Raw genomic sequence first — 57,671 nt, 5'->3', positions numbered from 1 at the left:
GGCCATTGATGAAATCGCAAAAGAGTTAACAGACTATAACTCTATTCGATTAACAACACGCCAAACGTTTCAGTACCATGGTATTTTAAAACGTGATTTAAAACCGCTAATTAAAGGTTTATATCAGGTTAAGTTAGACTCAATTGCCGCCTGTGGTGACGTAAACCGTAATGTTATGGCAACCACTAACCCAATTCAGTCGCAGCTACAAAAAGACGTGTACGAATGGTCCGTTAAAATTTCTGAGCATTTATTGCCAAAAACACGTGCCTATTACGAGTTGTGGTTAGACGAAGAAAAAATCGAAACGTCAGCCGATACTGAGCAAGAACCTGTATATGGCCAAACTTACTTACCGCGTAAGTTTAAAATTGCCGTTGCTGTACCACCGTATAACGATGTGGATATCAGCGCCAACGATTTAAGCTTTATCGCCATTGAAGATGAAAATGGTGGTTTAGCTGGCTTTAACGTAGCGGCAGGTGGTGGTATGGGTTCTACCCATGGTGATGTAAACACCTACCCTCAGTTAACGCGTGTGTTAGGTTTTATCAAACCAGAAGACACATTAGATTTTGCACAAGCGGTTATGTTAACGCAGCGTGATAACGGTAACCGTTATGACAGAAAACGTGCGCGTACTAAATATACAGTTGATGATATGGGTGTAGATGCATTCCGTGAAGCAACTGAAAAACATGCTGGTAAGAAATTTGAACCTGCACGCCCTTACGAGTTTACCAGTCAGGCAGACCGATTTGGTTGGGTACAAGACATCAATGGCAAATGGCATTTAACGGTCTTTTTAGAAGCTGGCCGTATTGTCGATGATGAAACACGCACGGTAAAAACCGCACTTCGTGAAATAGCTAAAGTTCACAAAGGCGAATACCGCATGACGGCTAATCAAAACATTATGATTTCTAATGTCGCAGAAGAAGACAAAGCCGAAATTGAAGGCATGTGCCACAAGTTTGGTTTGTTGGGTAAAGTTATCTCGCCGATTATGCAAAACAGCATTGCTTGTGTAGCCTTACCTACTTGTGCATTGGCAATGGCTGAGTCTGAGCGTTATTTACCACGTCTTATCGAAAAGTTTGATGTACTTGCTGAAAAACACGGCATTGCAGAGCAAGAAATTGTGACGCGTATGACGGGTTGCCCGAACGGTTGTGGTCGTCCGTTTTTAGCGGAAATCGGCATGGTGGGTAAAGGTCCGGGTAAATACAATTTATATCTAGGTGCAGATGGCCGTGGTACACGATTAAACCAAATGTACAAAGAGAATATCGGTGAAGAAGAAATTTTAGCGGTAATCGATGAGTTATTTGCTCGCTACAGTAAAGAACGTGAAGCAGATGAGCGTTTTGGCGACTATGTAGTGCGCGCTGGCTTTGTTAACCCTGTTTATGACGGTCGTGAGTTCCATGCCAACAACTGATTTTACGCAATTACTGACTGCTAAAAAATCTGAGCAAGCTCAAGCATTAGAAAATATCAATGCTGAGCTTGAGAAGATGACACCGCAGCAAAGAGTTGAATGGGCCGCGGAAAATTTACCGCAGCCTCAAATTTTGTCTTCCAGCTTCGGAATTCAAGCAGCGGTAATGCTTAACTTGGTCAATACAGCCGTACCGGGCATTCCTGTTGTGTTAACCGACACAGGTTATTTGTTTCCGGAAACCTATGAGTTTATTGATCAGTTAACCGAGCGCTTGCAACTAAATCTTAAAGTTTATCGTGCCCCTTGGAGTTCAGCGTGGCAAGAACAGCGCTGGGGTAAACTTTGGGAGCAAGGTGTTGAGGGTATTGAAAAATACAACCAAATCAACAAAGTTGAACCGATGAAACAGGCACTGGAAGAGTTGGATGCAAAAGTTTGGTATACCGGTTTGCGCCGCGATCAGGCAAGCTCAAGAGCCAACCTGCCGGTGTTGCAAATTAGTGCCGGACGTTTTAAATTTTATCCCATCATTGATTGGACAAACAAAGACGTTCATTATTACCTGAAAGAGCATAACCTGCCGTATCACCCATTGTGGGATCAAGGTTATGTTTCAGTAGGTGACTGGCATACATCGCGCCCACTCGAGCTGGGTATGACAGAAGAAGAAACGCGCTTCTTTGGTTTAAAACGCGAATGTGGATTACATGAAGGCGGAAGCGGTATTTAATGCGGATTCGTTAAATCCTCACCCAGTGTCATTTACGCAATTCTAAGACGCCCGCTATAATAAACGCGGGCGTTTTTTATTTATAAGCAGCAAATAGGTTTCAGCATGGAACAATTTCCCATCTTTCTTAATTTAGATAATTTCCCGTGTGCCGTAGTTGGTGGCGGAGATGTCGCATATCGTAAAGCCTGTGCACTGTTAAAAGCCAAAGCACAATTAACCATCATTGCACCGGATATTTGCCAAGAGTTAGCGGAACTCATTGCTGAACAAAACATTGAACATATCGCTCAGGTTTGGACACCCAATTTAATTGCCGACATGCGTTTGGTGGTCGCGGCAACCGATGATGAAACCGTCAATACAAAAATTTACGAATATTGTGAAGCCCATAAAATTTTAATTAATGCGGTCGATCAACCTGCCATTTGTCGTTATACCACACCCTCTATTGTTGACCGCTCACCTATTTTAATCGCAATTTCATCCGCGGGTATGAGCCCTGTTTTGGCGCGCCGCATTCGCGCTATGATTGAAACCGCCCTGCCCAAGTCGATTGCTGAAATAGCTGAATATGCAGGTTCTATTCGAGGCAAGATTAAACAAGCATTCGGCAGCATTAATGAGCGCCGTTTGTTTTGGGAGAAGTTTTTTACCAGTTCAATTATGAGCCGTTTTAAACAAATGTCTGAACAAGACAAAACCCAACTGGTTGATACTTTAATTAATGGCGCTGAAACACAAGGCGAAGTTTGGCTAGTGGGCGCTGGTCCAGGTGATCCTGAGCTGTTAAGCATTAAAGCATTGCAAAAAATGCAATTGGCTGACGTGGTGGTTTATGATCGTTTGGTTTCGTCTAGCATTTTAGATTTAGCACGCAAAGATGCAGATTTTATTTGTGTTGGTAAACAAAAAAGCCTGCATTTAAAGCAGCAGGAAGAAATTAATGATCTGTTAGTGCGTTTAGCAAAAGAAGGCAAAAAAGTCTGCCGCTTAAAAGGTGGCGACCCGTTTATTTTTGGCCGCGGCGGTGAAGAATTAGAAACTTTGGTTGAAGCACACATTCCGTTTCAGGTGATCCCAGCGGTAACCGCTGCAGCCGGCTGCGCGAGTTATGCCGGTATCCCGTTAACCCACAGAGACTATGCGCGTAAGGTGGTTTTTGTAACGGGGCAAAACAGTATCGCCGGTGAAGAGCCTGATTGGGCATCCTTGGTTCAGCCCTATCAAACTTTAGTGATTTATATGGGGGTGGGTAAATCGGCACAAGTGCAGCAAGGTCTCATTGCAGCTGGTATGCAAAGCGATATGCCCGTTGCGATAGTTGAAAATGGCACGACAACACAGCAAAAAGTACACACTTGCTTATTATCAGAACTGACCGACCTGCACCAAAGCAAAAAAATCGGCTCCCCTGCTTTGTTGATAATTGGTCATGTTGTTAAATTGCAGCAGCAATTAAATTGGTTTGATACGCAAGATGACAACTCAACCCCCGCATTTAAGAATTACTTAATTAAATAATAGGTCGGGCGACAATTGTGGGTCGTCCTTTAGGGCGACAACGTGCATTATGCAAGATTTGTCGGGCTGAAGCCGCGACCTACATTATAGCTACAAGTTTCAAGTTTCAAGTTTCAAGTTTCAAGTTTCAAGTTTCAAGTTTCAAGTTTCAAGTTTCACAATCAGTGTAGGTCGACCCTTTAGGGCGACAATTGTGGGTCGTCCCTTTAGGGCGACATTTTGCATGCTGCAAGATTTGTCGGGCTGAAGCCACGACCTACATTATAGCTACAAGTTTCAAGTTTCAAGTTTCAAGTTTCAAGTTTCAAGTTTCAAGTTTCAAGTTTCAAGTTTCACAATCAGTGTAGGTCGACCCTTTAGGGCGACAATTGTGGGTCGTCCCTTTAGGGCGACATTTTGCATGCTGCAAGATTTGTCGGGCTGAAGCCACGACCTACATTATAGCTACGAGCTGTGTAGGTCGGCCCTTTAGGGCGACAATTGTGGGTCGTCCTTTAGGGCGACAAATGTAGGGCGACATTTGTGCATGATTCAAGATTTGTCGGGCTGAAGCCGCGACCTACATTACCAACGCTCGAAACTCGTAGCTCGTAGCTCGTAGCTCCTCGCTTTACGATAATTCAAATGCGGGCGCTAGCGTCGCGGCAAGCTGTTCGACATATGCGGCGTTGAGCTCGCATGCAATCAAACGAGATAACTCATTACCACTTTGTGTCAATTTATAATAAGTTAAAACCTGACCACCAGTTTTAACACTTAATCGTAATCTTTTAGCGCCACCTTCTAGTTCAATAATTTGACCAGCCTCCATGCTCGATTCAATTTCACTGGCGTAAATTAAATTTAAATCAATCAAACTCAACAAATCAGGGTAACTTAAACCAAACTTACTTAAGTTTACGTTTTTCGATTTGCGCGGATGTAGCAAACCAAACCACACGGGCAGCGCATAACATCCGGTTAAAATACGCGCGCCATATTCTTGTTTATCACGCACTAAAATCGCACAGGCAGATTGAAAAACAATGGCCTCTCGATGAGTCATTTGCTTTAAAGTAGATAGTGAACGCAGTGAAAAACTACCAGGTCTGAGGGTTTGCATCGCTAATATTTTACCCCACAACCTTTGCATGGGTTGCGAAAAAATAGATTCTGCCATTTCAAAAAACTGAAATAGCCAGTCTGGGTCAACTTCTTCGTTTGGCTCTCGCTCGTCAACATAACTTAACGCTTGCTGCATAATATTTTCTAAATTTTGCTGCTTACGGGCTGCATTAATACGCTCTCTGCGCGCAGCGCGCTGCTCAATCGTTAAATTACCTTCACGGGTATTTCCGGCAACGGCATATCGATGCGCTATTTGACTTAATATGTAAGCAGCACTGTGGTTGTGTGTATGCGCTTGCACACGGGGGGACACCGTTTCTTGCTGTTTATTAACAACTTTCGGCGCTTTAGTGGCACTGCTTTCCTTTAAATTGTCAGGTAATGGCGTGTTTCGTAACGCATCAGTTTTCATATTAAAAGTCACACCAGCTTATTCTTAAGAGCATTAAATAATACTAAGATATAAATTCAGCGAAGTCATTTTCAACCTCAATCCCGCGCAAATGTGTCAAAAAACACCATGATAAACACCCCCTACTCTGATATCTGCTAAAGTAATATTGTGAATGCTTTCTTTGGGCATATTGACCTCAACAATTCTTATTATATTAGGCTATACTTATTTAAAATACAGATAAACGGGCTGTATTGCCTCGCTAATTATCGGCTTACTGCACAGGTAAAAAATGAATCCAGACAAATTAGATGACGTTATTTTATTTGCCGACGACGATGATGACGATTTAGTCAGCAGTCAAACAGAGCCAGATAAAGCATGGCATATTTTAGTTGTTGATGATGATGCGGAAATTCACACCGTAACGCAGCTGGCGTTAAATGGTTTAACCACGCTGGGTAAACCATTGTATTTTGGGCATGCTTATTCAGGTAAAGAATCCATTGAGTATATACAAGATCACGAAGATGTTGCGGTCATCTTAATGGATGTTGTGATGGAACATGAAAATGCGGGATTAGATGCGGTTAAAAGTATTCGTGAATCACTCGGACAAAAAAAGGTGCGTATTATTTTACGCACTGGGCAACCTGGTTATGCACCAGAAGAAACGGTCGTTCAACAATACGATATTAACGACTATAAAACCAAAACAGAACTGACCCGCAGCAAGCTAGTCACTACACTGATATCCGCCATTCGTGGATACGAACAAATTCGGCAAATTGAAGAAAGTAAAGTTCAGCTTGAATCAATTATTGAATCGTGTGTACATATTCAACAACAAGATCCTGAAAAATTTTGCTACGAAGTTTTCAACGCACTGAATAACTTATTGGGTGTGGAAGCCCAAGGATTAATTTGTTTACGCCCCCTGCAAGATGAAAACCGCAAACGCCCGTTTATTTTAAGTGCCACTGCCAACTACCAAGAGTGCAGTAATTTATTGATTGAAAATATCGATAGTGGGCGCATTATCCATCAAGTCTCTCAATGTTTAAGCCAGCAAGCGCATCAAATTAACGACGCAGATGCAACGCTATTTGTGCGTAATAAAAAGTTTTTTGCGGCTATTTATCTAGATAGCGGCCTCAACAAAGAAACCTGTAGCGAGCAGTTACTCAATGTACTGTTAAGTAATATTGCCGTTAGTTTAGAGAATGTTCAGTTATTCCAGGAACTGAAAAACACCGCTTACAAGGACAGTTTGACGGGGTTGTCGAACCGCACTGACTTTATTCGCATGTTAGATAGATATGTTGATGATACTAGCCTGGGTGACACGGCGGTCCTTATCGATCTCACTCACTTTGCCGACATTAATGACGGATTGGGGCAAGAAATAGGTAATAAACTACTCATCGCTTGCGCCGAACGGTTACAAGAAAAATATGCTAAAAACAGCAAGCTTGCACGTGTCAGTGCCGATGTGTTTGGCATTATCGGCCATAAAATGATAGTTAATCCGGACCATATCTTAGAGTTATTCAGATATCCGCTAAAAGTAGATGACCAAAGAATTCCAGTGCACTTTAGCATGGGATTTTGCGAGCGAGATCCCAGTGATAAAACAGGTTTGCGTGTACTTAAACATGCCGACATTGCACTTAATCACGCAAAAAAAGATACGCAACAATGTTTTGCTTATTTCTCTGATGTGATGGAACAAAAAACAGCTTGGCGTTTAGGCATGGCGCATCAACTCAGAGAAGATTTTGAAGCTGATAAACTTCAGGTATGGTTTCAACCTCAATTAGACCTGGCCAGCCATAAAATTATGGGATTTGAAGCGCTACTGCGCTGGCCCAAAATTGAAGGTGGCATGATAGAGCCAGAAGTCTTTGTGCCCCTTGCAGAACACTCTGGTTTGATGGTGGATATTGGTAACTGGGTAGTCGAAGAATCTTGCAGGCAACTTAAAAAGCTAGAAGATAAAGGTTTTAAAAATATCCGTATATCGGTCAACGTATCGATGGCTCAATTTAAAAACCCGAACTTTGTACCGACCATTATTGACACCATCCACAGTTTTGATGTGCGTGCTGAGTCAATTGAGCTTGAAATAACAGAATCTGTCCTGATGAATAATCCAGCGACGGTTATTGAAGCCCTGACCTTGCTAAAAGCAGAAGGTATTCAAGTTTCATTGGATGATTTTGGTACCGGATTTTCTTCACTCAACTACCTTCACCAACTGCCACTTGACCGGATGAAAATAGATAGAGCATTTGTACGCGATATTTTAAGTAAAAATGGTGAAGTGATTGTACAAACTGTTTTAGAGCTGGGTAAAAAATTAGGCTTACATACAATCGCAGAAGGCGTTGAAGAAATGGTGCAAGAGAGAAGGCTTGTTGATATGGGGTGCGAAGAAGTGCAAGGTTATCTTTATGCTCGGCCATTGGCCCCTGAACAAGTACAGGATTTTGTCATGGAGCACCAAAAAAGCTTAAGTTAACACTAATGCGCACCGGAGCCCGAAAATTAGACTAAGCAAACATTGACATCTCATGTCAATAACACCAAAATAACAGCCTACGTAACTCTTGCGTACAGAAATACGTAAAAAACGCATCAATTTGTTTAACTAGTGCGTGATAAAGGGTTAGCAAAGCATTTATTTTAAGGTTTTAAAATGACGATTTTCCACTCACTGACAAGTCTACTAAGCCTCACTCTATTAGAGTGCGGGAGGATTTGTTTCGAGCATCGTTAAACCTTAATTACCATAATTTCGAAACAAAAAACCCGTGCTCAAGGCGCGGGTTTTTTATTAGATTCGCGCCGTTTCCGGGCCACAAACAAACAGGAGCTAAACTATGTCAGATAATGTCATTATTTTCGACACCACATTAAGAGACGGTGAGCAAGCGTTATCAGCAAGCTTGTCTGTTCGCGAAAAGTTACAAATAGCCTTAGCACTTGAAAGATTAGGTGTTGATGTAATGGAAGCTGGTTTTCCGGTGTCCAGTCCAGGCGATTTCGAATCCGTTAAAACAATCGCACAAAACGTTAAAAACTCAGTTGTTTGTGGTTTAGCCCGTGCAGTTGAAAAAGATATTGATGCTTGTGCGCAATCACTTAGCGTAGCGGATCAATTTAGAATCCATACCTTTATTTCTACTTCTACCATTCATGTAGAACAAAAATTAAAACGTAGTTTTGATCAAGTTTTAGAAATGGGTGTCAATGCGGTTAAATACGCTAGAAAATTTACCGATGATGTTGAATTTTCCTGTGAAGATGCAGGTCGTACTCCCATTGATAATTTATGTCGTATGGTAGAAGCGGCAATTAAAGCAGGTGCCAAAACCATCAACATTCCGGATACGGTTGGCTATACCATCCCCAGTGAATTTGGTGGCATCATTCAAACCTTGTTTAATCGAGTGCCCAATATTGATCAGGCTGTCATTTCTGTTCACTGTCACAACGATTTAGGTTTAGCTGTGTCAAACTCAATTGCGGCGGTGCAAGCGGGAGCGAGACAAATTGAATGTACCATTAATGGTATTGGTGAGCGCGCTGGTAACTGCTCGTTAGAAGAAGTCGCGATGATTTTAAATACGCGTGCTGATTTATTTACTGCAAATAGCCGCATTAACAGTAAAGAGATTTACCACACGTCTAGATTGGTTAGCCAATTATGTAACATGCCTGTACAGCCAAACAAAGCAATTGTGGGTGCTAATGCATTTAGCCATTCATCCGGTATTCACCAAGATGGTGTATTAAAGGCTAAAAACACCTACGAAATCATCACACCTGAAAGCATTGGTAAAAGCACCAATGATTTAAATATGACCTCGCGCAGTGGTCGCCATGTTATTAAACATCGCATGCAGCAGATGGGTTATGGTGAACAAGATTTTGATTTAGATGAGTTATATGCCAGCTTCTTGAAATTAGCCGATCGAAAAGGTCAGGTGTTTGACTACGATTTAGAAGCCTTGTTGTATTTCAATCAACAACAAATGGACAAACAACATTATCAGTTGGCCTATTTAGCAGCTGTCTCCGGTACGGACGAAACTGCGACCGCAGGGGTTAAATTAAAAGTTGGTAATGATATAATTGGTGGCTCTGCATTGGGTAATGGTCCTGTCGATGCAACCTACCGAGCATTATTAGACTTAGTAGATTTAGATTTAACCATCAAAGACTATGCAATTGCTGCAAAAACCGGTGGTGAAGATGCACAAGCACAAACCGATATCGTGGTTGAATATAAAGGCCAGAAGTTTAGAGGCTTTGGGTTATCAACAGATATTGTAGAAGCTTCTGCACAAGCATTAATTAATGTAATGAACTTAACCTATCGGGCAGACCAGATAGAGTTACAAAAGCAGGCTAAGCAAAACGAAGAAGCCGCGCAAAACGACTAGAAATTAGGAAAGATCAGTAATGTCTGAAAACACAATGAAAATTGCAGTATTGCCGGGTGACGGTATCGGCCCGGAAGTAATGGCAGAAGCCTTAAAAGTGTTAAACGTAGTAGAGAAAAAGTTTGATGTCACTTTTGCTCTAAGTGAGCACGATGTAGGTGGTATTGCAATCGATAATCATGGTAAAGCTTTGCCTGAGTCTACCCTAGCCGCGTGTGAAGCTGCTGACGCTATATTATTTGGCTCGGTTGGTGGTCCTAAATGGGTCAACTTACCACCGCAAGAACAACCTGAGCGCGCTGCCCTACTGGGTCTTCGTGGACATTTTGATCTTTTCAGTAACTTGCGCCCTGCCCGCATTTATCCGGGTTTAGAAGCGCTATCACCACTACGTGAAGATATCGCGAAAAGTGGTTTTGATACTCTGGTGGTACGCGAATTAACATCTGGCATTTATTTTGGTAAACCAAAAGGCCGCGAAGGTGTTGGCGAAGAAGAATTTGGTTTTGATACGATGCGTTACACCAGACGTGAAATTCGTCGCATCGCAATTATCGCATTTGAAGCGGCATTAAAACGTCGCAATAAAGTGATATCAGTAGACAAAGCAAACGTATTGCAAACCAGTGTTTTATGGCGTGAAGTGGTTGAAGACGTAGCCAAAGACTACCCACAAGTAGAACTTGAGCATATGTATATCGACAACGCAACGATGCAATTGTTGCGTTATCCAAATCAATTTGATGTGGTTTTATGTTCGAATCTATTTGGCGACATTATTTCTGATGAAAGTGCAATGATTACTGGTTCAATGGGGCTTTTACCTTCTGCATCAATCAATGAGCAAGGTTTTGGCTTGTACGAGCCAGCCGGTGGCAGTGCGCCAGATATCGCAGGCCAAGGCATTGCAAACCCGATTGCGCAAATTTTATCTGCTGCAATGATGATTCGATTCAGCTTTAACCGTAATGACATCGCAGATGCAATTGAAGCAGCGGTTGTACAAACCTTGAATGACGGTATCTTAACCGGCGAATTATTACCAAAAGAAAAACGCGAGCAAGCAAAGAGCACCGCACAAGTGGGTGATTATATCGCTCAATTAGTGGAGAAAGCGTAATGGCTAAAACCTTATACGAAAAAATCTACGACGCACATATAGTGCGCGCAGAAGAAGGCGAAACACCGTTAATTTATATCGATCGCCACCTAGTACATGAAGTGACTTCACCGCAAGCATTTTCTGGCTTACGTGAAAAAAACCGTCCGGTGCGTTGTGTTGAAAAAACCTTTGCAACCATGGATCACAATGTATCCACTCAATCGATTGCAATAGATGCTGCGGCACCGATGGCACGCATTCAAATGCAAACTTTACAGCGTAACTGTGAAGAGTTTGGCGTGCGTTTATACAGCGTCGGCCACCTAAAACAAGGTATCGTACATGTTATTGGTCCAGAATTGGGCATTACCTTACCGGGTACCACCATTGTTTGTGGCGACTCACATACGGCGACGCATGGTGCATTTGGTGCATTAGCATTTGGTATCGGTACTTCTGAAGTAGAACATGTTTTAGCCACGCAAACGCTTAAACAAAATCGCTACAAAACCATGAAAGTAGAAGTCGATGGTGAGTTGCAATTTGGCGTGTCTGCAAAAGATATCATTTTGGCGATTATTGGCAAAATAGGTATGGATGGCGCAACCGGTCATGTTATTGAATACTGTGGTAGTGCAATTGAAGCGCTTTCTATGGAACAGCGCATGACTATCTGTAACATGAGTATTGAAGCGGGCGCTAAAGCCGGTTTAGTCGCACCAGACCAAACCACCATTGATTATGTACGCGGCCGCGAATTCGCCCCTAAAGGCGCAGAATTAGAAGCCGCTATCGAATACTGGAAAACGTTAAAATCAGATGCGGATGCAGAATTTGATACAACCGTCACGTTAAAAGCGGAAGACATTGCACCACAAGTCACTTGGGGCACAAACCCGGGTCAGGTTATTGGTGTGAATGATCTCATTCCAACACCTGAATCATTCAGCAACCCAGTCGAAAAAGCATCTGCTGAAGCCGCGTTAAAATATATGGGCATTCAAGCGGGGCAAAAATTAACTGATTTAGCGGTTGATAAAGTATTTATTGGTTCATGTACCAATAGCCGCATTGAAGATTTACGAGATGCAGCGAAAGTTGCACAAGGTCGTAAAGTTCAAGCGGGTATTGAAGCGCTCGTGGTACCGGGTTCAGGACAAGTTCGTAAGCAAGCCGAAGAAGAAGGTTTAGATAAGATCTTTATCGAAGCTGGATTTGAATGGCGTTTACCGGGCTGTTCTATGTGTTTAGCCATGAACGATGATAAATTAGGCTTTGAAGAACGTTGCGCTTCAACTTCAAACCGTAACTTCGAAGGCCGTCAAGGTCGTGGGGGTCGTACCCACTTAGTGAGTCCAGCAATGGCGGCGGCAGCAGCAGTTGAAGGTCACTTTGTAGACATTCGCAGTTTAATGGAGGCCAAATAATGACTGGCATTACACAAATCACCGGTAAAGTTGCGCCGTTAGACAAGTCTAATGTCGATACCGATCAGATTATTCCGAAACAGTTTTTGCAAAAAGTAGATCGCACTGGTTTTGGTATTCATTTGTTCCACGACTGGCGTTATTTGGACGAAGCTGGCGATCAAGCAAACCCAGATTTTGAACTGAACAAACCAGAGTATCAAGGCGCTAACGTGCTGTTATCACGCGATAACTTTGGTTGTGGTTCAAGCCGTGAGCATGCCCCTTGGGCGATTAAAGACTATGGCTTCGATGTGGTCATTGCGAGCAGCTTTGCAGATATTTTTTACGGTAATTGTATGAACAACCAAATTTTACCGATTAAGTTAGCTGATGATGAAGTTGAAGAATTATTTCAAGCGGTATTTGCCGATGCAAATGTCGCTTTTGAAATTGACTTGCCTGCACAAACATTAACAGTAAATGGAAAGGTTTATTCCTTTCCAATCAATGACTTTCATAAACATTGTTTAGTCAATGGTTTAGATTCGATTGGCTGGACTTTGCAGTTTGCAGATGATATTTCAGTTTACGAAAATAAGCTGCCAAGTTGGTTAAAATAAATAGCAAGTATGTTTATCATAAACGTTTAAGATTCCATTGAATACGTATTCAAACTATACTTACACTTAAGTCGGTTAAAATACGTTAAACGGAAGAACAAATTTAAAAGGCTGCACCAAGGTGCAGCCTTTTCTGTATAGGACGTATTTTAATACATATATCAATTTAGCTTGTCATAATTGGCTGATACCTTTTATCTGCTCTTTACGCTATATTGATAATAATTAAGCATAAATAACGAAAAAGCATGTTTTCACAAGAGCAAACGTGCCGGAAGAAAATATGAAAAATACCGAAATCTTAAACCGTTTATATCAAGACATTCACGACATTATTTTAAAGCGCCAGCACCCCATCACAGGTTTACTACCTGCCAGCACCGCAATTACAACACATGGTGACTATACCGATGCTTGGGTGCGTGACAACGTATATTCTATTATGAGTGTATGGGCGCTCAGTTTAGCCTACAAACGTAGCGGCGAAGTTGATAGAGCAGACGAGCTCGGCCAGTCCACCATCAAATTGATGCGTGGCTTGTTGCAATCTATGATGCGTCAATCAGACAAAGTTGAAAAATTTAAACACACCCTGCATATCAAAGATGCATTGCACGCCAAATACGACACTGAAAGTGGGTTAACAGTTGTCGGCGATGACGAATGGGGTCATTTACAAGTTGATGCGACTTCAATATTTTTATTAATGATCGCGCAAATGTCAGCGTCTGGTTTACGTATCATCAATACTTTTGACGAAGTTGATTTTGTACAAAATTTAATATACTACATAGCCTATGCATATCGGATCCCAGACTATGGTATTTGGGAACGCGGCAACAAAATTAACAATGGTAAAGTTGAGATCAACGCCAGCTCTGTTGGTATGGCAAAAGCCGCTTTACAAGCACTAGATGGCTTTAATTTGTTTGGCAAAGATGCCAATCCAAGAGCTATTGTGCATTCAATACCAGATGGCATTTCAAGAGCGCGCAATACACTTGCCCGATTATTACCGCGCGAATCCATCTCAAAAGAAGTGGATAGTGCACTCCTGAGTATTATTGGTTTCCCCGCCTTTGCCGTTGGCGATAAAAAGTTAGTGCAAAAAACCCGCGATAAAATACTCTCTGAACTAGGCGGTGAATATGGCTGTAAACGCTTTTTATGGGATGGTCACCAAACTGCAGTAGAAGATCACTCTCGTATTCATTACGAGCACTACGAACTCACTAACTTTAAAGATATCGAATCAGAATGGCCTCTTTTCTATACTTACCTGTATATACAAGCCATTTATGACGGTGACACGCAAGCGGCCAAACAGTACCGGCAGAAACTTGAATCAGTGATGATCGAAAAAGACGGTAAAAAACTGATCCCAGAATTATACTATTTAGAGCCTGAGCATATTGAAGCAGAACGAGCTGAACCGCACAGTCAGCCACGCAGTGCAAATGAGAACTTGCCGTTGGTTTGGGCACAAAGCTTATATTATACCGGCTTTATGTTGGATGAAGGTTTAATAGAGTTAAACGACCTTGATCCACTAAAACTAAGACATCGTTCATCGAAAGATAATGAAACGCAAATTGCACTGGTTGTTTTAGCTGAAAATGAAGGTATCAAACAGCTATTGGCAAATCATGGTGTTATCGCAGAAACGCCAGAAGATATAAAACCACTGAGGGTATTATCTGCGGGTCAATTGGTTGAAGCTTACCGCCATTTAGGTGAAAACTCGGTATTAGGTTTAACAGGTCGTCCAAAACGTCGTTTCCAAAGTTTGGCAACCGCTAAAACATACGACATCAATGGTGTGCCCTATTTATGTTTATCGTCACTACAGCAAGACAGACAAAACTACCGCTATTTTGATGCTGCGTTAGAAAGTGAAATATTGGCCAATGAAATTAGCCACATTAATAAACACTGGATTAATAAAGAAGCAGCTGTTGTCACGTATATGGTGACACAAGCAATGTGCGAGTCTGCCCGCGTTGCACCATTGTTTGAAACGCTTAAAAAATTACAACTGCGCAGCCAGCACCCTAACGTCGGTTATGCATCCGCCTCTTTAGCTAGAAGAGCATCAAGAGTGAGCAGATTGAATTTATCTACATTTGATGTATCTGAAATGATATTTCAGCCTGTTGCCGGCAGTGAAAACGAATATTACCCATTCAACCCTCAAGATCTAATCAGTGAAGTATCTGACAATCTAGCTGATTTGGAAACGGGTGATATCTCCTGTCATTTAAGATTGACACAATGGATGAGTAAATTTGGCCTAAGCGGTGATATCAGCACCAACCAAAGCATTAGATTACGTGACTTGATTGAAGCCTGTTACCAGATAGCGCGTCTTAAAAATTACTGGTTAACCGCGCGCTGGTGTTTTTCTGTATTAGGCTATTCCCACAGTGATTTAGCTGACGATTTGTCACTTTTATGCTCCAGAAATTTAAGTATATTGGTCGGAACAAATAACTTAACGGTACTCAGCGGTGATGAAAATTATCTCGATCAGGAAGAGTTAATCAGCACGTTAGACAAAGCGGCCAAAACACCACTGGAAAGAGCATTAGTCCAAGAGTTATTGGTTATCTTAAGTTATACCATTCGAACCAATACCCAATTATTTGATGGTATCCGGTCCATTCATTTACACAATTTATTGGCCATGTGTTCAGACAGTAAAAAGAACCAGTGTGCAACCCTAGAGTTGCTGGCTGAACGTTCACCTCGTCAAATGATGGCCGAAGTACAATCTATCCTAGAAACGCAACACAAAGCCTATGATGTTGATGTAAAGGTCAGCTTCTCGCGCAAAGATGGCTCAAGCCCTTATACAGCGGATAAAGCACATGCAATGGATACAGATTGGTTATTGTGGCGTTCAGAGCGTGGTCTAATTACCCGCTTCGACGATGACTTTTTAACAGCCATCTGGCAAAGTTTAGGCTTTTGTAAAGGCATTGTATTTGGTGATACACCAGAAGACAAAGCTTGTCTGGATAGCAAGTTAATTCGCAGTTCAATGACCCCAGGCGAAGAAAGTTTTGCCCGTTTAGTTGATGAACTGATTCAACACGCACATCCTGTCTACTACAAAGCTGCGCTGGTGGAAGTGTTAGCGATTTATTTCCGCTATTGCCAACAAAACCCAGATGTCATTACCGATAACCTTATTGTTTTAGGTGAAGTATTGGCTAAAGCGGCACATAAATTAATAGAAATAGAAGGTGAAGACGCAAATGCGCAGAGTGAATTAGAGCAGCTGCTGATGAGCTCACCAGAAGTCTTACAAGAATACGTCAATATCATTTTTAAAATTGAATTAGGCGAGTAGAGCATTAATTTAACTGTCAAAAAGCTAAGCAAATTGCTTAGCTTTTGCTATCGTATATATATAACTGATTTGCAAAGGTTGTAGAACTTTAAATATGAAATCAATCCCAATTACCGAATTGAAACCGGGCATGTATGTTGTATCCGTCTCCAAACAAAAAGGACAATTGGGTGTAAAATCAAGTGGATGGGTTAAAAACCAAGCGATTATTAAGTCTCTAAAAGATAAAGGTGTTATCGAAGTTGAAATCGACCCTGACAAAACGCTAGAGAGCGAAGATGCCAGTCGAAAACAAGCTAAAACGCCCGAGCAAGTAGACAATAGCCGTAAGGCGAAAATCAAGCCTGTGGCTGTGCAAACTGAATTTAAAAAAGCGAAAAAGCTCTATTCTGATGCGCAAGATCTGCAAGCTAAAATCCTTAAAGGTATCTCTGATGGCCATGCCGTTGATATTGGTCCGGTCAAAACCTTAACAGGTCAATTAATCGATTCAATATTTCGCAATCAGGATGCTTTAGCGTGTATGACGCTAATTAGAGATAAAGACCAATATTTATTGGAACATTCATTAAACGTTTCAATACTGATGGCGATGTTTGCTAAATATTTAAATATCTCTGATGACAAAATAGAGTTATACGCACAAGGTGCGTTCTTACATGACATTGGGAAAATTCTAGTACCGGATGAAGTACTTAACAAACCCGGTAGGCTGACACCAGAAGAATATGAAATCATCAAAAAGCATGTAGAATTTGGTGTTACGACTTTAGAAAACAGCCCGGGTATCGACGAAGAGTTGATTGAAATTGTCAGTTTACATCACGAAAAATTAAATGGACTGGGTTACCCCAAAGGTTTAACCGCGGACGAGATCAGTCTAGCGGGCCGGATGTTAAGCATAGTCGATATATATGATGCATTAACCGCAGAACGTATTTATAAAAAAGGTATGACGCCACAAGCTGCGTTTAAAATCTTGTTTAAAATGGCTCCAAATGAACTGGACTCTGAATTACTGAATAAATTTATTCAATGCGTAGGAATTCACCCTGTCGGCTCGTTAGTTCAATTAGACAGTGGAAAGCTAGCCATTGTAATAGAGGCCAATAAAACCGAGCCATTAAAGCCCATTGTCAAAGTATTTTATAATATTAAACATAAACATTACTCTGAAATAAAAGATCTCGATTTATCTAAAAAACACGTAAATGATAGTATTGAGCGCTCAATAAAACCGGAGCAATTTGACATAGAATTGAAAAAATTCTTCCATGAAGTTCTGATACCATGAGTTAAAGTGCAAACATTTCACAGCTTATGTTAAAAAACATCCTTCTTGGCCTAATGCTAATGCTACAAATGTCACCTCTTTGGGCATGGGGCCCTGTCGGCCATAAGCTAACAGGTGATCTCGCGCAGCCTTTATTAACGGTGAAAGCGCAGCACGCAGTAAAAAATTTACTGGGCAACGAAACATTGGCCGAAGCGACACTTTACCTTGATAAGATGCGTTCTGACAAACGATTGTTTTGGCAAAAAACCGCCTCACCATGGCATTATGTAACCCTGCCAAAAGGACAGACTTATTCGCCGGATAAAGCCCCCGAAAAGGAGATGCTTACACCGCACTCGAAAAATACAGCCAACAATTAAAAAGTCGCTATGCGACCACGCAAGAGAAAAAACTGGCACTGTACTTTATCATTCACATCATTGGCGATTTGCATCAGCCCTTGCATGTGGGAAATGGCAAAGACAGAGGCGGCAACGACACCACAGTCTACTTTTCAGGTAAAAAAACAAATTTACATAGATTATGGATAGCCAGCTAATTAACAGCGAAGGTAAAAAATATCAAACTTGGCGACAAGAATTAACAGATGACCTGTCCGCACAGCCCATTGCACTGTGGCAAGCAGCAAATGTTTTTGACTGGATAGCTGAAAGTGCAGCAATACGGGATACTATTTATCCAAAGGAAAAAGTAATTACGCCAAAATACAAGCAGGCAAACTTACCGATTATTAAAACCCGCATCCAACAAGCTGCCGTTCGCATGGCTGCTTATTTAAATACCACTTTCGAATAAATTTAGAACAGATATTTATTTGTTACTTTATTGTTAATCTAAAAAGCGCTATGATACAAATGCCACCGGTAGCATACAATAGACAAATGGATCTTAAATATGAAAATTACGATAAATCTAATAGCTTTGTTATTCATATTTTCCGCCAGCAATCATACGCTGGCGGGACAAACCGTCATAACGAATAAAAAGTCAAACTCACAAAGTGAGTATATGAGTGGACTTTTACAACTTGCCTTATCCTATGCTGATACCCCTTATCAATATTCGACAACCGATGAAGTTCTGTCGAAAACACGGGTACTAGAATCATTGAAAACAGGTTCTGTGCACGTTACATGGGGCGGTACATCTGAACAATTAGAAGCAAGTTATCTACCCATTAGAATAGATACATACAGGGGATTAATGAGCCATAGACTGATGTTTATCAGGCAAGGAGAACAAGAAAAATTTGATAACATAACAAGCTTAGAAGATTTTAAATCAATTAAATTTGGCCAAGGCAGACGCTGGCAAGATACTAAAATTCTAGAAGCAGCTGATTTGCAAGTGATTAAGTCAAACAAGAAAAAAAACTTATATTATATGCTCGATGGCGGGCGTTTTGATGCCTTTCCACGCGGCGCAACAGAAGCACTTAGCGAACTAAGTAATTACCCAGGCTTAGCGCTCACGCTTGAACAGAGCTTAGTGATTATATATCCCCTGCCAACATACTTTTTTGTCTCTAAAAAGTATCCTCAGTTAGCGCTAGATATTGAGCAAGGTTTAGAAACCATGTTAAAAGATGGCAAGTTTGACGAGTATTTTTATGGCAGTGAAGAGATTCAAAGTACTTTACGACGCGCCAACTTAAAAAATAGACGCGCCATTCGCTTGGATAACCCCTATTTACCTGAAAAAACGCCTTTACACCGCAAAGAACTGTGGCTTGACTTAACGGCCCAAAATTAGCTTTTTTGCTGCTGTTGCATGTGCCACATACTGGCGTAACGGCCGTCAAGTGCCAGTAGTTTAGTATGTGTGCCCTGCTCAACCACCTCCCCCTGATGTAAAACAATAATATTGTCTGCATCAATAATCGTCGATAAACGGTGTGCAACAACTAAACTGGTATGCCCTTTTGCAACTTGGTTAAAAGCCGATAAAATAGCTTGCTCTGAAGCGCTATCCAATGACGAAGTTGCTTCGTCAAACAACATAATAGGGGCACTTTTTAATATGCTTCTGGCAATTGCCACACGTTGTTTTTCGCCGCCTGATAATTTTAACCCTCTTTCACCAACAACCGTTTGATGACCTTTAGGCAGTGACGCTACAAAATGCGCTAAATGCGCTAACTTTATTGCATTGAGCACCTCTTGTTCAGTCGCATCAGGCCGACCATACAATACATTATTGTATAAGGTATCGTTAAACAACACTGTATCCTGTGGAACCATCCCCATGAGTCTGCGCAAACTTTCTAAAGTCACTAAGCTAATATCTTGCCCACCAATTTTAATGCTGCCTGCGGATAAATTATAAAAACGAAACAATAGTTTAATCAGGGTAGATTTACCCGACCCACTTTCACCTACTATTGCCACCTTTTTGCCGGCCGGAACAACAAACGAAACCTGCTTTAAAATAGGTCTGTCGCTTTGATATGCAAAACTAACTTGTTCAAATGCAATATCTGTTTGGATTGGTTTTAAGATTTCGGCATTATCAGCGTCAACCACATTAGGTTTGCGTTTTAATAATGAAAACATATGCTCTATATTTGCCAGCGAACCTTTAATTTCGCGGTAAACAAAACCCAAAAAGTTCAGTGGAATAAATAGCTGCATCATAAATGCGTTAACCAGCACAAAATCACCGATACTCATGCGATTGTCTGCAACATGATAGGCGGCTAATATCATCATCGCAGCCATTGCTACAGCGATGACAAGAGCCTGCCCAGCATTTAAGGCAAACAGTGACAGTCGGTTTTTACGTTTTGCAACCTCCCAGTCAGCTAAAGCTTGATCATAACGGTTTGCTTCAAACTTTTCGTTATTGAAATATTTAACCGTTTCATAGTTTAATAAACTATCAATCGCGCGCGTACTGGATTTCGAGTCAGCTTGCGCTGCTTGTCTCACATACTCTGTACGCCACTCAGTTGCCAGTATTGAGTAGCCGACATAAGCAATGATCGCAATGACAATAATAAGGGCAAAGTGCCCGCCATAATTAACCCAAAATAAACCAATTACAAATGCTATTTCTAATAATGTTGGGCCAATATTAAACACCATAAAACGCATTAAAAAACTGACGCCTTGCGTGCCGCGATCAATATCACGTGCAACACCACCAGTTTGCCGAGACAGGTGAAAATCAATATCTAATGCATGTAGATGCTGAAAAACTTCTAGCCCTAAACGACGAATGGCCCTTTCTGTCACTCGACCAAATAAGGTATCGCGAATTTCACCAATCAGGGTATTTAAAAAGCGCACGACCCCGTATGCGATCAACAATGCCAGCGGGACCGCTACTAAGCCTGTCGCAACCTTTTCTGTTAGGTTATCCTGATTTAAATCATCAACAATATGCTTCAAGATAAAGGGTAAAGCGACACCTGCAACCTTAGCAAATACCAAACAGGTTAAAGCTAAAAATACCCGAGCTTTAAACTCAACTAAATAAGGGAATACTTTTCTAACAACTTGCCAGTTAACATTCGCATTATCAAAATTATTGTAGTGAGATGGGCGCATACATAACCTAACATTAAAAAAGTTATAAGAAATAAAGTGGAAGGGCCTGTAACTTGAATCATACGATCTGCCAGTGAGGTGAGTACAGCAATTTATGCAAACACAGGGCTCAACTTAAACGAAAAAATAAAATTTACAAGATTAATACAGAATTTAAACAGGAAGGAAACAAAACGGCAAACCAGCACACAAACTGGTTTGCCCGAGAACGACTCACACAATTAACCGCTCTCACACTTACACACAACAGACTTAACCAATCAAAATGATTAATCGATTAAGTCGGAGCCTATAATAAAGAAATTCTGGTCAAATTAAAATAGCCAAGCATAAAAAATAGGTCAGACCATTCAACTTTCAATGACTGGTGTTCGTTTTGCTCTTTTAAAGCGACTTGGCAATGTCTTAATATCGTCCAATATTACGTATAAAGTGGGTAACAACAATAAAGTAATGACCGTTGAAAATAAAATACCAAAAGCTAACGAAAGCGCCATAGGTATTACAATCTGAGCTTGCAGACTGGTTTCCGAAACAATGGGGATCAGGCCGAAAAAGGTTGTTAAAGACGTTAATAAGATGGCTCGGAAACGACGACTGCCCGCTTCGCTGATAGCCTCTTTAATTTCAACCCCTCGGCGTACAGATCTGTTTACAAAATCCACAAATATCAATGAGTCATTTACCACAACACCGGCCAGCGCAATAATACCGAAGAAAGATAAAATACTCATCGCAAGACCAAATATCATATGGCCGATTACCGCTCCCACAATCCCAAATGGAATGACCGACATAATAATTAATGGCTGGCTATATGATTTAAGTGGCACTGCCATCAATCCATAAATAACAACCAACGAGAATGTGAAGCCTAAACCTAAGCTTTGCATGGCTTCTTGCTCTTCTTTAGATGCGCCATATAACTCAAAACTAACCGATGGAAATGCTTCTAGAATCGCTGGAATATCGTTTTCAATCACTTCACTGGCTAATTTACCCGGCTCACCCACGGCTTTGTCAACCTTGGCCGTAACGCTCACGGAACGCTGAAAATCGATACGCTGAATGGTTGAATAGCCCTCACCGATTGTATATTGCGCGACAGCTGAAAAAGGGACTTGTCGTCCATCCTGGGTACTGATCCACATCGCCTCTAAGCTTTCAATTGAACTCCGCTCAGCTTTGGGATAACGCACCATGACTTTAATTTCTTCTTCATCCCTTTGTATACGTTGCGCTTCTGCACCATAAAATGCCACCCTAACCTGACGAGCAACATCCTGCAATGTTAAACCAAACGCTTGCGCTGAAGGCTTCAACGCCAGTTTTATTTCGTCTTTGCCTCCACTGAAAGAATCGTCAATGTCGTAAACGCCTTCGTATTTTTGCAATTTAAGCTTAAGTTTTTCAGCCGCCGCTGCTATATCTTTAATATTATCGCTGCGAAATAAAAACTCTAAATCTGAGCCCGCGCCGCCTTGAATAGAACCATTAAAACTCACGGAGCGCACACCTGGCTGTTGACCAAACTCTTCGCGCCACAAATTGGCAATCTCAACACCGTCAACTTGTCCGATGTATTCACGGTTTAATTCAGTCCATATCATGCCGCTGGTTTGACCGGTGTTAAATGCATTACTGTGCGCGATCACATTGTCCGGTAAATGTGAAAAATAGCTCGGATGAAGACGATATAAAGCCTCTTCCAACTTTGCCAACATCTGATTTGTGACTTTATCCGGCGTACCATCTTCCATTGTTAAATTGGCTTGTACATAGTCACTGGGCAAATTTGGAAAAAAAACAAATCGCACTGCACCTGATGCAATGAGCCCAGCAACAATAATAAGTAAAGCAACAAAACTCGCCAAAGCTGTGTACCGAAATTCAATACACAACTTCAAGAAGGGCAAATAGACCGCCTCGATAAAACGCTTTAAGCCTTTATCAACCGCATGTCTTATTTTTTGCAGGTAGGTCGGATGTTGTTTTTTTCTGAGCATTTCATCGCTTTGTTCATAACGACGCTTAGGAGAAGATGTCACCATATGGGCGGGCAGAATCCATTTGGATTCAATCAATGAAAATGCAAGACACAGTATCACCACCATACCAATAGACGACCAAATTGGCGACGATGCACCCGGCACTAAGAGCATGGGTACAAAAGCAACGATCGTAGTTAATACTCCGAATGTGGCAGGCATTGCAACCAATTGTGCACCGCGGATCACCACATCGGCCCCAGGTCCATGTGCTTGCACCGCTGTATGTACACTTTCACCAATAATAATGGCATCGTCAACTACAATGCCTAGGACTAAAATAAACGCGAATAAGCTAATCATATTGATAGAAACGCCGGTCATCGGCATCAGCGCCAGTGCGCCTAAAAAGCTGACAAACAAACCCACAATGACCCAAACAGCCAACTTTAAATGCAAAAACAGCGACAAAATTACAAATACCAGTAATGCCCCCATAAACATATTACTCAGCATCAAATCAAGACGCCCTTTTAAGTAATAAGAGCTGTCACCCCAGACATCTAAACCAATTTCGTCCGGTAGTTGCTGTTTTTTATCTTTAATGTAGCTTTTTACAACTTCAGAAATGTGTAAATCATTTTGCTTGCCAACAGATTTAACCTGTATACCCACACTATCTTTTTGATCAAAATGCGAAAACGCTTCACGCTCGACAAAACCATCCGTTATGTGTGCGATATCAGCCAGTCGAACCTGGCTACCATCTGAGTTTGTTAAAATCGTAATTTGCGCAAAATCAGCTTGATGATACGCCTGCCCTTTGGTTCTAAGTAAAATATCGCCGTTTTCCGTTTTAATCGCACCGCCGGGTAAATCAAGTGAAAAGCGGCGAATGCGATCCGCCACAAAATCTAACGATATATTTAATTCACGTAGTTTACTTTCACTAATTTCTATCGAAATTTCGTAATCTCGATCACCAACGATCTCAGCTGCTGAGACCCCAGGCAGTTGCACTATCTCATCCCGAATTTGCTGCGCATAACGCTTCATTTTATGCTCAGATAAATCACCAAAAACTTGCACCCAAAGCACTGCCTGTTCCGGTTTCACTCGATATATAACAGGTTTTTCGGTATTGGCCGGAAAACTTGGGATTGCATCAACTTGTACTTTTACTTCGTTCAGGATCTCAACGACATCGTATCCTTCTGACACTTCTATAATGACGCGTGCTAAGCCTTCCTGCGCGACCGATTCTATCTTTTTAATGCCTTCAATACGTTTTATTGCCTCTTCAATTTTTAGCACCACCCCTTCTTCAGATTCTTCTGGTGCGGCTCCCAAATACGGCACCTGAACATGAATGGTGTCTAACTGAATCGTCGGAAAAGATTGTTTACGAATGGTAAATACCGAATACACCCCCAAAATAATAATGGCAATCATCAAAAGGTTGGCGGCGATTGGATTATGGACAAACCAGGCAATAATGCCACGCTTGGCAACTTCGTTCATTTATCCTCCTTGGCAGAGCCTGATTGATGCACCCTTACCGCACTGCCATCAATTGCATTACTCAATGCTGAGGTAATGATCCGATCGCCCACAGATAATCCGTCTGTGACATATATGTATTGGCTATCTTTAAAAGCAATGTTAGGTTCGCGAATAAATAAACGCTGATTATTTTCAACTAACAGTGTTTGTCTTGCGGTTAATAAATAACGGGGGATTCTGGCGGTCTGACCTAACCCACTTAACGGAATTTGTGCTTCTAGGTACTGGCCAAAAAACAATGCTTTTGCATGCCCTTGTTTGAAGTTATACGGATCATCGACTTCCGCAACCAGTACAATAGTCTGATTACCTTCGATAACCACTTTTTCACTGCGCACTAAATGAGCCTGCCAACTAGCAGGTTTACCCTGAGTATTATTTAAACGGACCCTAACTGGTGCAAAATGCACCTGATTTGTACTCGGTTGAATAAATTCAAACTGTTGCAAGGTAACAGGCAAGCGCACTTCTGCGACATTTGTCGCGTATAAATCTGCTACCACAGTGCCTGCGTTTAAGTAACTGCCTAATTCAACGTAACGGGCAGCGACCACAGCATTTAATGGTGCTTGAATGCCGGTACGCTGTAATTGTCGCTGCGCGCGCTCTAGTTGAGCTTGCGCAAACTGTACATTTGCTTGTTCTGTTTCTAATTGTGGAATACGAAGCGCTAAATCACTGGCTTGTTGTTTTATATCTTGCCACTCAACCTCAGCAACTTTGCCCCTTGCCTGTTCTTCCTTTAATGCAGCTTGAGCGCGGGCAAGCTGTGCTTGTGCTGATTTAACTTCGGTTTGATAATCGGCTTGTTCAATTTGTACCAATAACTGATCTTTTTTAAATAGCCCACCAGAGTAAAAATCATTTGATAAATTAGACACTTGACCTGAAACTTGCGCAGCTAATTGAATACTTCGCTTGGCTTTTACAATCCCCTGCGCGGTGATATGGATAGGCCAGTTTCCCCATTCTATTTCGCTTACCGCAACCAGTGGCGGTTGATGTTCTATCGGCTTTTGCTGCGGTGCAGATTTCATACTCTTTAAAAATAAAAAAATTAAAACTGCGAGCGCCAAAATTAAAATAGGTAAAAATACTTTTTTATGTACTTTAATGTGCATAACGGGTTCAGTGAATTTATCAATGGGTTCTGAATAACTATTAATATCTATTGTAGTGCCGATCGGATAAAAAAGTTCAGAAACAACTCATATCAACAATAGTTTAACTCTGCCTTCATCTACCAGTAACATAGCCCGCGCAGAATCGGGCGAAATATTTGGTTTGCGCAAGATTCGGCCTAGTTAGTGCAAATAAAAACTTGCTATACTAAAGCCTGTTGACCTGAAACTGATATATTCAGAGTCAATTCGAACGATTTTCAAATCGAGGCCAAAAAACAGTATTGGTATATTTATTGTATTAAATACTGGGTGATAACAATTAAATTATTGTCTTCCATTAAATGAACTAAAGGGATCGAGTATGAGCCTGAAAAAACAATTTTTAAAATCAAAGCCAGTTTGTAAAGTGACTTTTCGTTTAACCGCCGAGCAAGCTCAACAATCTGATGAAGTATTCCTAGTTGGCGATTTCAACGAATGGGATGAGAAAGCGACACCAATGAAACGTTTAAAAAGTGGTGACTTCAGCTTAAATATTAACTTAGAGTCAGGCAAAGAATACCAATTCAAGTATTTGCTAGATGGCGATGTTTGGGAAAACGACTGGGATGCCGACAATTACGCTCCTTCTCCGGTAGGTGGCGCTGATAACTCAGTTGTAAGCTGTATAGAATAATTAAAAAGTTTCGTACAGGTTTGAAAGCTAAAACCTGTTGACCTTTGCTGTTTATTGCCTAGACCCTAAGGTAATTATTTCAGATAAGTTCAGCATGCATTCAGACCTGTCGGCTTGACCTTCCTTTTAAAGTCATATGACACTTCACGCTTTGTTGACGTCTACCAACAAACTGAAGCATTTAGCTATTTGATATAACTAAATGGCACTTCTTTTTAATTAACTTATGTATAAGATTATTAAGAATTATTTCCAATAACGACAATTAAGGAATGAGTAAAATGAATTTTTTCGAAGATAACTCTCTATCTATCGGCAATACCCCGCTTGTTAAACTAAACCGTGTCACTGGCGGTAATGTATATGCGAAGATTGAAGCGCGTAACCCAAGCTTTAGTGTAAAGTGCCGTATCGGTGCAAACATGATTTGGGATGCAGAGAAAAAAGGGTTATTAACACCAGGTAAAGAAATCGTTGAGCCGACAAGTGGTAATACCGGTATCGCATTAGCATTTGTGGCTGCTTCACGTGGTTACAAGCTTACCTTAACCATGCCAGCAACAATGAGCCTTGAGCGTCGTAAATTATTAAAAGCTTTAGGTGCAAACATCGTGTTAACTGAAGGGCCTAAAGGCATGAAAGGTGCCGTTGCAAAAGCCGAAGAAATTCGTGATGCAAACCCTGAAAAATATATTTTGTTGCAACAGTTTGAAAACCCAGCAAACCCTGAAATTCATGAAAAGACAACAGGCCCTGAAATTTGGGAAGCAACCGACGGCAATGTTGATATTTTCGTCGCCGGTGTCGGTACAGGTGGTACAATCACAGGTGTTAGCCGCTACATTAAACAAACCAAAGGTAAGGCAATTCAGTCAGTCGCGGTAGAGCCAACTGACTCACCTGTCATTACTCAAGCTAAAGCAGGTCAAGACTTAACTCCTGGACCACACAAAATCCAAGGTATTGGTGCGGGCTTCATTCCTGGCAACTTAGATCTTGATTTAGTTGATTCTGTTGAGCAGGTTTCTAATGAAGACTCAATGGCAATGGCGCATCGCTTAATGAAAGAAGAAGGTATCTTAGCCGGTATCTCTTCAGGTGCGGCCGTAGTAGCTGCTGCGCGTCTAGCAGAAAAGCCTGAAAATAAAGACAAGAACATTGTAGTTATTTTACCAAGTTCTGCTGAGCGTTATTTAAGTAGCCCACTATTTGCAGACGTATTTACTGACGCAGAATTAGTACAATAAGTCTACTTGCGCATAATCTGGCGCAAAAAATATAGAACATATCAGCAGGTCTAAACATTGAGGCAGCGTCCTCAATGTTTCCTGTTTGTTATCTGCTTAAAGCTTTTTAATTCCCCTTTTTCTCCTTTACATTCTGAGTTTGAACTACGACAATAAAATTGTTTCATTTCACAGGTGCGTGATTCAATTCTCAAACTAGGATACTTATGAAATTCAAAACGCCTATACATAAAACATTATTGGTCTTTACGTTTCTGTTTACACTTGTCAGTTGTGGTAGCGGAGAACCTGATGTCGCTCAACCGGGCCCTGCAGCAATCGAGTTTTTTGAAGCCATTTATAATAAACAAGATTTAGATCAAGCATTAAAACTAGCAACGCCTCAATATGGCAGAATTTTATCGCACTATCACACAGCACAGCGCGTACAGTCTGTTTTATTTAATCGCCGTTACGATAAAGACAAAGTTGAAATCGAAGAGGATAAAGGTTTACGCGGCCAATCTTTGCTATCTGAAAATGCCAAACGTGCAACCGTCAGTTTAATGCTTGACGGCACCTATGAAGGTAACCGTCACCGCGATTTAAAACATGTTGTTATGGTAAAACAACAAGGCAGATGGTTAGTCGACAAACTAAAAGCCGACGTGTATAGATAAACTAAGTTTTGATGAGTTCAAACCAACATCTTTAATAACCCGCAGCAATCCCTTCTCGTCTAGGGTCTGCTGCGCCACTCCACTTGCCTTCTGTTTTCCATATGCCATGTAAACCACTATTTAAAGTACGCACCTCTGCCTGATGGCCTAACTGTTCGAAATAAGCTTTAAAATCGGCGACATCCGTTCCCGCTTCCAGAGACGTTTTGCCATTCATGTTGGTAATTTTTGGTAAATCAATTGCACTTTGAATATCTAGCTTCCAATCTATCAATGCAATTAAGCTATGACTAACATAGTTTATAATTCGACTACCACCGGGTGAACCGATAACGCCGAGTAAATTGTCTTTAGGATCAAAAACGACGGTGGGAGACATTGAGCTGCGTGGACGTTTTCCCGGCTGTACGCGATTCGCTACTTTATCCCCTGACTTTTCAGGGTTAAACGAAAAGTCTGTTAATTGGTTGTTCAGTAAAAAACCACCGGCCATCACTGCCGAGCCAAATGCCATTTCAATACTGGTTGTCATGGAGAGCGCGTTCCCCCACTTATCAACAATACTTATGTGGCTCGTACTTGGACGCTCTAAACTGCTGGTTCCACCATTTGCTAGCAGCCCGGCTTGCGCTTTACCAAAATCTCTATCAGGCTGAATAATCGCTGCTCGTTGATTTATGTATTCTGCTGACAATAATAGATTAAGCGGTACATCAACATAATCATTGTCTGCCAAATATTGATTTCTGTCGGCAAATGCCAGTTTAGATGCTTGGGTAAACAAATGAAGCGCTTCTTTTTGATTGGCTGAATATTGTGCTAGATGAAATTTTTCCAACAACTTCAATGTCATTAGCACGCTAAATGCGCCTGAACTGGGGGGACCAAAACCACAGATCTGATGTTTTTGGTACACACCACACAACGGCTCTCGCCATTTTACTTGGTAATTTTTAAGATCATTATGATTCAGCAAGCCCGGCGCGATCGGGCTATTCTGCGCGGCTGCAACTATTTTATCAGCAAGCTCCCCGCGGTAAAAGTAGTCGATACCTTGATTGGCGATACCCCGCAATGATTCTGCTAGCTGCAAATTAGTTTTGAGCTCTCCGGCTTGTAAAGGCTGATCGCCCGGAAAAAAATACGCTCGACTTTGCGGTAATTTTTCAATCCCCGGATTAATTCGCATCGCGAGTAATTTGGCCAACCTAGGAGAGACTTCAAAGCCTGTTTCACTGAGTTCAATCGCGCGTTTAAATAAACCAGACCAAGCCAACTGACCAAATTTCTGCTGCCCTGCATTTAATGCAGCCAGCACCCCCGGTGCGCCCACCGAGCGGCCACCGACGACACCATCAAACCAAGAGATTGCTTTACCCTCTTCAAAAAATAAGGTTTCGCTGGCATGTTCAGGCGCAGTTTCACGCCCTTCAAAAGCGTACAGTTTTTTTTCTGACTGCTGCCAGTACATTATAAAAGCACCGCCGCCTATACCAGATGATTGCGGTTCAACTAAGGTCAACACAGCCTGCACTGCAACCGCTGCATCCATTGCAGTACCGCCCGCTTTTAGAATTTGCATACCCGCTTCAACTGCATATGGATTGGCGGCTGAAATCATGCCATGTTCAGCAAAAACCAGCTTTTTCTGGTTTAAGCCAGTCGCCGCTTCGGGATCTCTGGCTTCTCGTTTTCCGTCAATTTTGACTTGATTTAAACTTTGTTGCCCGCAGGATAGTGTAAACAGGCTGACCATCAATATCGCGATTCGACCTGTCCACTGCGCGGTGCACGAAAAAAACTTTGTGATTAGACACAAGTGCTTTATGCTCGCTTTAAATTTATAAAAATCAATCATTAAACATTCCTATGCTGCAAAATTTAGTCAAAAACCTACCGTGGAGCACACTACCGAGTGTTTTGTTTTTTTGTGCTCTATTCACGATAGCAATGATGATCCCACAAGAAGCAAAAGTTTGGTTAACTTTAGATTTAGAACAAGTTAATAACCAACAGACGTGGCGAATTATAACCGGTCATTTCTTGCACACTAACTGGAATCATTTTTTATTAAATACGCTTGCACTTATAGCGCTTTGGACTTTACACGGTCAGTATTATTCGTTGCGAAAACTTTTTAGTGAGGTATTGATTACCGCCTGTTTGATCTCTGCAGCCCTATACTACTTTGCAAACATTCAAGTTTACACTGGTTTTTCGGGCGTTTTGCACGGTTTACTGGTTTGGGGCGCGTTTCAAGATATTCAACATAAAGATAAAACCGGCTACCTGTTATTGGCTGGTATTTTAATTAAAGTTGTTTGGGAACAGGTATATGGCGCAGATCCCGCTACTGCCGAATTAATTGGCGCTGATGTCGCCATTGAAGCTCATTTATCCGGAACATTAGCTGGTTTTGTCTATTGGGTAGGTGAATACGCGAAAAAACAAAAAGAAAGTATTTGAGCTTTGAGCATCGAGCGACGAGCAGCGAGCAGCGAGCTGTGTAGGTCGGCCCTTTAGGGCGACAATTTTTATTGCGAGCTGTGTAGGTCGGCCCTTTAGGGCGACAATTTTTATTTCGACATCGTGCATACTGCAAGATTTGTCGGGCTAAAGCCACGACCTACATTTTAGCTTTAAGCTTCGAGCTGTGTAGGTCGGCCCTTTAGGGCGAAAATTTTTCATTCAACATCGTGCATACTGCAAGATTTGTCGGGCTAAAGCCACGACCTACATTTTAGCTTTAAGCTTCGAGCGACGAGCTTTGAGCTGTGTAGGTCGGCCCTTTAGGGCGACAATTTTTATTTCGACATCGCGCATACTGCAAGATTTGTCGGGCTAAAGCCACGACCTACATTTTAGCTTTAAGTTTCGAGCTTCGAGCTTCGAGCTGCACTGGTCGGCCCTTTAGGGCGGCAATTTTTATTTCAACATCGTGCATACTGCAAGATTTGTCGGGCTAAAGCCACGACCTACATTTTAGCTTTAAGCTTCGAGTAGCGACCTACATTTTAGTTGAAAATACTTGCATAAATAACCACCTTAAATTAAAATCCGCGCCCTATAATTTATTAATCACGTGTGGTACTCGGCGAGCTTGATAGTTTGGCGCGAGTGGCTATACGGCCCAAACAGAGGTCATCCAAATGAAAGCAGGCATCCATCCTGAATATAAAGTATTAAAAGCAACATGCTCATGCGGTAATGTAATTGAAACACGTTCTACTTTAGGTAAAGAAATCTACTTAGACGTATGCTCAGCATGTCACCCGTTCTATACTGGTAAGCAGCGTGTTGTTGATACAGGTGGTCGTGTTGATCGCTTCAACAAACGTTTTGGTTCACTTAGCACTAAAAAATAAGTGGCATAAACCGTATAGAAAAAAGGCGCCGATGGCGCCTTTTTTGATTTTAATCGACAATAACTCTAAAAATACTATCTACAAATATTTATCTGGCAAACCAATTTGTGCTGCACCTGACTCTACTGCGGCGATAGCCACCGCTTTGGCAACCCGTTGCAACAATCTTGGATCCATTGGCTTGGGAATAATATAATCACGACCAAATGTCAGTTTCTTACCGCCACTTGCCTTAATAACAGCTTCCGGAACCTCTTCTCGCGTTAATTGCTTAATTGCCTCAACGGCCGCGACCTTCATTTCATCATTAATTTCTGTCGCTCGAACATCTAACGCCCCGCGGAAAATAAACGGAAAGCACAAAACATTATTCACCTGATTCGGATAATCTGAACGACCGGTCGCCATGATTAAATCGTCGCGCACCGCTAAAGCTAATTCGGGACGAATTTCCGGATCTGGGTTAGAACAGGCAAATACCACAGGATTATCATTCATCAACTTCAGCGCTTCTGGTGGTAACACATCCGGCCCTGATACACCGACAAAGACATCAGCTCCGGTTAGAGCATCTTCCAAAGTGCGTCTGTCTGTATTATTAGCAAACAACTTTTTATGCTCTGTTAAATCTTCACGACGGGTATGAATAACACCTTTACGATCTAACATATAAATACGTTCGCGCTGCGCACCACACTTGATCAACAGTTCCATACAAGCAACGGCTGCGGCGCCCGCTCCCATACAAACAATTATCACTTCGCTAATACACTTACCTTGAATTTCAAGCGCATTTAACATACCTGCCGCGGTAACAATGGCTGTACCATGCTGATCATCATGGAAAACGGGAATGTTACACTTTTCTTTGAGCGCTCGTTCAATCTCAAAACACTCTGGTGCTTTAATATCTTCAAGGTTAATACCGCCAAAAGTGTCGGCTATGCTGGCAACCGTATTGATAAACTCTTCAGTGGTTCGGTGTTTAACTTCAATATCGATTGAATCTAAACCGGCAAACCTTTTAAATAATAGAGCTTTACCTTCCATCACAGGTTTTGACGCCAAAGGCCCTAAATTTCCCAAACCTAATACGGCTGTACCGTTCGAAATAACCGCAACCAGATTACCTTTAGCAGTGTATCGATAGGCTTCTTCTGGGTTTGCTGCAATTTCTCTGACAGGTTCAGCAACTCCGGGGCTATAAGCCAGCGCTAAATCTGCAGATGTTTCTGCGGGTTTTGACAACTCGACACTGATTTTACCCGGTGTCGGCTTTTCGTGATAATCCAAGGCTTGCTGACGAAAATCTGACATTTAGAACTGTCCTGTATCCAATTGAATTCCAACAATGTTTATTTGATTGTGGCAGGATAATAAAAAGTTGCAAGCGAGAAATAACGCTATTTTTCTACAATCAATTGCCAAGCTTCAAATAGTTCTGCTTGCCATCGCCCCTTTTGATAACCCACAGTACTTTTAACGATTAAACTTTGCCCTTTGAGATTTTCAAAATGGGTTTTAGCAAATACTGAACGTTTTACTGCATCATCCACTTTAACGTACAGCCAATCATTTAAAACCAACCATGTTGCGCCATGCTGATGAAAAACTCTATCTAGTTTGCCCTGCCAGTTTTGTATTATTTCACTGCTGTGGCGCGCTAAATTTGCAGCTTTTGGCTGAAAAGCCTGATGCTGCCATATACCACGCTGAGCTTTAAGCGCATTCACTTCAGCTTGATAATAACAACGCCAAAATAATGTATTCGGTTGTTCAATCGCAGCTTCTGCTAACCCTTCTGCTAATATTTTCTGCTGCACATTTGTACCAGAAGAGGTAAACATATGGGCCAATAATCGGTTATCTAAATCAACCAATTGTTGATCTAATACCAGATGTACCTCAGTGTTGGCGGGTAAAATCTGCTGTGCTTGCGACTGCGCCCAATTTGCCGTTTCAAACTGCTGATTAATAGCTTTCAGATTGCGGCTCACAGCCTGCACACCAATTAACCGCACAACCTGCCCATTAGTAAGCTCAACACTGTCTGTATCAATAAGCTGTTTGACAACGCCTTTGCTGTCATAACGTTCAGCCGTACATAAAGAGTTGGTGTTTGCTGTTTGTGCCGCTTCAACGATAAAGCTAACAAAACACATATAGCCGACAATAGAGCATATTGTTAACCGATTTTTCATCTATTCTGCCTATCATCTGTTTTCGTTTTTTTGCCAAACTTTTCGACAAATTCTTCCAATCCCATAGGTTTGGCAATGCCGTAACCCTGGCCAAAATTAATCCCTATACTACGCAAGTCTGCCAAGATATCTTCAGACTCAACAAACTCAGCCACTGTTTGCATACCAATTGCTTTAGCAACTTCGTAAATCGACTTAACCATAGCTCTGTCGATTGGATCGACCAGCATATCTTTGACAAAACTACCATCGATTTTTAGATAATCCACCGGCAGATTTTTTAAATACCCATAGGATGAAAATCCACTACCAAAATCATCTAGCGCAAATGAACAGCCCAAGTCTCTAAAGCACTGAATAAAACTCAATGTTGCATCCAGTTGTTGGATCGCCATGGATTCTGTTATTTCAAAGCAAATCTTTTCATGCGGTATCTGATATTTGTGAAAACAATCCAAAATATAACTTTGCATATCTTCATCAGCTAACGAGGGGCCAGATAAATTGATTGCACATTTCCCCAATTGCTGCATATGTGTAGGGTTGTTATGCAACCATTCAAAATAATGATTTATCACCCATTTATCAATTTGAGACATCAAGCCATAACGTTCTGCAGCTGGCAAAAACATGCCGGGCGGGACCAAATTATTATCACTGTCAAACATTCGAATCAGAATTTCATAATGCAGAGGCTCGCCAGTTTTTTGCATATTGTAAATAAGCTGGCATTGTAATTTAAACCTGTCTTCGCTCAGTGCTTCATTTATCTTAGCAATTTGCTGCATTTCATTATGTCGCTGCTTCACATCTTTATCTGATTCTGTGTAAGCATGAATACGGTTACGACCTCTTTCTTTTGCAGCATAACAGGCTGTATCGGCAATACTTAACACCTCATCAATAAAGTTGTTTTCTTCATTAACCTCAACTAAACCAATACTAACGCCTAAGGTAAACACTCGGCCTTCCCAAACAAATCTAAAATCCTGCACGGCCTGTTTTAAGCGAAATGCGATCACAAAAGCTTCATCATCAATTTTGTGATGCAACAAAACACCAAACTCATCGCCACCTAAGCGAGCGATTAAACCACTGTCACCAACAACATCCTTTAACTCATCTGTTAACTGGCGCAACAAAATATCACCTGCTTTGTGACCACAGGTATCGTTCACCACTTTAAACTGGTCTAGATCCATATATAACAGAGTATGCTTGGCACCATTGGAGCTACACTCGACCAAAGCGTCATTCAGTAACCTTTCAAATTCTCGACGATTTAACAAACCCGTTAATGAATCATGCGCGGCAAGAAACTGTAGTTGTCTGTCTGCTTTCTTCTTTTGGCTAATATCAATCAGTGAGCCTATCAATACTGGTCCATCGGGTGACTCGGCTTCATATCTTAGGTTGATAGAAACCCATATTTTTTTTCCATTGCCACGTCGCCACTGAGTATCAAAACTAAATACACGCCCAAACTCACGCGATTTAGCAATGAGTTTTTCTCGTTCTGACGGTACAAGGTATAAATCAGTAATGTTTTTTACGTTTTCCAGAAGCTGCTCAAAACTTTGATAACCTAACAGCTCATAAAACGCCTTATTAGCACGTAACAAGCGCCCATCTTCTGTCGTTGAAAAATGCGCTTCAACTGCGTTTTCATAAATATCGTAAAATTGCTGATAATGATGCATTGATTCAATCTGAGCTTGCAGCCTTTTGCTCCGTTCAATGCGAATGCGTTCTGACAGGGCATCAAATAGAATAATAAAAGCTAAAAATTGTGACCCTAACAAACTGTACTCAGTTACAAAATTACGCTCAATCAGACCAAAGCGATTACCTGCAAATAAGGCGCAAGATATGGTTATCAGGGCAAAACAAAATAAAAATCGATATGCCCCTTTACGCTTAGTCTGCAAACTCATAATAGCTGAATATAAAACCAAGGAGGTACAAGCTAAAAACATGATAAGTTGCAAACGAATTTGCAATTCATGATTCATTAACAAACCAAAAATACCGGCAATAAAACTGCAGCCGGTAAAAACTAAAACAATACGGGCTAATTTTTTATTCGAACTGCTAAGTTGTAAAAACTCGATAGCAAACAGTGAGAGTGCAGCTAACGAAACCCCTAAAGACAACATGGCGATATTTTTGCTGTAGGCTAGATAATTTGGCCATAAAAACTCAATTGGATAACCCGTTGTTGCACAATAATAAAAAAAGAAACTGAACGAAAAGGTAGCAAAGTAGATAAAACTTCGTTCGGCACTTAATACATAAATCAGGGTTGAGAATAATGACAATACAATTAATATCGCTAAACCGCCGCCCAGCCAAAAGCTGATTTTGCTTTTTTCGTACGGTATAACTTCCGGCACATAAATGGTGACTGGAACCTGTACCATACTGTCATTTTCAATCCGCATTAAATAACCAGTGGTGCTTTGTTCGGCAACCCAAATTGGGAAGATATAACCACCAGAAGGGTATTTGCGATCTTTCACACGGGTTTCGATATCAGATTGTGCGACTAGCTCAACTTTTTTATTATCGTCTAATCTATAGACACTGATATTGTTTAACAATGGAAAGGCGAAATCCATTAAGAATTCAGCTTTATGGTTAGCATCATTTTTTAGTTCAAAATACAACCAATAAGCATTTTGGCTATATGGCAATACCGGAATTTCCGTTTCAAAACTCTGCCAACCGATAATATTAAAGCGTTCCACCAAAATATCTGGCGTGACCTCTTTTGGTAGGCTTTGATAGGTAAGATACTCACCGATAACCAACGTCTTTTGCTGTTCAATTTCAGATACAACAACAGGTTTAGCAAGGACCTGACTGACAGCACAGGTTAAGAGCAATATTAGCGTAATTATTCTGTTTATCATTCACTCATTTCTTGTTCAAAATTTTGCAGATTTGCGATAAAACTGACGATCAAACCAAAACAACTCAATAATGGTCCAGAAAATGTGCAATCGATTGTATATCACCTTCAAACCATACAGACTGCGATAAGGCTTCAAAATGCAACCAACTGACTTTATCAGCCTGCAATTGCCAGCTTATACGGTCTGCTCCGATAATACATTCAATTATTTTTAAGTTATGCCCAGCCAACCACTCAGGTATTAATTCAACTGCATTTTCAAATGTAATTTCATCTTGAAAAATACATTGAATACATTCTTGCTGAGTACGCATCTCTACTAAATTTAACTGCTGCATGATATTTCTAATTTTTTTGCCCAATCAGGAGCGCTCTGCTGGTAACGAAGGCTGTCATCTTGTTGCGTAAAGGGTGATTTTAACAATTTATATAAAGTTTGCACTTCATTAAAATCATTTTTTTCAGCATCTTCAATCGCTTGCTGTAACAAATAATTGCGTAAAATATACTTGGGGTTATGCAACTGCATTTTTTTTAAACGTGCAGCTTCTTTTCCGCCTTGAGCTTGGATAGAAGCTTGATACAAAGAAATCCATGCGTTAGATTCTTCACTGGCACCCAACAGGGCCAATAATTCTGCTTGCTGCGTCACTTCAGTTTCGGCTAAACCACGCCATGTATTAGTATAGTCTAACTGTTGCGCTCTCATTATTGTTAACAGCTGAGAAATCAATAGTTTTGCATCCGGATTATCTTCACAAAGCCCCATTTTTTGTCGCATTTTAGCATTATAAAGCTGAATAAAATGTGGTTCGAATTGCTGTAAAGCCTGTTTTAATTGATCAATCGACAAATGATTGGAAAAAGCATGCGCTAAACAATTTAAGTTCCAAAGTGCGATACTCGGCTGTTTATCAAAAGCGTAGCGGCCAGTGTGATCTGAATGATTACAAATAAAATCTGGCTGGTAATCATCTAAAAAAGCAAATGGGCCAAAATCAAAGGTGATACCCAGAACTGACATATTGTCTGAATTCATCACGCCATGACAAAAACCATATGCTTGCCACAACGCGACCATTTCTGCAGTTTTTAACGTTATTTCCGTAATCAACTGCAAAACCGGCTCTTGCGCATCACGGCACTGCGGATAATATTCATCTATCGTAAACTGAATCAGTTTATCTAAATCATCAAACTGCTGTGTATGATACAAGTATTCAAAATGGCCAAAACGTATATGTGACTGACAAACGCGGGTAGTTATTGCCGCTTTTTCTTCTATTTCACGATAGACAGGATCATCCCCAACAATAACACACAGTGCCCGACTCGTTGGTATTCCTAAATGATATAAAGCTTCGCTGGCTAAAAACTCTCGAATAGATGAGCGCAACACAGCACGGCCATCACCGCCACGCGAATAAGGCGTTTGCCCTGCCCCTTTAAGATGCAAATCCCATAAAGAGTTGTCCTGTGCTTGCACTTCGCCTAACAATAAACCACGACCGTCACCTAAATCCGGATTGTAAGAACCAAATTGGTGACCTGTATATTTTTGCGCTAACGGCTGCATCCCTTCAACTATCGATTGGCCGGAAAAGATTTGCACAAAAGCCTCGTCCGTAATTCTGTCGTCACTAAACCCAAGAAAATCAGCTAACGCTTGATTTTTACAGACCATTCTAGGATTTTGAATTGCCATTGGGTACTGCGCATGATAATGGCCTGAAAAATTTTGATAAAATCTATTATTAAATTGCATACGTACCTTTAAAGTTCAAACTGTCGCCGCTTACACAGCGACAGCTTCCTGCCAAAATGCCGCAACTAAAGGTTCGACCAAATGTTTTTGTAAGCAACAAACCCCCAACTCAAAAGGTTCGATATCTGCTCCCGCATCAATCGTGGTCACTTTATCGCGTACCGGACTATTTTGGATCACTATATCAGGCGCTAAGCCGATTCCACAACCTAAAGCAACCATAGATACAATCGCTTCATGACCGGCAACTCTTGCGTAAATATTCGGTTTAATATGATGAGCACGAAACCATTTATCGCTTCGCGTACGGGTAAATCCAGAATCTGCAATAATGAAGGGGATCGCCTGCCAATCAGGCTGCTCCACGGTCAATTTTTGTTGCACATCACATTCAATCGCAGGGCCTATCAAAGACATTGAAATTCTATCGATTGAGTGAAACGCTATGTTATTCGGCATGTTGTCAGGTCTGGCCGATAAAGCAATATCTACTTCGCCTTGTATAATTTTATTCATTGCCAATGAAGCCGCGCCAGTTTCCAATAATATCTCAATATTGGGATGTTTTTGATTCAAACGCGCCAAAATGGGCGGTATATGCGAGTAACACGCCGTCACCGAGCAAAATACTTTTAACTGACCTTTTAACTCATGCACACTTTTTTGAGTATGCTTTTGAAACTGCTGCCAATTATCCAAAGTTTGCCGAGCAAAAGACAAAAACTGAAAACCAGCCTCAGTCAAGGCGACACTGCGATTATCGCGCTCAAGCAAAACACAGCCGGCCTCTTCTTCCAGCTTTTTAATTTGCCTGCTCAGCGTCGGGGCACTGGTATGCATGGCTTCTGCGGTTTTTGCAAAATGCAGAGTTTCAGCTAAATGTATAAAGCATTTTAAAGATTTAAGTTCCACTTGCGCGCCTTGTATGACCAACCAATGTTTATTTTGACAAGCTTTTTATTTCACAAAATGAAATACTGTTTTTTAAATATATCACTTTAAGCAATAAAATTAATAGGGTAAAGTGTGCGCAATTTTAGATCAGATTCATTAGCAGCTAAGATTCAGCACCGCAGAATGATAGATCTTTCTGCAGCACTGTATCTTAAGTTCGAGTTATCTAACTTAGTACTTCAATCAATTAATACAGGACATCCTCATGGGTCAAAATTACTTCAACACGCTAACATTGCGTGAACAGTTAGAACAATTAGGTAAATGTCGTTTTATGGACCGCAGCGAATTCGCAAACGGTTGTGAAGCATTAAAAGGCAAAAAAGTTGTTATCGTCGGTTGTGGTGCTCAAGGTTTAAACCAAGGTTTAAACATGCGCGATTCTGGTTTAGATATTTCTTATGCATTACGTAAAGAAGCAATCGAACAAAAACGTGCTTCTTGGAAAAATGCAACAGACAATGGCTTCAACGTAGGTACTTACGAAGATTTAATCCCAACGGCAGATTTAGTTTGTAACTTAACACCTGACAAGCAACACACAGCCGTTGTTAGCGCAGTTATGCCGTTAATGAAAGAAGGTTCAACTTTAGCTTACTCTCACGGTTTCAACATCGTTGAAGAAGGTATGCAAATTCGTGAAGATATCACTGTTATTATGTGTGCACCTAAGTGTCCGGGTTCAGAAGTACGTGAAGAATATAAGCGTGGTTTCGGTGTTCCGACACTTATCGCAGTTCACCCTGCAAATGATCCACAAGCACACGGTTTAGAGTGGGCAAAAGCTTATGCGTCTGCCACAGGTGGTGATCGTGCCGGTGTTTTAGAATCTTCTTTTGTTGCTGAAGTAAAATCTGACCTTATGGGTGAGCAAACTATCCTTTGTGGTATGTTGCAAACTGGCGCAATTTTAGGTTATGACAAAATGGTTGCTGAAGGTGTTGAACCAGGTTACGCGTCAAAATTAATCCAATACGGTTGGGAAACCATCACTGAAGCGCTTAAATATGGCGGCATCACAGGTATGATGGATCGTTTATCTAACCCTGCAAAAATTGAATGTTTTGCATTAGCGGGTGAGTTAAAAGATATTTTACGTCCATTATTCTACAAGCACATGGACGACATCATCACAGGTCACTTTTCTAAAACCATGATGGAAGACTGGGCAAATGACGACGCTAACTTGTTAAAATGGCGTGCAGAAACTGCCGAAACAGCTTTTGAAAAATCAACAGCTCAAGATGCTCCAATTGACGAGCAAGAATACTTCGACAACAACATTTTCTTTGTTGCTATGGTTAAAGCCGGTGTTGAATTAGCATTCGAAGCAATGACAGAATCTGGCATCATTGAAGAGTCTGCATACTATGAATCTTTACACGAAACGCCATTAATCGCGAATACAATCGCTCGTAAAAAATTGTACGAAATGAACGTTGTTATTTCTGATACGGCGGAATATGGTTGTTACTTATTCGCACACGCGGCAGTTCCTTTATTAACTGATTTTGTAAAAGACCTAGATAGTGCATTTATCGGTCAGTACAAAGCACCTAAGTCAAACACAGTTGATAATGCATTATTAGTACGTGTAAACGATGAAATTCGTAACCACCCAGTTGAGTGGGTTGGTCAAGAATTGCGCGGCTACATGACTGATATGAAAGCGATTGTCGATAAAGACGCGATTTAAGCTGTGTAGGTCGTCCCTTTAGGGCGACATTTTGCATATTGCAAGATTTGTCGGGCTAAAGCCGCGACCTACATTTTAGCTACAAGTTTCAAGTTTCAAGTTTCACATGAAGTGTAGATACCATCTCTCACAATCAGCTTCAAGTCGTTATTTAATTAACTTGAGGCTGATATTCTGTTTGAGTTTTTACAACTCCAAAGCATATTTGAGCCAGCTTTCTCATCGCCGCTCCTAATGCCTGCATTTTATTCTTGCCTTGCTGCAATAACCGTGTTTTTTGAGCTTTTATATCAGGATTATGTTGCCCTGCCACGACTGCTGCCATATATAATTTGACCCTAACATAACTCGGGCCTTGTTTGCTTAATGTGGTTTTTCCAGCCTGTTTCCCCGATTCTTTAAGCTTCGGAATTAAACCCAAATACGCTGAAAACTGCTTTGCATTTTTAAAATTCTTACAGGCTAACAAGCTAACCATCACTCTTGAAACAACAACCCCAACGCCGCTTATGCTTTGGAGTAATTTACGGTTCTTTTTTAGTGATGGATGCCCATCTATATGGTCGTCAATTTCTTGAGTTAACTTGTCTATTTCATCTTTCAACACCGCTATCATGTCTTCCAGCGACTGAATCACTCGTGCTGATGCGCCTGAAAAATTAGCGGCTTCAAATCGATTTTCTTCCCGCTGCAAATCCTGCTCTAGTGCTTCTAGCCTGCGTAGCATCGCCTTTAACGCTCTTGATTCCACCGGCTCTGGCTGCCATCTACACAAAGAATGTTGCTGGTCATGTCCATAACGGGCTAGCATCGTGGCATCCGATTTATCTGTCTTATGAACCAAATTCAACGCTTTTGCATATTGCGACGCTTTACTTGGATTTGCTTGTAATAAAATGAATCCTTGTTCATGTAAATAGTACATGAGGGGTTCACTATAAACACCCGTTGGTTCAACTGTAATAACGATTTCATGCGGTTGATATTTTGTATTTTTGAGCAACCACGTCACCAGTTCTTTATGCCCTTTTGGTGTGTTTTTTAATACTTTCGTTTTCTTCTTGTTTGTGGTGGCGTCACGTAACCAACTAACATCTAATTTATCTTTACCGACATCAATACCTGCATAGGCCTTCATCTCTATTTACTCCCCTTGTACATGCAGCGTCACCTGAAATAGGGCGCTAGGATACCATTCAGTTTTATGGAGGTTAGGAAGCCAGGGCATTATCTACAACCCATCATTTTCTGATTAGGTCGTTCACATACTCACTGGCGTCCCGATGTGATTGCTGCTAGCTAAACATCAATCACTGAGAGATACAAGGTCGTTCCTTTAGGGCGACAGTTTTGAGCTTCGAGCTTTAAGCTGCGAGCCGTGTAGGTCGTCCTTTAGGGCGACAGTTTTGAGCTTCGAGCTTTAAGCCGCGAGCTACGAGCTGTGTAGGTCGTCCCTTTAGGGCGACAATTTGCATATTGCAAGATTTGTCGGGCTAAAGCCGCGACCTACATTATAGTTTTTACGCTACCACCCCAAATACGTCATATAGCCATAAATTTCTTTGCTTAACCGCTCTTCACGGCTTTCTAACCCAGCGTAGCCAAACATTTCACGCTGACGGTAGTGTAAAGTTAGATGCCGTTTAGATGCTTTATTGCGAAGTGGCACAGTCGCTAATGCCCAGCGGTTATCTCTTGCCGACCAAACGTCTAAAATAGGTACAGATAATTGCGCTATTTGAGCTGGTAAAGCACGGTTTAATCTGTCATCTGGCAAATAAGGTGCAATTAAGACCAAAGCATCCGGCAAAGGTAATTTTTGTGCTTGATATGCTTCAACCAACCAGCCAGCCGTAGCACCTTGTGCAACAACCAATATCAAGCCGGGGTAACCAACCACCTCTTCTTGCATTGCGTTAACCACGAGCGAGAGTTGGTCTAAGTAGCGGTTTCTGTCAACCTCATCAATAAATTGCGTATCGGCATTGGGCCTTAGCAGACTTTCTTTGTCGGCTGCTTCACCAAAGCTTTTTTCTGACAATTCAAAATCTGGCATCACTCCAGCTAAACTGACCCAGCCATATCGATTTAATGCATATCTTAACTGAAAAAAGCTACCCGTTTGATTAGCATGTAAATTTATATCCGGCAGTAAAATTGCGACACCACGAACCACGTTACTTTCCTGCTCTGACTGCAAAGCTGTAAAAGTGAGTTCACCGGCCATCAATTCTCGAATTTCCTCAGTAGGGGCGTAACGTAGTAGGTCTTCTGAAGCGATTTGATGCTGGCTAACAGGCATAACATATTCAGCCGCACAGAGTAAGCTTGCACTTACGAACATAGAAAAAACAGATAATACAAAAGCCCAAAATTTTGTCATATCGCGAAAATCCGAAAAATGCTGATGTAAAGCTAAAAAACACTATTAACTGTATCGGCCAATGTGAATAAGCCTTTACTATTATATGCGAAGCTGGCGAATCAGCGCGGCGAGCTGCTCTATTTTTATATTCGATAACTGACGGTAGTCAAAATACGGTGAGACGATAATTTTATGCTGACGATTGATCGCAAAATCAGGTGCTAACCAATCTAGTGTGGGTAAATTGAGCTTGCTGGCATAGGTTCGCCCGCTGATCACATGGACTATTTTGCTTTCTTTTAATTCTGTTGTAGCTAAAAGGGGGGCAGAAAACAACAATGCCGCGTTAGCTCCTTCTTTTAAAAAGAGTTGATCGCGATACTGTTGCCAGCTAGACAAATCACATGTATTTAATTGATACAATAATTTAGCGTAACAATTAAATATTTTGCGCCAGTTATTTGAGCAACGCGTAACAATATTGTCGAGTTCATTTTCTTCCAGCGGTTTTAAATGATAAAGCGATAAATATGCCTCTAGTGGCGGTCTGTTTTCGATATAAACGGCGATGTCAAACTGAACATCCCCCAAACCAACTGGAAATGGATGATAATTTAAAACGGACATCGCGCGGTAAATTCCATCTTTTCATGCGTTATCGGATGGTGAAAGCTCAAAGTATGCGCGTGTAATTGTAAACGACTCGCCATCGATAACGCTTGAGGATGAGCATACAAACGATCACCCAAGATAGGATGGCCTAATTTCAACATATGAACACGAAGTTGGTGCGAACGTCCGGTAATCGGATGTAATTGCACGCGCGTTGCATTATCTTCATAATCCATGACCTGCCAGTAAGTCGATGATTTTTTGCCGCGATTAAAATCAACCATTTGTTTAGGTCGGTTAGGCCAGTCGCAAATCAATGGTAATTCAATACAACCTTGCTCAGCTTCTGGTTTGCCAAATATGCGTGCAATGTAAGTTTTTTCGGTTTGCCGTTCCTGAAACTGACGGGCCAACGAGCTATGAGCTGGTTTATGCAACGCCCAAACCATCAGGCCTGAAGTTGCCATATCCAACCTATGAACCACCCCGATATTAGGCCACACGCGAGCGGCTCTAAGTTCCATACTGTCGTGATGTTCGGGTAATTTGCCCTTAACAGACAACAAACCACTGGGTTTATTGAATACCACGATATCAGCATCATGATACAGAATGGATAATATGGGTGTTTGTGGTGGATTGTATATAAATTTCAAATTTTGGTTTTCACGTTATGGATTTTTAGCTACATTTTAGCTACGAGCTTCGAGTCGCGAGCTTCGAGTCGCGAGCTTCGAGCTGTGTAGGTCGTCCTTTAGGGCGACAATCTTAATTCGACAATTGTGCGTTATGCCTTTGTCGGGCTAAAGCCGCGACCTACATTTTAGTTTCGAGTTTCGAGCTACGAGCTACGAGCTGTGTAGGTCGTTCCTTTAGGGCGACAATTGTTTAGTTCGGCAATTGTGTTGCTTGCTTTGACGGACTAAAGTCCGACCTACATTGTCGGGCTAAAGCCGCGACCTACATTTTAGCTTTGAGCTTTGAGTTTCGAGCTACGAGCTGTGTAGGTCGTCCTTTAGGGCGACAATCTTAATTCGACAATTGTGCGTTATGCCTTTGTCGGGCTAAAGCCGCGACCTACATTTTAGCTTTGAGTTTCGAGTTTCATTTTAGCTACTGTTTTATTGTGATAAAGTTATTTTTGCAAATTTACGTTTGCCAACCTGATAGACAGCAGTTGAACCTTGCTCAATTTGCAATTTATTATCTGTCACCTTCTCACCATCAATTTTAACCGCGCCTTGTTTAATCATGCGCATAGCCTCACTGGTACTGGCTGCTAATCCCGCTTCTTTTAGTAACGAAGCAATACCCACCTCTCCTTCAAGTGCAATCGTTTTTTCTTCGATATCATCTGGGATCGCGTTTTTTTGAAAGCGCTGGATAAAATCCTGATGTGCGCCTTCAGCCGCTGCCTCATCATGAAAACGCGCGATTAACTCTTTTGCCAATTCAATTTTAATATCTCTTGGGTTTTTACCACCCGCGACGGCTTCTTTTAATCCGGCGATTTCGTCAAGCGGACGAAAACTCAACAAATCGAAATAACGCCACATCAAATCATCCGAAATAGACATAATTTTACCAAACATCTCATTTGGTGCGTCTGTGATACCGATATAATTATTTAATGATTTAGACATCTTCTGGACGCCATCTAAACCTTCCAGCAATGGCATCATTAGAACGGTTTGAGGTTTCTGCCCCTCCTCTCTTTGCAATTCGCGTCCCATCAATAAATTAAATTTCTGATCTGTACCGCCCAGTTCAACATCAGCTTGCAAGGCAACTGAGTCCCACCCTTGGACTAACGGATACAAAAATTCATGAATGGCAATTGATTGGCCACCATTGTAGCGCTTTTTAAAATCATCCCGCTCTAGCATACGCGCAACGGTTTGACGCGCTGCCAGTTTAATCATGCCGGCAGCACCTAACTTTTCCATCCAGCTTGAATTAAACTCAATGCGTGTTTTGTCAGGATCTAATATTTTAAACACTTGCTCTTTGTAAGTTTCCGCATTGGCCATAACCTCTTCGCGAGTAAGTGGTTTACGGGTGACATTTTTTCCTGTCGGGTCACCAATTAAGCCGGTAAAGTCACCTATTAAAAAGATAATTTCGTGGCCTAATTGCTGAAAAGCGCGCAGTTTGTTAATTAATACCGTGTGTCCTAAATGCAAATCGGGCGCGGTGGGATCAAAACCGGCTTTAATACGCAACGGTTTGCCAGTTTTTAGCTTTTCAATTAATTCTTCTTCTACAAGGATCTCTTCTGCACCACGTTTAATTTCCGCAAGTGCTGCCTGAACATCGGCCATGCCTATACCTACTTTTATTGAGTTTCTGATTAAAAACGAGCAAAATGCTACCTGTCTTATCGGTTTAGAAACGAAAGTGTAACCAATAAACGACAAAATAGCGTAAAAGGAAGCCATTTTATCGGTCATTTGGTCTAATTTAAAGCTTCTAAACTGGCAAAAATAGTGAATTCATTATATTCTTCGCTTGAATTCTAACTGGGGGTGAAATGTTGATGCGTGGCATTACACGTGTTTGGAGTAATTTTCCAACATTACATAAAGTTTATATAGGTTCTATTAGTCTGGTATTAACAATTCTGATATTGTTGCCTTCCGAAGATGCCAGTGCTTCACGACAAAATGACTCAGCCGACATTCGTCTGCAACCTGGCGTGCGTTACGATTTATCAACCATGCAACAAGCACAAAACAGTCAAGCAAAATCGCCACAAGCCGAGTCTATCGAAACTCAACCACAAACAACAAAAACAGATTTGAAAGACACACCTGAAACGGCCGCTACGCGAGAACATTTGGTTGAAGACGTTTTAGACTGGCGTGATGTTACAGTGCAACGAAATGACAGTCTGGCTAAAATATTTGAGCGCAATGGTTTATCTGCAAAAACACTACTACAAGTCAGTAATAGCGGGCCTGCTGTTGATACACTGGTTCGCAAATTAATGCCAGGGCAAGTGATTCAACTGGGATTTTCAGCTGACAAACTGCAGCAGTTGGTTTATCCCCTGTCTAAAACTGAGTTAATTGAAATTAATTACACCGAACAAGGTTATCAATCACAACAAATAACCAAACCTGTCGATATTCGTCACGGTTTTGCCGCGGCTATTATCAAAAACAGCTTCTGGAATGCAGGTGTACAAGCCGGTTTAAACAATACTCAAATCATGAATCTAGCAAATATCTTCGGCTGGGATATCGACTTTGCATTAGATTTACGTGAAGGTGATAATTTTTCGGTTGTTTATGAAGAATTGCTAGTAGAAGGTGAAGCAGCAGGTTACGGCAATATTTTAGCCGCTGAATTCACCACCCAAGGTGAAACTTTTATTGCCGTACGTCACTCAGACGGCGAATATTACACACCAGAGGGCAATAGCATGCGTAAAGCCTTTTTACGTGCGCCGGTCAATTTTAAGTATATCAGTTCGAGTTTTAATCCAAGAAGGTTACATCCGGTAACGGGTCGTGTTGCACCACACCGAGGTATCGATTACGCGGCCAGAGTCGGCACACCAGTGGTATCCGCTGGCGACGGTAAAGTCATCAAATCGGGTTACAACAGCCTAAACGGTAATTATGTGTTTATTCAGCATGGTAAAGAATACGTAACCAAGTATTTACACCTGCATAAACGTGCCGTGCGCACTGGGCAAAAAGTAAAACAAAATCAAAAAATAGGCACAGTCGGTGCTACCGGTCGAGTTACAGGTCCGCATTTACATTATGAATTTTTAGTGAATGGCGTCCACCGCAATCCAAAAACCGTTCAACTGCCGAAAGCCTTGCCGATAGACCCTGCCGAAAAGACAGCGTTTTTAAGCATAGCTAAGAATATGCTCGGTATGCTGGAAACCAACAAGCGTTTGATTCTGGCGGCAAATTAATGCCTTATTATATTGGTTTGATGTCAGGCACCAGTGCTGATGGCATCGATGCCAGTTTGGTTGGCTTCTCACCAGAGATGCAACCTGCCGAACACTATTTCTTAGAATTTTCAGCTCAATTAAAACAACAAATTGTTTCGCTCTACCAAGCAACAGATAATGAAATAATCCGCACGGGCTTGCTCGCAAATCAGTTAGCACATTTGTACGCAAAAGCAGTTAAGGCGCTGCTTGCAAAAAGCAATATAGATAGCAGCCAGGTAAATGCAATTGGCTGCCACGGACAAACAATCCGCCACTGCGTTGATCTAAGCTCGCCCTTTTCCGTGCAGATTTGCAATTACGCCTTGTTAGCAGAATTAACCGGTATCGATGTCATCGGTGATTTTCGCAGTGCGGATATTGCTGCAGGCGGTCAAGGTGCGCCTTTAGTGCCCGCATTTCATCAACAAATATTACCCCCAGCAAATCAACCTCAAGTATTATTAAACATTGGTGGAATTGCCAACCTAAGTCTATTTGATGAAAACGGAAAATTGCTAGGGGCCTATGATACAGGGCCGGGTAATGCACTGCTGGATGACTGGATAAATCTGCAACAACAAAAAGCATATGACAAAAACGGTGAATGGGCAGCGCAAGGCAGAGTCAGTGAACAACTATTACAAAAACTGCTTAATGATCCTTACTTTGCCAAAGCCCCCCCTAAAAGCACGGGTCGGGAATACTTCAACTTAGCGTGGCTGCAAACAAAATTAGCAAATTTTGATATCGAAGCTGTGGATGTGCAGCGCTCTTTACTGCAATTTACCTGTGTTACTATTGCGCAAGAAATAGCCACTAAAATCAAACATGGTAATGTTTGGGTATGCGGCGGCGGCGCACATAACAAAGCACTGTTAGCGAGCTTACAACAAGCTTTAAGTGATGATTTTACTATCGCCTCTTCAGCTGCGGTTAAAATTGATCCAGACTGGGTAGAATCACAATGTTTCGCCTGGCTAGCCTATTGCTTCAGAGAAAAAATCACAGCCAACCTGCCACAGGTAACTGGCGCGCGTAAAACAAAGGTTTTAGGTTGCTTATACCCTGCTTGATTTGAGCGTAAGTGGTCTGAATTAAGTTTAATGGCGTATCCTTTATAAAGGATAAAAGGAGTGCTCTTATGGCTAAACAATTTAATCTTAAAGAATTTAATGACTGGCTTAACAAACGAAATCCAAATCAGGCTGAATTTGTACAAGCTGTATCGGATCTAGCTAAAGATGTGTTGCACCCCATTCAAGACTCTGCCGACTATCAGCAAGAAAAAGTACTACATAGGCTCACCGAGCCAGATCGAATAATATCTTTTCGGGTCTGTTGGGAAGATGATAACGGCGAGATACAAATTAATCGCGGTTGGCGGGTACAGCACAGTAACTTAATTGGCCCGTATAAAGGTGGGATCCGCTTTCATCCTACGGTCAATGAATCCATCTTAAAATTTTTAGCGTTTGAACAAACCTTTAAAAACGCACTCACCGGTTTTTCAATTGGTGGTGGTAAAGGGGGTGCTGACTTTGATCCCAAAGGTCGTAGCAACAGAGAAATTATGCGATTTTGTCAGGCATATATGAATGAGTTATATCGCCATATCGGTGAAAACACTGACGTACCTGCCGGAGATATCAACGTCGGCAACAGAGAAATTGGTTATCTTTTTGGCCAATACAGACGCTTAGCGAATCATTTTACCGGCGCTTTAACCGGTAAAGATATTGAATTTGGCGGCAGCCATGTACGCACCGAGGCGACAGGTTATGGGTTAATTTATTTTGTTGAACAAGTATTGCAGCAGTGCGACAAAAAAATAACGGAGCAAACAATCTGTATATCTGGCTGTGGCAACGTTGCATTACACGCCGCGCAAAAAGCAATTGAACTTGGCGCAAAAGTCGTTTCTTTGGCGTCCAGCAAAGGGACCTTGCAATCCAAGCAGGGTTTTTCTGCCAAAAATATAGGTGATTTGCTGGCCTCCGAGAAAGATTCAACCAGCAAACTTAAAGAGCTGGCGCGACAAAAAGACAAAACCTGGCTCGCTAAAAAAACGCCGTGGCATATACCCTGCGACATTGCCCTGCCTTGTGCAACACAAAATGAATTGACAAAAAGTGATGCGATAAACTTAAAAGATAATCACTGCTTTTTAATTGCAGAGGGTGCCAATATGCCTTGTACCAACAAAGCGATAGCTGTTTTTGAAGAATACAAGATTCTGCATGTACCGGGCAAAGCCAGCAATGCCGGTGGGGTTGCTTTATCCGGCTTAGAAATGGAGCAAAACGCCAGTTTTTCTAGCATTCCATTTGCTGAATTGGATAACAAACTAAAAAGTATTATGCAAGAAATCCATGCTCAATGTGTCGAATATGGGCAGAAGAATAATGGTTATATCCACTATCGACAAGGCGCCAACCAAGCCGCTTTTCAACGTGTGGCCAGCGCATTGATTGCACAGGGAATTGGCTAGCTAGAGGCTATAATAGATAAATACCGTCTTTTTCAATACGGATAACTTTTTGCTTATATAAACCACCAATTGCTTTTTTAAATGCGCCTTTACTCATCCCCAGAATATCTTTGATGTCATCAGGGTTAGACTTATCATGTAACGGCGCGAAGCCCTTATTATTTTCTAAATAACGTTGAATTTGTTTTGCATACTTATCCAGCGTTTCTTTGCCACCTTGTAAGGTTAAGTCAATTTTGCCATCATCTCGGACTTGCTTAATATAGCCCCTTTTTCGCATCCCAAAAGTCAGCTTTTCGAATACTTCATTCGCATATAGCACACCACGATGTTGATGATTAATTATCGCGTTGTAACCTAAATCAGTTTGATTGAGTATCAATAAATTAACCGCTTCTTTAGTTTTATATTCAGCAGGCGTCTGATCTAAAAACTTATCGACTTTATTTGATGCCGCTATTCGACCGGCTTCATCTAAATACAAATACACCAAATATGAACGCCCGACTTCCATTGGTTGGCGCTGCTCGCTCATCGGCACCAAAACATCTTTGTCTAAGCCAAAATCTAAAAATGCACCATAAGGACTTAAAGCCGAGACTTTTAAACTGGTAAACTCACCAACTTGCGCTTTTACCCGCCGCATTGTCGCTGTTAGCCGATCTTTTGAGTCGCAGTAAATAAAAACATCGACTTTATCGCCCAGCTCTATTTTCTCCGTTGTCCATTTACGCGGCAGAAAAACCTCTCCAAGGTTTTCTGCATCTAACCAAAATCCAATTTCAGCACCTTTTACTACTTCCAGTTGATATCTTTGACCAAGCTGTATCATTGGGTCGCCATAATTCTTGAAATATAATGCAGCTATTCTAACCTATCTATTAGGGTCTGTAGATCTTTTGCAAACAATTTTTGTACTCCAATCATCAATAGCTCCTGATAAGATAGAGAGTATAATCAGTCTCGAATCTATTTAAGTTTGCGCGGCAATATTCTGATTACTAACTACACTTAAATAAAATAGATGGGTTTTAGAATTTAACCGCCTTTGTTCAAAGGGTTTACCTTCTCAATTTGGGCAAAGGCATAAGAATAACTAATATAATCTCCTAATAAGAATATGGATACGAATGTGGTGCAATTGCAACTAGTACGTTTTTTTGGCTGGCTCATAGTGTTTTTAGGTTGCTTAGTCATTTTTGGTTGGCACATGCAACTGGTCGCGCTGGTTCAACTTTTACCCTCACTGGTCCCGATGCAATACAACACCGCTTTAGGGTTTATTTTATTGGGTCTATCGCTACTCATCTCAAACAAATTACTCAAAACCTTTTGTTGCAGCTTTATAGCATTAATCGCAACTTTAACTCTAATTCAATATATAGCGGGCGTCGACTTTTCAATTGACCAGCTGTTTATGCAGCATTATATCACACAGGCTACCTCCCACCCGGGGCGAATGGCCCCAAATACAGCTATTTGCTTTATCCTAATGAGCTTAGTGTTAACTCCGACGCCTGATAAATACAAAAATTTTTACCAAGTTTTCTTAACAAAATTTATATTAGCTGCAGTCACACTATTTCTTAGCTTTGTCGCACTAGCTGGATATTTACTCAATATCAGCGCTGCATTTGGTTGGGGTTACTACACACAAATGGCTTTACATACCAGCATAGGATTTATACTGGGCTCAAGCACTTATCTTCTGACACTGCATAATGGCGAACGCTTTAAAATCACACGTCATATGTTGATCATGGCTATCGCTACACAAGCATTGTGTGCAATGTGCATTATTAGTTGGCAAGCCATACATAAAAAAGAAATGGCCAACGTACAACAGCACACTCAGTCCATTGCTAGACAATTTGAGTCTGATTTAGCTCACAAGTACCAGTATTCCTACAATGCTTTACAGCGCATGGCAAACCGATTGCACTTTACTGACTATATCAATACTGAAAGCTGGCAAAATGATGCTGAAAGCTATTTATTTGACCAACCTTGGTATGAAGGCATTTTACTTTTAGATAAGAATATCAAACGAGTCGCAGAACGCTTTAACGACGATATTATCAGCGATTATATTGATACTCTGTTAGATTTACCTGTGGTAAAACAGGCTTTAAGAAAAGCGAAACTAAACCTCTCTGCAGCGACTTCTAATTGGTTTATTCTGCCGGATGGAAAAGCTTATTTTGTGATTGTCAATCCATACGGGCAGGTATCTTATGACAATTATCTGCTCGCTATCATCTCATTTGAAAAACTGATCTACAAAAATAATCACAATATCAACTGGCAAGATATTCGCCTTTACCTCAGTCAGAAGGAGCAGGTGATATTTCAATTTGCAGTAGATAATAAAGTAGATATCAAACAAATCACAGCAACTGAAATCAAAGTTGAAAATATCATTCCTTTTGGCGGCAATGAATACAATATACAAATTTTACCTACCGCTAACTTAACGGCTCGCTACTTATCAAATATACCCACTACAATTTTAGTTATCATGCTGTTACTCAGTTTCTGTCTATTGCTGACCTACCACACTAGTCACCAGGAACGACATAAAAAACGTTGTTTCGCAACCCTAAATAATCAAATGTCAAGAGTTACAGGTAATGCAGCACTCGGTATTTGGCACTGGAATCTACTAGATGATAGCCTTGAATGGGATGCGAATATGCTGAATATTTATAAAGTCCCAGATACACAAGTAAATCAGGGACTAAGTTATCTTGTTTGGAAAGAATATGTACACGAAGATGACATCGAGCGTGTTGAGACAGCTCTGTTAAAAGCGTTTAACAACAAAGAAGCCTGGCACGATGAATTTAGAATCAAAACAACTGACGGCAGTGTAAAACATATTAAAGCAGACTCTTTTGTCGAATTTAACAAATTTGCCGAACCGATTGCGATTATTGGCAGCAATCTAGACATTACAGAGATAAAACGGGAGCAACTACGCTTAGCAGAAAGCAGACGTAGCACCGAATTAGAATTATCGATAAATCGTGCAATAATTGGCAATATTAGTCACGAATTTAGAACCCAATTAAATAGCATTACCGGCTTTTTACAAATGCAACACAATCAGATAGAAAACGCCGGTAACACGGTCTCGCCGCAAAGTATATTACATTCTGCAAGCAATTTACTGGCAGCCATTGACGACATTACTGACTATATGTCACTCAGCCAAAATCAACTCAAACTTAAATACCAAACTTTTAATTTACAAACAGAAATAGAACGAGTCATTGCAGATATAAAACCTGCGGCTAGCATGAATAATGTCAGGATATCACTCGACTTAACGAAAAAGTGCAACAAGAACTTCATCGGAGATCCAGCTAGAATTTATAAAATTTTCTATAATCTGCTCAACTACAACGCTAAACGATTAGAAAATGCAATCATTGAAATACGAGTAGATGTCCATGCTGATATGACATCCTCCAATCAAATAATTGAATTTGAAATGAGCGATAACGGTGTCGCTTTACCACAGATGGCAATCGAAACCCTATTTCAGCCCAAACAACAGATGGACGCCCGCCACCTTTACGGTTACTCAGGCTTAGGATTAACGCTGGCAGCCAAGCTCGCACGCCGGATGAAAGGCGATATTTCGGTTACCAGCTGCAATCAGTACCCTACCACATTCCACATTAGTTTACCGCTTAAATTAGACACAGACATTTTAAAACCTTCAATAACCGACGCTGGCACCCAAATTGCTCTTGAATTACCCAATTTAAAAGGTAAAACCATCTTAATAGCAGAAGATGAACTGATTAATCAGGCGGTTATTCAAGCATTGATAGAACCATCCAACGCAAACATTATTATGGTAAATAATGGGTTAGAAGTATTGGATAAAATAAAACCAGAACCTGATTTGATTCTTTTAGATATCAGAATGCCACAGATGGATGGACCCAGTACATGCGTGCGTTTGCGTGATATCGGTTATCAAAAACCAATTTTAGCTTTGACGGCCAATGTATTAGAAGAAGATATAGAAAGTTACTTGCAACTGGGTTTTACCGCTCACCTAGCGAAACCGATTATGCTTGATGAGCTATACAAGGTACTGAGCCAGTATTTAATGGATTAGGGCTGTTTTGTCTTAAGACAAAGTAAAACTGGCTTAATGACCCCAAATACCGTTAAAATTAGCGCAATTTTTAAATATATAAAAACAGAGTGACAGAATGGGTAGAAGTTTCGAAAACCGTAAGGCCTCAATGGCAAAAACTCACGGCGCAAAAACTAAAGTTTATTCAAAGTATGGTAAAGAGATTTACGTTGTAGCGAAAAATGGTGGTCCAGACCCAGATGCCAACCTAGCACTGCGCCGTTTAATTGATAAAGCCAAAAAAGATCAAGTGCCATCTCATGTTATAGAAAAAGCGATAGATAAGGCGCAAGGTGGTGCAGGTGAAGATTATGCACCGGCTCGCTACGAAGGGTTTGGCCCAGGTGGCTGCATGGTGATTGTCGACTGCTTAACCGATAATTCAAACCGAACCTTTGCGGATGTGCGAAATTGTTTTACCAAAACTAATTCTAAACTAGGCGCACCGGGTTCTGCCATTCATATGTTTGACCATCAAGCGGTATTTGCTTTTGCTGGGGATGACGAAGATGCAGTATTGGAAGCATTATTAATGGCCGATGCGGATGTCACAGACGTTGAAAGTGAAGACGGTATGATAACTGTTTTAGCCCCACATACAGAATTTTACAAAGTAAAAACCGCGCTGGTTGATAATTTTGACAATCCGAATTTTGAAATTGAAGAAATCACATTTAACCCTCAAACTTACACTGAAATAACAGGTGAAGATGTTGATATGTTTGATAAGTTTGTCAATATGCTCAACGACTGTGATGACGTGCAAGAAATTTATCATAATGCAGAATTTCCAGCTTAGTTAAATTTAGTTAAATCTTCAAAAAAATGAATGGCGTTCAATTCGAGAACCCCATTCATTCTCACCTGTACCTCTCACCAACACTTCCCCCTGCACCTCCTTTGCACCAAAGAAAACGAAAACATAGCACCAAAACAATGCGACCTATAATTATTGCACCAATATAAAACCTCACTGACATTTCAAAAATGTTATAGTTGTTAAAAAAACGCTATCTAGCTATGAGTAAATCTAAAGCGTTATTCAATGCGTGTTTTTAGACGAATTCATTTTATAATTATCTGTCGCACTAAAATAATGCAACACAAAATCACAATGTACTGACAACCCCCTATTTTTATTGCGTTTCTCAAGCCCTTTCTATTACTGATAAAAATCATATTTTATTGGTATTTTAGATACCGAATATAATCAGGCATCGAAGTTGCAAATTCGATTCAATCAAATGTAAGAAAACATCAGTATGGTGGTTGTGGGTTTTCGCGTATTAAACACACCTGATTGAGGAGTACACCTGAGCATGCTATTAAAAAGTAGATTGATGCAGTTAAGCAGACAAGAAAAAAGTTGGTTACCTTGGTTTGGCAGCAATGGAAAGTTGGCGCTCGGTTGGTCTTGTTTTGTAAACAAAAGTACCTATGCCACAGTCGAACAGACATTTGAGGGCATTGCCGCAACTCGAGTGAAGCTGTTACAAAACTGGACAAATAACCAATGGGAGCATCTTCAGTCTATTGCTGCATCCATCAACTTAGATGACAACCGACACAATCAAAGTTTACTGCTTAAAAAGTTAGAAGATGCAATCGACATCAGTGAACTCATGCTGATATCTCCACAAGGCAATGTTCTAGCGACCAGTTATCATTCACGAATTGGCCGCTCTCATAATCAGTTGGCAGCGCTGCAAAAAGGATTGGAAAAACCTTTCCTTCATGGTCCTTACATTGACAAAACAACGCTGGAAATTGGTCCTTCTAGTTCAAAATTTCACGACGAAGTCACTCTAATGTTTTACCTGCCAATAAAAGTTGCAGGCAACGCTGAAGCAGTCTTAGCAGCCAGAGTGCCTAACGATGTATTGGGCGACCTGATTCAGCGTGAGGCTGGCCACATTTACCCTGAATCTGGCGATAACTATTTATTCATGGTCGAGTCTCGTTTTGATACCAGTATTCGTAGTGGTGTTGCGCTGTCTCGCTCTCGTTTTGAAGACAGCACCTTTAGCCATGGTGAGAACTTAAAATCGGGCATTAATACTGGATTTGGTGTTGTTCAGGTTAAACGCCACACTGAATTCGAAATTAGATTTACTGATCCGGCCACCGGTCAATTACACCCGGGCGTGCGTGAAACCATTCGCAACGGTGAAAACCTATATACCATGTATCCAGGGTATTCGGACTATCGACATATTCCTGTTATTGGTAAAGGCGTAACTTTCCAATTACCCGGTTCAGAAGATGTTTGGGGCATGATGTGCGAAGGTGATCTAGAAGAAGTTTATCGTCGCCGATCGATTAATTTAACGCTCAATAAGATCTACCTAATCATGGTCTCAGGGATTGTCGGTTTAAATACCAGTTTACATAGTTTAACTGATTTATCTCTACTTTCAGTTAATAGCATAACGGCCGGCGCAGCCATTTTTAGCTGCTATCTGTTTTCGGCATTAGGCACCAATAAAGTTTCTAATCGTTTAAATGAAATGACATCGGTTATTCGCACAATTGCTGAAGGTGAGGGAAACCTAACACAAAGACTGGATGCCAATCGCATCAAACATGATGAAACAGGTGATATGAGCCGTTGGATCAATAGTTTTATCGATAATCTGGATCGCATTGTTGGTCAAGTCATCTCGGCGTCTATGAATGTAAAACAAACCAACGAAAACATGCTACAGCGTAATGAAGAAGCACATTCAAGTAGTAATCAAGTATACGAATCAATGCAGCACATGCAAAAACTCATTGAAAAACAGCGGGAAGTGATTTTACGTGCGGCTCAAACTGCAGAAGATATGAAGCTAACCATGGCAAATGTGGTGGAAAAAGCAAAACGCGATTATCAAGATGCCAGAGCAGGAACACAAGCCATTAGAGATATTGTAGATAAAACCGCCAACAGCGTGCAGTCAATCGATGCTCGCATGAGCGAAATAGGCAGTAT

42 protein-coding genes and 1 pseudogene (2 of these 43 running past the window's edge) are annotated in these 57,671 nt (G+C 41.2%); 26 read left to right on the top strand and 17 right to left on the bottom strand.

The window, feature by feature from the left end; all coding sequences use genetic code 11:
• The 3 genes from cysI to cysG form a co-directional block, all read left to right on the top strand.
• On the top strand, positions 1–1,441 hold the 3' portion of the coding sequence (gene cysI, locus FNT16_RS10430; RefSeq protein WP_143871529.1) for an assimilatory sulfite reductase (NADPH) hemoprotein subunit. It extends 263 nt beyond the left edge of the window; the window shows 1,441 of its 1,704 coding nt (coding positions 264–1,704); the start codon falls outside the window, past its left edge; its stop codon occupies positions 1,439–1,441.
• Positions 1,428–2,174 carry a phosphoadenylyl-sulfate reductase gene (locus tag FNT16_RS10425; RefSeq protein WP_143871528.1) on the top strand — a complete coding sequence of 249 codons (747 nt, stop codon included), beginning with the start codon at positions 1,428–1,430 and terminating at the stop codon, positions 2,172–2,174. Before cysI ends, FNT16_RS10425 begins: the two co-directional genes overlap by 14 nt.
• 105 nt (positions 2,175–2,279) lie before the next feature.
• Positions 2,280–3,698 carry a siroheme synthase CysG gene (gene cysG, locus FNT16_RS10420; RefSeq protein WP_143871527.1) on the top strand — a complete coding sequence of 473 codons (1,419 nt, stop codon included), beginning with the start codon at positions 2,280–2,282 and terminating at the stop codon, positions 3,696–3,698.
• A gap of 610 nt (positions 3,699–4,308) precedes the next feature.
• Here the strand turns inward: cysG and FNT16_RS10415 are convergent.
• On the bottom strand, positions 4,309–5,217 hold the full coding sequence (locus tag FNT16_RS10415) for a TIGR03899 family protein (RefSeq protein WP_143871526.1): 909 nt from the start codon (positions 5,215–5,217) through the stop codon (positions 4,309–4,311).
• Positions 5,218–5,491: 274 nt separating this feature from the next.
• On the opposite strand from FNT16_RS10415, the gene FNT16_RS10410 reads away from it, so the two are divergent.
• The 11 genes and pseudogenes from FNT16_RS10410 to FNT16_RS10360 all read left to right on the top strand — a co-directional run bounded on the left by FNT16_RS10410 (position 5,492) and on the right by FNT16_RS10360 (position 19,179).
• Positions 5,492–7,720, top strand: coding sequence for a bifunctional diguanylate cyclase/phosphodiesterase (locus FNT16_RS10410; RefSeq protein ID WP_143871525.1), 2,229 nt, complete (start codon positions 5,492–5,494; stop codon positions 7,718–7,720).
• Positions 7,721–8,081: 361 nt separating this feature from the next.
• Positions 8,082–9,647, top strand: a complete 1,566-nt coding sequence (gene leuA / locus FNT16_RS10405; RefSeq protein WP_143871524.1) for a 2-isopropylmalate synthase — start codon at positions 8,082–8,084, stop codon at positions 9,645–9,647.
• 19 nt (positions 9,648–9,666) lie between these two features.
• Entirely contained in the window at positions 9,667–10,767 is a 1,101-nt protein-coding gene (gene leuB, locus FNT16_RS10400) for a 3-isopropylmalate dehydrogenase (RefSeq protein WP_143871523.1), read from the top strand.
• On the top strand, positions 10,767–12,176 hold the full coding sequence (leuC, locus tag FNT16_RS10395; protein ID WP_143871522.1) for a 3-isopropylmalate dehydratase large subunit: 1,410 nt from the start codon (positions 10,767–10,769) through the stop codon (positions 12,174–12,176). The genes leuB and leuC overlap by 1 nt, the downstream gene beginning before the upstream one ends.
• Positions 12,176–12,778, top strand: a complete 603-nt coding sequence (leuD, locus tag FNT16_RS10390; protein ID WP_143871521.1) for a 3-isopropylmalate dehydratase small subunit — start codon at positions 12,176–12,178, stop codon at positions 12,776–12,778. The genes leuC and leuD overlap by 1 nt, the downstream gene beginning before the upstream one ends.
• 283 nt (positions 12,779–13,061) lie before the next feature.
• A complete protein-coding gene (locus FNT16_RS10385) occupies positions 13,062–16,130 on the top strand; it encodes a phosphorylase b kinase regulatory subunit alpha/beta (protein WP_143871520.1) in 3,069 nt (1,022 codons plus the stop codon).
• A 94-nt stretch (positions 16,131–16,224) separates the two neighbouring features.
• Complete coding sequence (locus FNT16_RS10380) at positions 16,225–17,424, top strand: cyclic di-GMP phosphodiesterase (RefSeq protein ID WP_143871519.1); 1,200 nt, start codon at positions 16,225–16,227, stop codon at positions 17,422–17,424.
• 59 nt (positions 17,425–17,483) lie between these two features.
• Positions 17,484–17,786, top strand: coding sequence for a S1/P1 nuclease (locus tag FNT16_RS10375; protein ID WP_185976574.1), 303 nt, complete (start codon positions 17,484–17,486; stop codon positions 17,784–17,786).
• A 23-nt stretch (positions 17,787–17,809) separates the two neighbouring features.
• Positions 17,810–17,965 (top strand): annotated as a pseudogene (locus FNT16_RS21145) (S1/P1 nuclease); the annotation flags it as partial.
• Complete coding sequence (locus FNT16_RS10365) at positions 17,950–18,222, top strand: S1/P1 nuclease (protein ID WP_143871517.1); 273 nt, start codon at positions 17,950–17,952, stop codon at positions 18,220–18,222. The pseudogene FNT16_RS21145 and the gene FNT16_RS10365, both read left to right, overlap by 16 nt.
• Before the next feature lie 99 nt (positions 18,223–18,321).
• Entirely contained in the window at positions 18,322–19,179 is an 858-nt protein-coding gene (locus FNT16_RS10360) for a type 2 periplasmic-binding domain-containing protein (RefSeq protein WP_143871516.1), read from the top strand.
• Here FNT16_RS10360 and FNT16_RS10355 read toward each other — a convergent pair.
• From FNT16_RS10355 to FNT16_RS10345, 3 genes are all read right to left on the bottom strand, one after another.
• Positions 19,176–20,975 carry an ABCB family ABC transporter ATP-binding protein/permease gene (locus FNT16_RS10355; RefSeq protein ID WP_143871515.1) on the bottom strand — a complete coding sequence of 600 codons (1,800 nt, stop codon included), beginning with the start codon at positions 20,973–20,975 and terminating at the stop codon, positions 19,176–19,178. The genes FNT16_RS10360 and FNT16_RS10355 overlap by 4 nt on opposite strands.
• A 350-nt stretch (positions 20,976–21,325) precedes the next feature.
• Positions 21,326–24,484: an efflux RND transporter permease subunit gene (locus FNT16_RS10350; protein WP_143871514.1), complete on the bottom strand. Its 3,159-nt coding sequence runs from the start codon at positions 24,482–24,484 to the stop codon at positions 21,326–21,328.
• A complete protein-coding gene (locus FNT16_RS10345; RefSeq protein WP_185976573.1) occupies positions 24,481–25,563 on the bottom strand; it encodes an efflux RND transporter periplasmic adaptor subunit in 1,083 nt (360 codons plus the stop codon). Before FNT16_RS10345 ends, FNT16_RS10350 begins: the two co-directional genes overlap by 4 nt.
• Before the next feature lie 448 nt (positions 25,564–26,011).
• Between FNT16_RS10345 and FNT16_RS10340 the strand changes: the two genes are divergently transcribed.
• The 3 genes from FNT16_RS10340 (at position 26,012) to FNT16_RS10330 (ending at position 28,232) form a co-directional block, all read left to right on the top strand.
• Positions 26,012–26,326, top strand: a complete 315-nt coding sequence (locus FNT16_RS10340; protein ID WP_143871512.1) for an isoamylase early set domain-containing protein — start codon at positions 26,012–26,014, stop codon at positions 26,324–26,326.
• A 281-nt stretch (positions 26,327–26,607) separates the two neighbouring features.
• Positions 26,608–27,573 (top strand): cysteine synthase A, encoded by a 966-nt coding sequence (gene cysK, locus FNT16_RS10335; RefSeq protein WP_185976572.1) that lies wholly within the window; start codon positions 26,608–26,610, stop codon positions 27,571–27,573.
• Between the two features lie 206 nt (positions 27,574–27,779).
• The gene (locus FNT16_RS10330; protein ID WP_143871510.1) at positions 27,780–28,232 is read left to right on the top strand and encodes a hypothetical protein; all 453 of its coding nucleotides are present in this window, start codon (positions 27,780–27,782) and stop codon (positions 28,230–28,232) included.
• A gap of 31 nt (positions 28,233–28,263) precedes the next feature.
• Here FNT16_RS10330 and ggt read toward each other — a convergent pair whose 3' ends face one another.
• The gene (gene ggt, locus FNT16_RS10325; RefSeq protein ID WP_143872945.1) at positions 28,264–29,988 is read right to left on the bottom strand and encodes a gamma-glutamyltransferase; all 1,725 of its coding nucleotides are present in this window, start codon (positions 29,986–29,988) and stop codon (positions 28,264–28,266) included.
• A gap of 194 nt (positions 29,989–30,182) precedes the next feature.
• On the opposite strand from ggt, the gene rrtA reads away from it, so the two are divergent.
• Both rrtA and rpmE read left to right on the top strand, forming a co-directional pair.
• Entirely contained in the window at positions 30,183–30,698 is a 516-nt protein-coding gene (gene rrtA / locus FNT16_RS10320; protein WP_246072195.1) for a rhombosortase, read from the top strand.
• Between the two features lie 683 nt (positions 30,699–31,381).
• The gene (gene rpmE, locus FNT16_RS10315; RefSeq protein WP_143871509.1) at positions 31,382–31,597 is read left to right on the top strand and encodes a 50S ribosomal protein L31; all 216 of its coding nucleotides are present in this window, start codon (positions 31,382–31,384) and stop codon (positions 31,595–31,597) included.
• A gap of 78 nt (positions 31,598–31,675) precedes the next feature.
• Here rpmE and FNT16_RS10310 read toward each other — a convergent pair whose 3' ends face one another.
• The 6 genes from FNT16_RS10310 to ilvY all read right to left on the bottom strand — a co-directional run bounded on the left by FNT16_RS10310 (position 31,676) and on the right by ilvY (position 39,389).
• Positions 31,676–32,914, bottom strand: coding sequence for a malic enzyme-like NAD(P)-binding protein (locus FNT16_RS10310; protein WP_143871508.1), 1,239 nt, complete (start codon positions 32,912–32,914; stop codon positions 31,676–31,678).
• 86 nt (positions 32,915–33,000) lie between these two features.
• Entirely contained in the window at positions 33,001–33,798 is a 798-nt protein-coding gene (locus FNT16_RS10305) for a thermonuclease family protein (RefSeq protein ID WP_143871507.1), read from the bottom strand.
• Positions 33,795–36,710 carry an EAL domain-containing protein gene (locus FNT16_RS10300; RefSeq protein WP_143871506.1) on the bottom strand — a complete coding sequence of 972 codons (2,916 nt, stop codon included), beginning with the start codon at positions 36,708–36,710 and terminating at the stop codon, positions 33,795–33,797. The genes FNT16_RS10305 and FNT16_RS10300 overlap by 4 nt, the downstream gene beginning before the upstream one ends.
• Before the next feature lie 64 nt (positions 36,711–36,774).
• Positions 36,775–37,050 carry a DUF3630 family protein gene (locus FNT16_RS10295; protein ID WP_143871505.1) on the bottom strand — a complete coding sequence of 92 codons (276 nt, stop codon included), beginning with the start codon at positions 37,048–37,050 and terminating at the stop codon, positions 36,775–36,777.
• A complete protein-coding gene (locus FNT16_RS10290; protein WP_143871504.1) occupies positions 37,038–38,477 on the bottom strand; it encodes a protein adenylyltransferase SelO in 1,440 nt (479 codons plus the stop codon). Before FNT16_RS10290 ends, FNT16_RS10295 begins: the two co-directional genes overlap by 13 nt.
• 30 nt (positions 38,478–38,507) lie before the next feature.
• Complete coding sequence (ilvY, locus tag FNT16_RS10285) at positions 38,508–39,389, bottom strand: HTH-type transcriptional activator IlvY (protein ID WP_143871503.1); 882 nt, start codon at positions 39,387–39,389, stop codon at positions 38,508–38,510.
• A 247-nt stretch (positions 39,390–39,636) separates the two neighbouring features.
• Between ilvY and ilvC the strand changes: the two genes are divergently transcribed.
• The gene (gene ilvC, locus FNT16_RS10280; protein WP_143871502.1) at positions 39,637–41,127 is read left to right on the top strand and encodes a ketol-acid reductoisomerase; all 1,491 of its coding nucleotides are present in this window, start codon (positions 39,637–39,639) and stop codon (positions 41,125–41,127) included.
• A gap of 151 nt (positions 41,128–41,278) precedes the next feature.
• Here the strand turns inward: ilvC and FNT16_RS10275 are convergent, their stop codons facing one another.
• From FNT16_RS10275 to tyrS, 5 genes are all read right to left on the bottom strand, one after another.
• A complete protein-coding gene (locus FNT16_RS10275) occupies positions 41,279–42,265 on the bottom strand; it encodes an IS110 family RNA-guided transposase (protein WP_143871501.1) in 987 nt (328 codons plus the stop codon).
• Positions 42,266–42,652: 387 nt separating this feature from the next.
• Complete coding sequence (locus FNT16_RS10270; RefSeq protein ID WP_143871500.1) at positions 42,653–43,510, bottom strand: DUF3530 family protein; 858 nt, start codon at positions 43,508–43,510, stop codon at positions 42,653–42,655.
• Positions 43,511–43,591: 81 nt separating this feature from the next.
• Positions 43,592–44,119, bottom strand: a complete 528-nt coding sequence (locus tag FNT16_RS10265) for a DUF6942 family protein (RefSeq protein ID WP_185976571.1) — start codon at positions 44,117–44,119, stop codon at positions 43,592–43,594.
• Positions 44,107–44,760 carry a bifunctional tRNA pseudouridine(32) synthase/23S rRNA pseudouridine(746) synthase RluA gene (gene rluA, locus FNT16_RS10260; protein WP_143871499.1) on the bottom strand — a complete coding sequence of 218 codons (654 nt, stop codon included), beginning with the start codon at positions 44,758–44,760 and terminating at the stop codon, positions 44,107–44,109. The genes FNT16_RS10265 and rluA overlap by 13 nt, the downstream gene beginning before the upstream one ends.
• Before the next feature lie 465 nt (positions 44,761–45,225).
• Positions 45,226–46,425: a tyrosine--tRNA ligase gene (gene tyrS / locus FNT16_RS10255; RefSeq protein ID WP_143871498.1), complete on the bottom strand. Its 1,200-nt coding sequence runs from the start codon at positions 46,423–46,425 to the stop codon at positions 45,226–45,228.
• 215 nt (positions 46,426–46,640) lie between these two features.
• On the opposite strand from tyrS, the gene FNT16_RS10250 reads away from it, so the two are divergent.
• From FNT16_RS10250 to gdhA, 3 genes are all read left to right on the top strand, one after another.
• Complete coding sequence (locus tag FNT16_RS10250; protein WP_143872942.1) at positions 46,641–48,035, top strand: peptidoglycan DD-metalloendopeptidase family protein; 1,395 nt, start codon at positions 46,641–46,643, stop codon at positions 48,033–48,035.
• On the top strand, positions 48,035–49,132 hold the full coding sequence (locus tag FNT16_RS10245; RefSeq protein ID WP_143871497.1) for an anhydro-N-acetylmuramic acid kinase: 1,098 nt from the start codon (positions 48,035–48,037) through the stop codon (positions 49,130–49,132). The genes FNT16_RS10250 and FNT16_RS10245 overlap by 1 nt, the downstream gene beginning before the upstream one ends.
• A gap of 68 nt (positions 49,133–49,200) precedes the next feature.
• On the top strand, positions 49,201–50,547 hold the full coding sequence (gdhA, locus tag FNT16_RS10240) for an NADP-specific glutamate dehydrogenase (protein WP_143871496.1): 1,347 nt from the start codon (positions 49,201–49,203) through the stop codon (positions 50,545–50,547).
• Positions 50,548–50,554: 7 nt separating this feature from the next.
• On the opposite strand, the gene FNT16_RS10235 is transcribed toward gdhA, so the two are convergent.
• Positions 50,555–51,379 carry a CvfB family protein gene (locus tag FNT16_RS10235; protein WP_143871495.1) on the bottom strand — a complete coding sequence of 275 codons (825 nt, stop codon included), beginning with the start codon at positions 51,377–51,379 and terminating at the stop codon, positions 50,555–50,557.
• A 300-nt stretch (positions 51,380–51,679) separates the two neighbouring features.
• Here FNT16_RS10235 and FNT16_RS10230 point away from each other — a divergent pair, with 300 nt between their 5' ends.
• The 3 genes from FNT16_RS10230 to FNT16_RS10220 form a co-directional block, all read left to right on the top strand.
• On the top strand, positions 51,680–54,679 hold the full coding sequence (locus FNT16_RS10230) for a hybrid sensor histidine kinase/response regulator (protein WP_185976570.1): 3,000 nt from the start codon (positions 51,680–51,682) through the stop codon (positions 54,677–54,679).
• A gap of 97 nt (positions 54,680–54,776) precedes the next feature.
• Entirely contained in the window at positions 54,777–55,499 is a 723-nt protein-coding gene (locus tag FNT16_RS10225) for a YebC/PmpR family DNA-binding transcriptional regulator (RefSeq protein WP_143871493.1), read from the top strand.
• Positions 55,500–56,019: 520 nt separating this feature from the next.
• A protein-coding gene (locus tag FNT16_RS10220) for a methyl-accepting chemotaxis protein (protein WP_143871492.1) crosses the window boundary here: on the top strand, positions 56,020–57,671 show its 5' portion. It continues 496 nt past the right edge of the window; 1,652 of the gene's 2,148 nt are visible here — the first part of the coding sequence; it begins with the start codon at positions 56,020–56,022; the stop codon falls past the right edge of the window.

It is taken from the genome of Catenovulum sediminis (assembly GCF_007289895.1).
GTDB lineage: Bacteria > Pseudomonadota > Gammaproteobacteria > Enterobacterales > Alteromonadaceae > Catenovulum > Catenovulum sediminis.
This window is presented reverse-complemented; position numbering and strand designations above follow the sequence as displayed.

Bases quoted from the DNA above. Each gene is read 5' to 3' on its own strand.
- leuA (WP_143871524.1), top strand. From the start codon at position 8,082: ATGTCAGATAATGTCATTATTTTCGACACCACATTAAGAGACGGTGAG.
- gdhA (WP_143871496.1), top strand. From the start codon at position 49,201: ATGGCTAAACAATTTAATCTTAAAGAATTTAATGACTGGCTTAACAAA.
- rpmE (WP_143871509.1), top strand. From the start codon at position 31,382: ATGAAAGCAGGCATCCATCCTGAATATAAAGTATTAAAAGCAACATGC.
- rrtA (WP_246072195.1), top strand. From the start codon at position 30,183: ATGATGATCCCACAAGAAGCAAAAGTTTGGTTAACTTTAGATTTAGAA.
- ggt (WP_143872945.1), bottom strand. From the start codon at position 29,988: ATGGTCAGCCTGTTTACACTATCCTGCGGGCAACAAAGTTTAAATCAA.
- cysK (WP_185976572.1), top strand. From the start codon at position 26,608: ATGAATTTTTTCGAAGATAACTCTCTATCTATCGGCAATACCCCGCTT.
- leuB (WP_143871523.1), top strand. From the start codon at position 9,667: ATGTCTGAAAACACAATGAAAATTGCAGTATTGCCGGGTGACGGTATC.
- FNT16_RS10295 (WP_143871505.1), bottom strand. From the start codon at position 37,050: ATGCAGCAGTTAAATTTAGTAGAGATGCGTACTCAGCAAGAATGTATT.
- tyrS (WP_143871498.1), bottom strand. From the start codon at position 46,425: ATGGCCGATGTTCAGGCAGCACTTGCGGAAATTAAACGTGGTGCAGAA.
- FNT16_RS10305 (WP_143871507.1), bottom strand. From the start codon at position 33,798: ATGAAAAATCGGTTAACAATATGCTCTATTGTCGGCTATATGTGTTTT.
- FNT16_RS10385 (WP_143871520.1), top strand. From the start codon at position 13,062: ATGAAAAATACCGAAATCTTAAACCGTTTATATCAAGACATTCACGAC.
- leuC (WP_143871522.1), top strand. From the start codon at position 10,767: ATGGCTAAAACCTTATACGAAAAAATCTACGACGCACATATAGTGCGC.
- FNT16_RS10380 (WP_143871519.1), top strand. From the start codon at position 16,225: ATGAAATCAATCCCAATTACCGAATTGAAACCGGGCATGTATGTTGTA.
- FNT16_RS10265 (WP_185976571.1), bottom strand. From the start codon at position 44,119: ATGTCCGTTTTAAATTATCATCCATTTCCAGTTGGTTTGGGGGATGTT.
- FNT16_RS10355 (WP_143871515.1), bottom strand. From the start codon at position 20,975: ATGCGCCCATCTCACTACAATAATTTTGATAATGCGAATGTTAACTGG.
- FNT16_RS10345 (WP_185976573.1), bottom strand. From the start codon at position 25,563: ATGAAATCTGCACCGCAGCAAAAGCCGATAGAACATCAACCGCCACTG.
- FNT16_RS10340 (WP_143871512.1), top strand. From the start codon at position 26,012: ATGAGCCTGAAAAAACAATTTTTAAAATCAAAGCCAGTTTGTAAAGTG.
- leuD (WP_143871521.1), top strand. From the start codon at position 12,176: ATGACTGGCATTACACAAATCACCGGTAAAGTTGCGCCGTTAGACAAG.
- FNT16_RS10330 (WP_143871510.1), top strand. From the start codon at position 27,780: ATGAAATTCAAAACGCCTATACATAAAACATTATTGGTCTTTACGTTT.
- FNT16_RS10310 (WP_143871508.1), bottom strand. From the start codon at position 32,914: ATGTCAGATTTTCGTCAGCAAGCCTTGGATTATCACGAAAAGCCGACA.
- FNT16_RS10270 (WP_143871500.1), bottom strand. From the start codon at position 43,510: ATGACAAAATTTTGGGCTTTTGTATTATCTGTTTTTTCTATGTTCGTA.
- FNT16_RS10350 (WP_143871514.1), bottom strand. From the start codon at position 24,484: ATGAACGAAGTTGCCAAGCGTGGCATTATTGCCTGGTTTGTCCATAAT.
- ilvC (WP_143871502.1), top strand. From the start codon at position 39,637: ATGGGTCAAAATTACTTCAACACGCTAACATTGCGTGAACAGTTAGAA.
- FNT16_RS10290 (WP_143871504.1), bottom strand. From the start codon at position 38,477: ATGCAATTTAATAATAGATTTTATCAAAATTTTTCAGGCCATTATCAT.
- FNT16_RS10275 (WP_143871501.1), bottom strand. From the start codon at position 42,265: ATGAAGGCCTATGCAGGTATTGATGTCGGTAAAGATAAATTAGATGTT.
- FNT16_RS10410 (WP_143871525.1), top strand. From the start codon at position 5,492: ATGAATCCAGACAAATTAGATGACGTTATTTTATTTGCCGACGACGAT.
- FNT16_RS10300 (WP_143871506.1), bottom strand. From the start codon at position 36,710: ATGATAAACAGAATAATTACGCTAATATTGCTCTTAACCTGTGCTGTC.
- FNT16_RS10360 (WP_143871516.1), top strand. From the start codon at position 18,322: ATGAAAATTACGATAAATCTAATAGCTTTGTTATTCATATTTTCCGCC.
- FNT16_RS10425 (WP_143871528.1), top strand. From the start codon at position 1,428: ATGCCAACAACTGATTTTACGCAATTACTGACTGCTAAAAAATCTGAG.
- FNT16_RS10235 (WP_143871495.1), bottom strand. From the start codon at position 51,379: ATGATACAGCTTGGTCAAAGATATCAACTGGAAGTAGTAAAAGGTGCT.
- FNT16_RS10365 (WP_143871517.1), top strand. From the start codon at position 17,950: ATGGATAGCCAGCTAATTAACAGCGAAGGTAAAAAATATCAAACTTGG.
- cysG (WP_143871527.1), top strand. From the start codon at position 2,280: ATGGAACAATTTCCCATCTTTCTTAATTTAGATAATTTCCCGTGTGCC.
- FNT16_RS10245 (WP_143871497.1), top strand. From the start codon at position 48,035: ATGCCTTATTATATTGGTTTGATGTCAGGCACCAGTGCTGATGGCATC.
- FNT16_RS10250 (WP_143872942.1), top strand. From the start codon at position 46,641: ATGCGTGGCATTACACGTGTTTGGAGTAATTTTCCAACATTACATAAA.
- FNT16_RS10225 (WP_143871493.1), top strand. From the start codon at position 54,777: ATGGGTAGAAGTTTCGAAAACCGTAAGGCCTCAATGGCAAAAACTCAC.
- FNT16_RS10415 (WP_143871526.1), bottom strand. From the start codon at position 5,217: ATGAAAACTGATGCGTTACGAAACACGCCATTACCTGACAATTTAAAG.
- FNT16_RS10375 (WP_185976574.1), top strand. From the start codon at position 17,484: ATGCTACAAATGTCACCTCTTTGGGCATGGGGCCCTGTCGGCCATAAG.